Here is a 50,615-nt window from a genome sequence, read left to right on the forward strand (position 1 = left end):
GCGTCCCGCATCAGGGCCTCCTGGCCCGTGCCGCCCGGGACGTGCAGCACGTCGAGCCGCGGGGCCTCCGCGAGCGTGGCATCCGGCAGCATCCGGAGGCCGCGGACGTCGCGGACGGGCTCCGGGCCCGGCGCGTAGACCCGGTAGGTGCTGTTGGGCACCCGGGAGAGGACCTCGAACGGGCCGGTGAGGTCGATCTGGTCGAGCCCCTCGAACAAGAGCGAGCCGATCTGCAGGTGAGTGTCGGGCGGGATCATTCCGAAGCCTCCGTGGTGGACAGGAAGACCCTACCGCGTCAGGATCTGGCCGAAATGCCAAAGACCCCTCGTTCCTCGCCAGATGCGCCGCGGCCGGTCGAGGTGCTGGCCTTCCCGGCGGTGCAGCTCCTCGACGTGGCCGGGCCGCTCCAGGTCTTCGCCACCGCCAACGAGCACGGCGGCGCCGGGATACCCTACGCGCCGCGGGTGATCGCGGCCGGCGACCCGGGGCTCACCGCCTCGGCCGGCCTGCGGCTGGTGGCCGACCCGCTGCCGGATCCCGACGCGCCGGTGGACACGCTGGTGATCGCGGGCGGCCCCGGCGTCGTCGCGGCCTGCGACGACGCCGCCCTGGTGGCCTGGGTGCGGGCGCGGGCGGGCCAAGCCCGCCGGGTCGCCTCGGTTTGCACCGGCGCGTTCCTGCTCGGGGCGGCGGGGCTCCTCGACGGGCGGCGGGCCGTGACCCACTGGAAGCATTGCGGCGCGCTCGCCGCACGCTACCCGCAGGCCCGGATCGAGCCAGACCCGATCTTCGTGCGCGACGGCCCGGTCTGGTCCTCGGCGGGGGTCACGGCGGGCATCGACCTGACCCTGGCGCTCGTCGAGGAGGATCTCGGCCGCGCGACCACCCTTGCGGTGGCGCGCCACCTCGTGATGTTCCTCAAGCGCCCCGGCGGGCAGGCGCAGTTCAGCGCAGCGCTGGCCCTGCAGGCGGGCGAGGAGCGGTTCGGGCGGCTCCACGCCCACATCGCCGACAACCTGGCGGGCGACCTGTCGCTGCCGGCGCTCGCCGCGGCGGCCGGGATGAGCGCGCGCAGCCTGAGCCGGCACTATCTGGAGGCGACCGGCCTGACCCCCGCGAAGGCCGTGGAGCGCCTGCGGGTCGAGGCGGCCCGGCGCGCGCTCGCCGAGACGGCGCAGCCGGTGAAGCGCGTCGCCCGGACCTGCGGCTTCGGCTCCGAGGAGACGATGCGGCGCAGCTTCCTGCGGCACGTCGCGGCGACGCCGCAGGAGTACCGGGCGCGGTTCGGCAGGTGAGGTGTCAGACCGTGTCGCGGCGTTCGAGGGCCGCCAGGATCGTCTCGCGCACGCCGTCGCGATGGTCGTGGATGTCCCCGTTCGGGATGCGGAGCAGGGCGAAGCCGAGCGATTCGAGGATCGCGGTCCGCGCGGCATCCCGGGCGATCTCGCCGGCGGTCGAGTGCGTTGCCCCGTCGACCTCGACGATGAGTCTGGCCTCTACGCAGGCGAAGTCGACGACGAACCGGTCGATCGGGTGCTGGCGGCGGAATTTCCAGCCGTTGAGCGCGCGATTGCGCAACACGCGCCACAGCTCGGCCTCGGCGCTTGTTTGCGCGCGCCGCAGGCTGCGGGCGCGCGGGATCGATCTGCTCACCGCGCGGTTCCGGCAACGCAGTTGCGGACCCGGTAAATTATACGGAGGCCTCGCTTGCGCGGGCCTGACCCGACGACGCGCTCGGGTCCGCGACGACGCCGGTCCAGACCGGCGCGACGCGTCCCTCTCCCGTGCGGGAGAGGGTTGGGGTGAGGGACGAGAACGCCCAGGATCAAGCACGTGATCGACGTGCCGACAGGGCGCGCTTATTCCGGACAGACCTGATCCCTCACCCTGTCCGTCTCCCGACGGATCTCGGGCCTGCCCGAGATCCGCCCTGAGAAGCCCAAGTCGGGCAAGCCCGACTTGGGTGGAGAGGGGACCCGCGCTTCGTCCCGTCGCCGCGGCGCACACGACGCCCGAGTCCGGCAGCGCGCTCACCCCAGCTTGTAGACCGCTGCCAGATCCGGGTCCTTCGCGGCCACCAGCCGGGCGAGGTCCACGATGACCTTGGCCTGCTTCCAGGTGGCGTCGTCCTGCATCTTGCCGTCGAGCATCACCGCCCCGGTGCCGTCCGGCATGGCCTCGACGATCCGGGCCGCGAAGGCCACCTCGGCCGGGTCGGGGGCGAAGACCCGCTTAGCGATCGCCACCTGGCTCGGATGCAGCGTCCAGGCGCCGGCGCAGCCCATCAGGAAGGCGTTGCGGAACTGCGCCTCGCAGGCCGCGCCGTCGGAGAAGTCGCCGAACGGGCCGTAGAAGGCCTTGATGCCGTTGGCCATGCAGGCATCGACCATTTTTCCGATCGTGTAGTGCCAGAGATCCTGCTGTGCCGTGGCGCGGGGGGCATCGCCGGAGGGGTCGCTGAGCACCCGGTAATCCGGGTGGCCGCCGCCGACCCGGGTGGTCTTCATGCCGCGCGACGCCGCGAGATCCGCCGGCCCGAGGCTCATGCCGTGCATCCGCGGCGAGGCCGACGCGATGGCGTCGACGTTGGCCACGCCCTCGGCGGTCTCCAGGATCGCGTGGACCAGGATCGGCTTCGTCACGCCGTGGCGCGCCTCGAGCTGGGCGAGCACCTGGTCGATGTAGTGGATGTCCCACGGCCCCTCGACCTTGGGCACCATCACCACGTCGAGCTTGTCGCCGACCTCGGCCACGATCGTGAACAGGTCGTCCAAGATCCAGGGCGAGTTGAGGGCGTTAATCCGGGTCCAGAGGCCGGTGCCGGTGGCGGCGAAGTCGGTGGCCTGGGCCATGGCCACGAAACCTTTGCGGGCCGCCTCCTTCTGGTCGGCTGGGACCGCGTCCTCCAGGTTGCCCAGCACCACGTCGACGGTCCCGGCGAGCTCCGGCACGCGGGCGCGGACCTTGTCGTTGTGGGGCGGCACGAAGTGGATCATCCGCTCCAGCCGTACCGGCAGCTCGCGGAACGGGGCCGGCGCGCCGGTGGCGAGGGGCTGGAAGAAGCGGCGGGGCAGTTTCATCGGGTGCCTCTTGTCAGGGCTGGCGTCTGAGCCCCGTTAAGGCAGCATAGGCGGGCGCGTAAAGCCGCGCCGCGCCAAAGTGATCTCGGACTTTCGTGATCTCGGACGTTCGGCCCAGCGCGCCTCCGGGGCCGCCGATCCTCAGCCCCGGCCGCCCCGGCGGCCGATCATGCCGATCCGGTTGAGGATGCCGCCGGCCTCGCTGCCGGCGACCACCACGAGGCGCCGGACCTCGCCCCGCAGGAAGGCCTGCAGGAAGCGGTTGTAGTCGCGGAACGAGACGCAGCCGTTCGAGGCGCCGGGCTGCCGCAGCATGTAGGTGTGGGCCAGCAGGCCGTCGCGGCCGTGGATCGCGGCGCTGCCCCCGACCGGATTGAGACGGATCGCCCGGACCCCGTGGAACAGGCGCTCGCGCTCGGTCAGCGTGTAGGTGCCGGGCGGGGTCGAGCCGCGCATGCGCAGGTGGACGTAGCGCGGGTTGTCCATGGCCTCGCCGAGGCCGGAATGGGCCTCCAGCACCTCGCCGGAGGGCAGCGTCACCGTGCGGGCGCTGATGTCGTAGACGGCCGTGCCGGCCACCGAATCGGGCTCCGGGCTGATCCGGGTGCGCGGCGCCTCCTGCGGCAGGGCGTCCGGGCTGGCATAGGCCAGCACCTGACGGGGCTCCTGACGGTTGTCCTGAGACGGCGCGGCGGCACCGACCCCGAACAGCTTCTCGAAGAAGGACGGCTCCTCGGCCATCGCGGCGCGGAACACGTCGCGGGTCCGGGGCAGGGCGCGGCTCGCCACCCGCGCGGGCGCCGCCGCCGGCGCGCGCCGCAACTCGGGCGGGCGCGCCACCGGCAGCGGCACGAGGGCGGACGCGGAAGCGAGGGCGGCGGGGCTGGGCTCGGCCGCGGCCATCCGGACCGACGCCCCTGTCCCTTTCTCGGCACCCTTCTCGCCGGCTTTCTCGGCGGCCTTGTCCGCCGCTCTCTCCGCGGCCCTGGCCTGGGAAATCCGGACCTGGGCGGTCCGCACCCGCTCCGCCTGGGCGACCTGCCGGGCGATCTCCCGGACCGCCGGGGACGGCGCGGCGGCGGCGATCTGGAAGCCGGCGGCCGGCGGGGCCTCGCCCCCGAAGGCCGTGGCGGTGCCGGAGCCCAGCGCCGGGCTCCGGTCGAGCATCCAGGCGAGGCTCGGCCGCGGCGCCGCCACGGCCTGCGGGACCGTCGCGGCGGCCGGCCCGGCCGCCGCGACGGTCTCCGCGTCGGGGCGGCCGGGCCCCTGCGGGTGGCTGAACACGGCCCAGCCGGCCAGGGTTGCGCCGGTGAGGGCGATGAGTGCCGTCAGCCGGGCGCGGCGACGGGCGCGCCGCATGGCGCTGGGGAACGGCGCCCGGGTGCGGACGACCGGATCGTAGGCGGTCTCAACGTAGGTGAGGCGCGGGGGCGCCGGTCGCACCGGTTCCGCGCTCGGATACGCGGTCTGGAACGCGGCTTGGGACAACGCAGCCTGGGCCATTCGGGAACTCGCGTACGCGCTTCCCCTGGGCAGCCGTCGCCGTTCGCCCGCGAAAGCCGTTTTCGCGCACGTGGCCCGGGTCGCCCGTCTGGGGAGGACATCAACCGTCCCCCCATTAAGCCGCGGTGTGGTTAATCCCCGCTAAAGAGACAGTTTCCGCGCGCGTTCCCGTGTTGGGACACAGCTTCAGGTGGCCCGACCGGGCGCGTCCACAGGCGCCTCCATCGGCCCGTGGCGGCGCGCGACCAGCAGGCAGAGCAGGGCCACCGGCACGCCGATCAGGGACGTCCCGACGAAGAACCACGCGAAGCCGGTCCACTCGATCACGAAGCCCGAGAACCCGGCGAGCAGGCTACCGGGCAGGGCGCAGAGCGAGGTCAGCAGGGCGTACTGGCTCGCCGCATGCGCGGTGGCGGAGAGCCGCGACATGTAGGTGATCAGCACGATCGACGCGAAGGCGTAGGCGAAGCCGTCGATTCCCACGGTCAGCGCGAAGGTCCAGAACGCCGCCCCGCCATGGCCGCCGTGCCAAGCGAGATAGGCCAGCGCGAGGTGCGAGGCCGAGGCCGTCACGGTGCCGATGAGCAGGCTCGCCATCATGCCGATCCGCGGGATGATGGCGCTGGCCAGGAAGGTGCCGCCCAGCGCGATCCAGAAGCCGAACAGCTTGGTCACGGTGGCGATGTCGGTGTTGGAATAGCCCAGCGTCTTGAACAGCGGGATCGCCATGGCGTTCGAGACGTAGCCGGGCATCCGGAAGCCCGCGACCAGCGCCAGCACCGGCACGGCGAGCGGCCCGAGCCGCGCGAGGAGGTCGCGGATCGGCGCCCAGACGGTCTCGACGAAGCCGCCGGTCGCCGGCGTCTCGGGGGCAGGGGGCTCGGGCGCCAGCAGGGCCGCGACCGTGCCCGGCGCCATCAGCGCCGCCATGCACAGGTAGGCGGCGCGCCAGCCATACGCGTCGGAGAGGTAGAGGGCGCCCGCACCCGCCGCGAGGTTGCCGATCCGGTAGCCGATCTCCGACCACGACGACATCAGCGCCTGCTGCTCGGGGGGCGCGGCGGTGATGCGCCAACCGTCGATGACCACGTCCTGGGTGGCGCCCGCGACCCCGAGCGCCAGGGAGAACGCCACCGTCCAGGCGAGCCAGTGGGCCGGGTCGCCGAAGGCGACGCCCGCGAGCGCCAGGGCGACGAGGATCTGCGTGGCGACGATCCAGCCGCGGCGGCGCCCGAGCCAGCGGCCCAGCAGCGGCGCGTCGTGGCGGTCGAGGAACGGCGCCCAGAGGAACTTGAGCTTGTAGGCGATGGTCAGCTCGCTCATCAGCCCGATCGTGGCGAGCGGCACCTTCGCCTGGACGAGCCATGCCGACTGCGTCGCGTAGACGAGCAGGAACGGGATGCCCTGCGCGAAACCGAGCCCGAGCACCGCGGCGACGCGCCGGTCAGTGAACAGCGGCGTGAGGAAGGCGCCTGTTCCGGCCTTCACCGGCTCGGGCACGCCGGTGACCTGCGCCGGGTTTGCCATCCACGCGTCTCCTGGGCTTTGGGGAGGAGAGAGCAGAGATGCGTCGAGCGTGCAACGATCGCGCGACTGTCGCCCTAATCCTGAAAGGAGGGCGCTTTTCCCCTCCCCCTTGCGGGGAAGGGCTTGGGGTGGGGGTGGTTCAGGATAAAGCGTCTCGGTGCCGTCTGCACCACCCCACCTCCAACTCCTCTTCGCAAGGGGGAGGAGAGAGCCCAGCGGCTAGATAGGTGTGAATATCGTAGCGATGAGGGGGCAGGTGGGAGGAGCGTTACTCGGCCTGCCCCTTTACGCCGCCTTCTTCGCCCGCCCGGCGATCGTCACGAGGCTGCGCAGCACCTCGGTGGCGGTCTTGAGCCGGGCCGGGACCGTATTCAGCTCGCGCACGAACACGACGCTCATGTCCGGCCGCACCTTCGCGAACGACGCCTGCTCGGCCACGTAGGCCACGAGCCCCTGCGGGTTGGCGTAGGACCGGTCGCGGAAGTGGACCACCACGCCCTTCGGTCCGGCCTCGACCTTCTCGACATTGGCCTTGCGGCACAGGATCTTGATCGTGCCGATCTTGAGGAGCTGCTCCACCTCCGGCGGCAGCGGCCCGAACCGATCGATGAGTTCCGCCCCGAAGCTCTCCATCTCGGCATCGTCCTGGATGGTGGCGAGCCGCCGGTAGAGCGCGAGCCGGACACCCAGATCCTCGACGTAATCCTCCGGGATCGTGACCGGCGCGCCGAGCGCGATAGTCGGCGACCATGCCTCCTCGGGCAGGTCCTCGATGCCGGCCTTGAGCGCCGTGACCGCGTCCTCCAGCATCTGCTGGTAGAGCTCGTAGCCGACCTCCTTGATGTGGCCCGACTGGGCGTCGCCCAGGAGATTGCCGGCGCCGCGGATGTCGAGGTCGTGGGAGGCGAGCTGGAAGCCCGCGCCCAGCGTGTCGAGGCTCTGGAGCACCTTGAGCCGCTGCTCGGCCTGGGCGGTGAGCTGGCGGTTCGCCGGGGTCGTGAACAGCGCGTAGGCGCGGGCCTTCGACCGGCCGACCCGGCCGCGCAGCTGGTAGAGCTGGGCCAGACCGAACATGTCGGCCCGGTGCACGATCAGCGTGTTGGCAGTGGGGATGTCGAGGCCCGATTCCACGATCGTGGTCGAGAGCAGCACGTCGAACTTGCCCTCGTAGAAGGCGGTCATCACGTCCTCAAGCTGGCCCGCCGCCATCTGGCCGTGGGCCACCGCGACCTTGATCTCGGGCATCTCGGCGTCGAGGAATTTTTTGACCTCCGCCAGATCCTCGATCCTGGGAACCACGTAGAAGGCCTGTCCGCCGCGGTAGCGCTCGCGCAGCAGCGCCTCCCGGATGGTCAGCGGGTCGAACGGCGTCACGAAGGTGCGCACCACCAGCCGGTCGACCGGCGGCGTCGCGATGATCGAGAGCTCGCGCACGCCCGTCATGGCGAGCTGGAGCGTGCGCGGGATCGGCGTCGCCGAGAGCGTCAGCACGTGCACGTCGGCCTGGAGCGCCTTCAGCCGCTCCTTGTGGGCCACGCCGAAATGCTGCTCCTCGTCCACGATGATCAGGCCGAGATCCTTGAAGGCGATGTTCTTGGCCAAGAGCGCGTGCGTGCCGACCACGATGTCGACCGTGCCGGCGATGAGCCCCGCCCGCGTCTGCTTCATCTCCGCCGCGGAGGCGAAGCGCGAGAGCTGGGCGACCTGAACCGGCAGGCCCTTGAAGCGCTCCGCGAAGGTTCGGAAATGCTGGCGGGCGAGCAGGGTCGTGGGCACGATCACCGCCACCTGCTTTCCGGAGATCGCCGCCGCGAAGGCGGCACGCAGAGCCACCTCGGTCTTGCCGAAGCCGACATCGCCGCAGACCAGCCGGTCCATCGGCCGGCCGGCATTGAGGTCGTCCAGCACCGCGTCGATGGCGTTGGCCTGATCCTCGGTCTCCTCGAAGGGGAAGCGGGCGGCGAACTCGCCGTAGAGCCCCTCGGGCGCCTGCAGGGCCGGAGCCTTCCGGACGAAGCGCTGGGCCGCGACCTTGATCAGCTCGCCCGCCATCTCGAGGATGCGGCGCTTCATCTTGGCCTTGCGGGCCTGCCACGCGCCGCCGCCGAGCCGGTCGAGGGCGACCTCGGCATCCTCCGAGCCGTAGCGGGTCAGGAGCTCGATATTCTCCACCGGCAGCAGCAGCAGGCCGCCGGTATATTGCAGCTCCAGGCAATCGTGCGGGGCGCCCGCGGCGTGGATCGTCTTGAGCCCGACGAAACGGCCGATCCCGTGGTCGGCGTGCACGACGAGGTCGCCGGGCTGGAGCGCCTGCACCTCCAGGATCACGTCCTGGGGCCGCTTGGCCTTGCGCTTCTGGCGGACCAGCCGGTCGCCCAGGATGTCGCCCTCGGAGACGACGGCCAGCTCGCCCGCGGTGAAGCCCGCCTCCAGGCCCCAGACCGCCACCGCCGCGTCGGTGCCGCGCTTCAGCGCGTAGACGTCGGTGAGCCGCGTGATCGCCACGGGCTTCTTCAGGCCGTGGTCGGTGAGCACGCCGCAGAGCCGGTCGCGGGAGCCGTCGGACCAGGCTCCCAGGATCACGTGATGCCCGGATCCCTGGAGGTCGCGGATATGCGCCACCGCGGCGTCGAACACGCTGGTATTCTCGTCGGCCCGCTCCGGCGCGAAGCTCCGTCCGGCCTTGGCGCCACAGTCGATCACGGCGCGCTCGGGCGAGTCGGGCTGCGCGAAGGGCGTCAGCCGCGCCACCGTGGCGGTGGCGATCCGCTCCTTCAGCTCGTTCGGCGTCAGGTAGAGGGCGCGGGGCGGCAGCGGCTTGTAGGGGGCGACGCCGGCCTGCGGCGTCTTCATCGCGCCCTCGCGGGCCTGATAGTAATCTTGGACGAGCGCGATCCGCTCGGCGGCGGCATCCTCGACCTGCGGATCGAACACGAGCGGCACCCCGCCGAGATAGTCGAACAGGGTGTCGAGGCCGTCGTAGAAGAGTGGCATCCAGTGCTCGAGGCCGGCATAGCGCCGCCCCTCGCTCACGGTCTCGTAGAGCCGGTCGTCCCGGGTCGCCGCGCCGAAACTCTGGATGTAGCCCTGGCGGAAGCGCCGGATCGTCTCGGTGGTGAGCTGGACCTCGCTCATCGGCATCAGGTCGAGCGAGCGGAGCTGGCCGGTGGTGCGCTGCGTCTCCGGGTCGAAGGCGCGGATCGATTCGAGCGTGTCGCCGAAGAAGTCGAGGCGGATCGGAGCCGGCAGGCCCGGCGGCGACAGGTCAAGGATGCCGCCGCGGACCGCGTACTCGCCGGTGTCGCGCACTGTGCCGGTGCGCAGGAAGCCGTTGGCCTCGACCCAGGCCACCACGTCGTCCATCGCCACGACGTTGCCGATCGCCGCCGAGAACGCCTCCCGGGCGATGTGCGCGCGGGGCGGCACCCGCTGCACCAGGGCGTTGACGGTGGTGCAGAGGATGCGCGGGCGATCCTCGGCCGAGCGGGTGCGGGCGAGGCGGGCGAGCGCGGTCATCCGGGCGGCGGCCGTGGCCGTGGTCGGCGAGACCCGGTCGTAGGGCTGGCAATCCCAGGCCGGCAGGCTCATCACGTCCATCTCGGGCGCGACGAAGCCGAGCGCCGCCTGGAACGAGGCCGAGCGCCCGGAATCCCGCGCCACGTGGACCAGCACCGCCGGCGCATCGACGGTCGGCGCCAGGGCGCGGGCGAGGTCGGCGAGCGCCAGCGCGTCGAAGCCCTCCGGGGCGTTCGCCAGGATCGGGCTGTCACCGCGCTTCAGGGCGTCGATCGCCCGGGCGAGCGCGGAGGATTTCGGCAGCGCGAAGCGCGCGACCGGCGGCTTGGCAGCGGGGGCGGGGGGCTTCGGCTGAGGCTTGGCCATCGGGTCTTTCGCGGGAAATCCCGCCGGGCGCGTCAGGGGTGATGATCAGGTGGCGTTAGCCGATCGGGCCGCCGCGATAAAGCACGGCGCCGGCGGCCGGGTGGCGGGACAGAGCCTATATGGAAGCTCCGTCGCGGCAGGGAACGGCCCTGCGCCGATGTGCGGCCGATCGTCGGTCAGGGCGTCGGTCAAGGAACGCGAATCCCCTCTCCCGTGCGGGAGAGAGACAGGGTGAGGGGCGTGCCCGATCCGGAGATGGCGGATCCCTCACCCCAACCCTCTCCCGCACGGGAGAGGGGCGTGTCGCGCCGCATCGGAGGCCGGAGCGTGAGGATCTCCGGGCCCGCGCTCCTCAGGCGTCCGGCCCGACGATCTCCGCCAGCGCCGCCTCGACCCGGCCGCGGAAGAAATCCGCGTTGGGCATGGGCTCGGTCATCGCGGCGGCGCGCGCCGTCGCCTGCCGGAGGATCTCTCCGCGCAGCGCCGGATCGGAGCGCTCCATCATCTCCAGCATGATCCGCACCACCAGCTCGGTGGCGATCGACCGGGCCGGGTGATCGTAATTGGGCTTGGACTCGTCCATCGCGGGCTCTCTCGACCGGTCGCTCTCAGGAATGGATCGGCGCGTCGTGCCGGTGGAACGCGCGCACGCGCTGCCAGACCGCCGTATCGTAGTTCGAGGGCGTCTCCGCCTCGCCGGTGAGCCACTTGAACAGGTCGCGGTCCGGCACCTCGATCAGCGCCTCGAACTGGTCGAGTTCCGCCTCCGACAGGTCGCCGATCGCGGCATCGGCGAAGCGGCCCATGATCAGGTCCATCTCGCGAATGCCCCGGTGCCAGGCGCGGTAGAGGAGGCGGCGGCGGCGCGGATCGAGGTCGGCGCTCGTGCGGGTGGTGCCGGACATGGATCTCGGACCTCGGCTCGGACAACGGGCAGAGCCTAGATAGGCGCCCGCGGCCGACGGATCCAGAACGGGGCCGTGGCCGGACGGGTTACAACCGGAGCGCGAGAGGGCAAAAACAAATTGCCTCCGGCCGACGCTCCGTTATCTCGAAGGCCAACGCCCCGGACGGGGCGGCGAGCGGGAGTCCAACGATGCCGAAGGCGATCCGGGTCTACGAATATGGCGGCCCCGAGGTGATGCGCTTCGAGGACGTGCCCCTGGCCGAGCCGGGCCCCGGGCAGATCCGGGTCAAGCAGGCCGCCATCGGCGTCAACTTCATCGACATCTACTTCCGCACCGGCGCCTACAAGTCCCCGCACCTGCCCTACACCCCCGGCAAGGAGGGCGCCGGCACCGTCACGGCGGTGGGCGAGGGCGTCACCCAGTTCAAGCCGGGCGACCGGGTCGCCTACGGCTCGGTGGCGGACGGCTGCTACGCCGAGGAGCCGGTGATCCCGGCCTCCGCGGCCGTGCCGATCCCCGACGGCGTCGACGAGACGACCGCCGCCGCCATGATGCTCAAGGGCCTGACCGTCGAGTACCTGCTGCACCGGACCTACGCGGTGAAGCCCGGCGACACGATCCTGTGGCAGGCGGCCGCCGGCGGCGTCGGCCTGATCGCCTGCCAGTGGGCCAAGCACCTCGGCGCCACCGTGATCGGCACCGCCGGCAGCCCCGAGAAGGCGGAGCTCGCCAAGCGGAACGGCTGCGACCACGTCATCCTCTACCGCGAGGAGGATGTGGCCAAGCGCGTGCGCGAGATCACCGGCGGCAAGGGCGTGCCGGTGGTTTACGACGGCGTCGGGCAGGCGACCCTGATGGGCTCGCTGGACAGCCTCGCGCCGCTGGGTCTCCTGGCGAGCTTCGGCTCGGCCTCCGGGGCGATCACCGGGCTCGACCTCGGCCTGCTGGCCCCGCGCGGCTCGCTCTACGTGACGCGCCCGACGCTCGCGACCTTCTCGTCGAATCGCGCCACCCTGGAGGAGGCGGCCGCCCGCCTGTTCAAGGTGGTCCGCGACGGCGCGGTGAAGATCGCCGTCAACGCCACCTACCCGCTGGCCGAGGCGCAGCAGGTCCACCGCGACCTCGCGGGCCGGGAGACCACCGGCTCGATCGTGATGCTGCCGTAGGGAGCGGCCGTGACGCCCGGCAACGCCGACCTGCTCCTCGTCGTCGACGTGCAGGTCGATTTCCTGCCGGGCGGGGCGCTCCCCGTCCCGGGGGGCGAGGCGGTGATCGGCCCGATCAACGATCTCCAGCACCGCTTCCGGCACGTGGTGCTGATGCAGGACTGGCATCCGGCGGATCACGTCTCCTTCGCCGAGACCCATCCGGGGCGGACCCCGTTCGAGACCGTGTCGCTGCCCTACGGGCCGCAGGTGCTGTGGCCGCGCCACTGCGTCCAGGGCAGCCCGGGCGCCGCCTTCGCGCCGGGCCTCGCCACCGACCGGGCGAGCCTCGTGGTGCGCAAGGGGCTGGATCCGCGGATCGACAGCTACTCGGCCTTCCTGGAGGCCGACCGGGCCACGCGCACCGGCCTCGCGGGGGCGCTCCGGGAGCGCGGCATCGCCCGCGTCGCCGTGTGCGGCCTCGCCACCGATTTCTGCGTCGCCTGGAGCGCGCTCGATGCACGCGACGCGGGCTTCGAGGTCTGGGTAGTGGAGGATGCCGTGCGCGGGATCGACGTGGACGGATCCCTCGCGCAGGCCTGGGCGCGGATGGAGGCGGCGGGCATCCGCCGGATCGGGGCGGCCGCGATCGGCTGAGGATGTGCGGGGACCGGAGGCGAACCGCCGCACGGGGCGCGGGAGACCGTCTCCGCCCCGGTGCGTTGGCCCGACATCAGCATCCGACAGGAGCCTGCATGTCGTCCAAGCATCTGAAGACCGACACCCCGACCGACGCCGACCTCAAGGGCAATCCCGGCATCGGCACCTCGAAGGGCATGAGCGGCGCCGATCCTGCCGATCTGCAGGCGGATTCGACCTTCGAGGGCGACGTGGACAACGAGACGAAGCTCGACGGCGGCATCGACCCCGATCACCGGCCGCGCAAGAACGCGTGACGGGAGGCCCGGGCCGGCACGGCCTGGGCCGATTATCTCAGCGGCCGCGTGCCGGTGCCTTCGGCCGCCGCGGCGCAGGTACGGCAGCGGCAGGCCGGGCGTCTGGGCCGCCCGCCGGGATGGAGAGCTGCGCCGGACTCGCGGTGTAGCCCCGCAGCTGTGCGGCGTTGGCGGCGCCGAAGGCGGATGTGCCATCCGCGCGGGCGAAATCCACCGGAACCGTCAGCACGAGCGCGGCGGCCAGCGCCAGGGAGACGTGCTTCGTCATGGGCGGGGTCCTCCGATGCGCGCGTATTCGGCCAACCCCGATCCGCGCTGGATCGCTCCGTTCTGGGATCTGTCTGGGTGGCCCGACGTGCGGGACCGCACCGTCGGGCCGCGCAGCATCGCCGGCACCAGCTCAGAGGCGCGTGTCTCTCGGTCCGAGTTGAACGCTTCGGCTGCTCACCCGCTCCGTCATCCCGCGCGCAGCGACGGCGGCGGAGAGACGGCCTCACAGCGCTAGCCCGAGCTGGAGCGGCTCCTCGGGCGCCTCCTGCGCGAAACCCGACAGCGACACTCCGATCAGCCGGGCGCTGCGTCGCAAGGGGAACAGGCCGGCGAGCAGGTCGAGGCCGATCCGCTCCAGGCCAGCGCGGTCAGCCACGGGAACGGTGAGCGACTTCGCCCGGGTGACCTGGGCGAAGTCCGAGAACTTGAGCTTCAGGGTCACGGTCCGGGCGCGCATGCCCTTGGCGTCGGCCCCGGCCCAGACCTTGTCGAACAGCGGCCCCAGCCGGGCGGCCAGGACCTCGAAGGCGGCCGTGTCGTCCGAGAAGGTGGTCTCCGCCCCGATCGACTTGCGCACCCGGTGGGCGCGAACCGGCCGCGCGTCGATCCCGCGGGCGACCGCGTGGTAGTAGGCGCCCGCGGAGCCGAAGGTCTCGCGCAGGCGCTCAAGAGGCCAGGCGCGCAGATCCGCCCCGGTCTCGATCCCGAGCCGCTTCATCTTGGCCTCGGTGACCGGGCCGACCCCGTGGAACCGGCCGATCGGCAACTCGGCCACGAAGTCCGGTCCCATGGCGGGGGTGATGACGAACAGGGCGTTCGGCTTCCTGTGGTCGGATGCCACCTTGGCGAGGAACTTGTTGTACGAGACTCCCGCCGAGGCGACGAGCCCGGTGCGCTCCAGGATCTCGGCCCGGATCGCCTTCGCCACGGCCGTCGCCGTCGGGAGACCGAGGAGGTTCTCGGTGACGTCGAGATAGGCCTCGTCGAGCGCCACGGGCTCGATGACGGCCGTGTGCCGGGCGAAGACCGCGCGGATCTCCTCCGAGACCGCCCGGTAGACCTCGAAGCGCGGCTTCACGAACAGCAGGTCCGGGCAGAGCCGCCGCGCGGTGGCCGACGGCATGGCCGAACGGACGCCGAACTTCCGCGCCTCGTAGCTCGCCGCCGCCACGACGCCGCGCTCCTTCGAGCCGCCCACTGCCAGCGGCAGGCCGCGCAAGGATGGGTCATCGCGCTGCTCCACGGAGGCGTAGAACGCGTCCATGTCGATGTGGATGATCTTGCGGAGCGCGACCTCCGGATCCATCGCCGCCTCGGAGATCCGCCGTGGGTTCCTGCTCTGTTCTGAATGATCGCGGCAACCTAGCGGGGTCAAGCAGGGCCGGTCGCGCCTTCAACAGGGATATCCCGCCCGCGCCCTCATCCTGAGGTGCCCGCGTCAGCGGGCCTCGAAGGAGGCCTCCGCTGCGCTCCGGCGCCTCCGGATGAGGATGTGGGTTGGAGGTCCGTCAGGGTCCGCCGCAGCCCGTTCAGGCGACGCTGCCGTAAAGGTCGTAGGCCTCGGCCCGGTCGATCTTCACGGTGACGATGTCGCCGACCCGCACCGGGCGCCGGAAGGCGGCGTGGACGGTGCCGTCGATCTCCGGCGCGTCGGCCTTGGACCGGCCCCGCGCGACCCCGCCCTCGACGGAATCGACGATGATCGGCAGCCGCTTGCCGACCTTGGCGCGCTGCAGCCGGAGCGCGATCCCGTTCTGGGTCTCCATGAACCGGCGCTTGCGCTCGGCCTTCACCGCCGACGGCACGAGGTCGCCGAGCGCGTTGGCGGTGGCGCCCGCCACCGGCTCGTACTCGAAGCAGCCGACGCGATCGAGCTTGGCCTCCTGCAGCCAGGCCAGCAGCTCCTCGAACTCGGCCTCGGTCTCGCCGGGGAAGCCGACGATGAAGGTCGAGCGGATCGCGAGGTCCGGGCAGGTCTGCCGCCAGCTCCGGATCCGGTCGAGCTGACGCTCCTGGTTGCCGGGGCGGCGCATGCGCTTGAGCACCGACGGGCTCGCGTGCTGGAGCGGCATGTCGAGGTAGGGGAGCACCTTGCCCTCGGCCATCAGCGGGATGACCTCGTCCACATGCGGGTAGGGGTAGACGTAGTGGAGCCGCACCCAGGCCCCGAGCTCGCCGAGCTCCCGGGTCAGGTCGTAGAACTTCGCCCGGACCTGCCGGTCCTGCCAGGGGCTCTCGGCGTAGCGGATATCGACGCCGTAGGCGCTGGTGTCCTGGCTGACCACCAGCAGCTCCTTCACGCCGGCTTTGACCAGTTTTTCCGCCTCGCGCAGCACGTCGGCGGCGGGGCGGCTGACGAGATTCCCGCGCAGGGACGGGATGATGCAGAAGCTGCAGCGGTTGCTGCACCCTTCCGAGATCTTCAGGTAGGCGTAGTGGCGCGGGGTGAGCTTGATCCCCTGCGGCGGCACGAGATCGAGGAACGGGTCGTGGGCCGGCGGCACCGCCTCGTGGACGGCCGCCACCACCGATTCGTAGGCCTGGGGCCCTGTCACTGCCAGGAGATCCGGGTATTTCTCGCGGATCTCCTCCGGCTGCGCGCCCATGCAGCCGGTGACGATGACCCGACCGTTCTCCGCCATGGCCTCGCCGATGGCCGAGAGCGATTCGGCCTTGGCCGAATCGAGGAAGCCGCAGGTGTTGACGATCACCACGTCGGCGCCGTCGTGCCGGCGGGCCAGCTCGTAGCCCTCGGCGCGGAGATGGGTCAGGATGCGCTCGGAATCGACCAGCGCCTTGGGGCAGCCCAGCGAGACGAACGAGATTTTCGGGGCGGCGCCGGGAGCGGGGCCGCGGGGGGCGGGCGTGGCGGTCATGGCATTCGGGTCGGACAGTCCGGCAGGGCAACCGGCGATCGGCCGCCCGGAGCGCAAGACCAGGAATTCGGGGTCGGGCTCCTATACAGGCTCCCGCGCCTCCGCGCGAGGCCGGCCGCCGCAGGGGTGACCGGCCCTGGGCGCGAGACTGCCGCCGGCCGCTGATCCTGTCGTTATGGCAAAGCTTTACGACAGGATCCTCAGACCCCACATCAGGCCTGGACGGCGCTGCCCTGCGCCCCGGACACGGCCCGCCCGTGCGCCGCGGCGGGGCCTGCGTGGAACTGTCGCTTTCCCCGCGGCATCGCCTGTGCGACGGCAGCGGACGACGCAAAGCCCGAGGATAATGGCCCCGAACCCGGTCATGTGGACCCGAGAGATCCCCTTCATCGATCCCGTCGCGGCGGCGGCCCGGCTGCGCGCCCTGCCCGGGCTCGCCTTCCTCGACAGCGCCATGCGGCACGATCCGCTGGGGCGGCACTCGATCGTGGCCGCCGATCCGTTCGCGCGTTTCCGCTATCGCGACGGACGCGCGACCCTCGACGGGAATCCGGTCGCGGGCGGCCCGATGGCGGCGCTCCGGGCCTGCCTCGAACCCTACCGGCTCGAGCCCGGGTCGGAGCCGTTCCCCGGCGGGGCGATCGGGTACCTGGCCTACGACCTCGGCGCGGCGCTGGAGCGGGTGGCGGCACCGGTCCGGCGGGCGGGGCTCACCGACGACATCGCGCTGAACCTCTACGACACGGTGCTGGTCGTCGACCACGCCGTCGGCACGTGCCGGCTCGTCGCCACGGGTTTTCCGGAGATCGCGCCGGACGCGCGGCGGGCTCGCGCGGAGGCGCGGCTCGCCCGCTTCGCCGACCTGCTCGGCGGCGCGGAGCCGCCGGTCCCGGCCCCCGCCCGGCCGGCCCAGCCGCTCGCGTGGCGCTCGAACTTCGACCGCCAAAGCTATGAGGAGGCGGTCGAAAAGGTCCGCGCCTATATCCGGGCCGGCGACATCTACCAGGCCAACATCGCCCAGCGCTTCACCGCCGACCTGCCAGCGGGATTCGACCCGTTCGCCCTCTACCGGCGGCTGCGCGAGACCAACCCGGCGACCTTCGGCGCCTATCTGGAGCTGGAGGGCCTGACCGTCGCCTCGTCCTCGCCGGAGCGGTTCATCCGCCTCGACGGCCGGCACGTGGAGACGCGCCCGATCAAGGGCACAGCCCGCCGCGCGGACAACCCCTTGGACGACCCGGCGGTGGCCGAGGCGCTCCAGGCCAGCGTCAAGGAGCGGGCCGAGAACGTCATGATCGTCGACCTGCTGCGCAACGACCTGTCGCGGGTCTGCAAGCCGGGCAGCGTCGCCGTGCCGACGCTCTGCGGCCTGGAGACCTACGCCAACGTCCACCATCTGGTGTCGGTGGTGACCGGAGACCTCCGCGACGGGCTGGACGCGCTCGACCTCCTGCAAGGGACCTTTCCCGGCGGCTCGATCACCGGCGCGCCGAAGATCCGCGCCATGGATATCATCACGGAGATCGAGGGCGACGCCCGCGAGCTCTATTGCGGCGCCATCGGCCGGATCGGGTTCGACGGGGCGCTCGACACCGCGATCGCCATCCGCACCGTGTTCATGGACGACCGGCAGGCGGTCCTGCAGGCCGGGGGCGGGGTGACCCTGCTGTCGGAGCCCGGCCCCGAATATGACGAGACCCTGGCCAAGGCCGCCCGCGTCTTCGAGGCCTTCGCATGATCCTCGTCCTCGACAATTACGACTCGTTCGTCTTCAACGTCGTCCGCTACCTGGAGGAGCTCGGCGAGACGATCCGGGTCGTGCGCAACGACGCGCTGGATGTGGCCGGCATCCGGGCGCTCGCCCCCGAGGCGCTGGTGGTGTCGCCGGGCCCCTGCACCCCCGCGGAAGCCGGGATCTCCCTGCCGGCGATCCGGGACCTATCGGGGGAGGTGCCGATCCTCGGCGTCTGCCTCGGCCACCAGGCGATCGGGGCGGCCTTCGGCGGCACGGTCGCGCGGGCGCAGCGCCCCCTGCATGGGCAGATGACGCCGATCGCCCATACCGGCGAGCGCCTGTTCTCCGGCCTGCCGGCGCCGATGCCGGTCGGGCGCTACCACTCGCTGGTGGTCGATCCCGGCCCCGAGATGGAGCGGCACCTGTCCGTCGACGCGGTCTCGCAGGAGGGGGAAGTGATGGCGCTGTCGCACCGGACCCACCCGACCTACGGCATCCAGTTCCACCCGGAATCGGTCCTGACCGAGGGCGGCCACGCCCTGTTCGCCAATTTCCTGGGACTGGCCCGCGCGTGGCGCGAGCGGCCGGAGGGCCCCCGCGATGCTGTGGCGTGACGGGGCGATCGCGCCCGGGACGATCGCGCCGCTGGACCACACAGACCGCGGCCTTACGCTCGGCGACGGCCTGTTCGACACGGCGCTGGCGCTGGGCGGCCGCGTCGCCTTCGAGGACGCCCACGTCGCCCGGCTCGTGGCCTCCGCGGAGAGTCTCGGGATGCCGGCCGAAGCCGAGCGGATCCGCGCGGCCATGCGGGACCTCGCGGGGCAGGGGGAGCGGCTCGCGATCCGCACGACCCTCACCCGCGGCTCCGGCCCGCGCGGCCTGAAGCCGCCGGACGCCCCGAGCCCGAATCTGTTCGCCACCGCGGCCGCGAGCGCCAGGGCCGCCGCCTTCGCGTCCCTGCGCCTGTGGCCGACGCCGATCGTCCGCAACGACACGTCTCCGGCCGCCCGGCTGAAGACGCTGGGCTACCTCGACGCGGTGCTGGCCGCCCGCGACGCCGCCGCGGCGGGGTTCGACGAGGCGCTGTTCCGCAACACCCGGGGCCGCGTCGCCTGCGCGGGCACCGGCAATCTCTTCGCCCTGTTCGGCACCACCCTGGTGACGCCGCCGCTCGCCGACGGCGTCCTCGCCGGGATCGTGCGGGCGGAGATCCTGGCGCTCGCCGCCGGATGCGGGCTCAGGGCGGAGGAACGGTCGCTGGGCCTGCCCGACCTCTTGGGCGCCGAGGCGGTGTTCCTGACCAACTCCCTCCGGCTCCTGGCGCCCGTGACGGCGATCGGCGAGACAGCCTTCCCGGCGGCGGCCGGGCACCCGGCGGTGGCCCGCCTCGTGGCGGCGCTCCGGGCCCGCGTGGCCCAATCCTGCGGCGTGGCGGAGGACGTGGTCGCGTGACCGGCCGCGCCGCGGAGACGGGCCGCCGCCGGCTGCGCTACGGGCTCGCGGCGCTCTACGGCTTCATCGGGATCGTGCACCTCGCGGCGACCGACGCGATGCTGCCGCTGATGCCCAGCTGGGTGCCGCAGCCGCGGCTCGTGATCCTGGCGACCGGCCTGTGCGAGATCGCCGGTGCCGCCGGGCTGCTGACCGGCCGGTTCCGCCGGGCGGCCGCGATCGGCCTCGCCCTCTACGCGGTCTGCGTCTACCCGGCCAACCTCAAGCATGCCTTCGACCATGTCCATGTCGACGGCATCCCGGATTCCTGGTGGTATCATGGCCCGCGCCTCGCCTTTCAGCCGGTCTTCGTCTGGGCGGCGCTCTGGGCCGGCGGGCTGATCGACTGGCCGTTCGGCGGCCTGCGCAGACCCGGAAACGTCGCGCCCGACACCTCCCGCGATCCGGCACCGCCGCCGGCGGCTCGGGGACCGGACGCGCCGGCAACCATCCGGAAACCTTGATCACAGGATCCCGGGATCCCCGGATCACGGCAGGCTTTGATCCCAGGATCCTGGCCGGTCGACCGGCCGGCAGCCGCCGTGCGGGCCGGAAGACCGGTGCGCCCGGCCCCGATAGGGGCGGACGACATGCCGAAGCGCCGCGACCCAGGCCGATCGCCTCCGCCGGGCGCGGTGCCGGAGACTGTGCCTCTGCCTGTGCCGGAGACCGTGCCGGACCGCGACGCGGTGGAGCGTGCCCTCGAAACCGCCCTCGACCGCCTGCGCCCGAAGCCGGGCGGCACCCGGCATTCCGGGCCGCCGCGCGCGGGCTCCGATCGGAAGACGCGCCCGGACGGGGCGGGCCGCTGAGCCCGAAAAGGTTCCTCCACAGGGCGAAGATATCGCCCGGATACAGCCGGCCGGACCGGCGTTCCCCGTGCGGATGCCGCGGACACAGACAGCGGCCCTCAACGGAGACAGAGCGCCATGGCCAAGCAGAAGACGCTGCAGGACGCCTTCTACGAGACCCTGAAGGACGTCTACTACGCCGAGAAGCAGTCGGTGAAAGCGCTCAAGAAATCCGCCAAGGCGGCGGAGCACGACGCGCTGCGCCAAGCCTTCGAGACCCATGCCGAGGAGAGCGCCCAGCAGGTGGAGCGCCTGACGCAGGTCTTCGAGATCATCGGCAAGCCGGCCCGGGCCAAGACCTGCGAGGCGATGCAGGGCATCGTCTCCGAGATGGAGGAGGATCTCGACGACTTCGCCGACAGCCCGGCCGCCGACGCGGTGCTGGCCGCCTGCGCCCAGGCGGTGGAGCATTACGAGATCGCCCGCTACGGCACCCTGAAGACCTGGGCCAGCCAGCTCGGCTACGCGGATGCCGCCAAGCTCCTGGACGAGACCCTGCAGGAGGAGAAGAAGACCGACGCGCTGCTCTCCAAGATCGCCGAGTCGATCAACGTCGCGGGCGATCCCCAGGATGGCGGGCAGTCCGCCGAGGCTGCGAAGGGCAAGGGGAAGAAGGCCGCCTGATCACGGGGCGGTCCGGCGCCCTCCGGGGCGCCGGACCGCCTCCCGGGGCCGTCATTTCGCCGTCTCGATGGCGCTGAGCGGCGTCCAGTAGCAGCGGTCCTGCGTGTCCTTCAGGGTGAGGCAGCCGTAGCTCATCGTCCGGGATTCGAGCTGGACTTCCTCGCCGGCCTTGAAGGACCGGCACTCGCCGCTGGCGAGGCTGCCCTGCAGCAGCTGCCCGAAGCCGGATTCGTCGCCGGCCATGACCAGCTTGAACAGGCGGTCCGTGACCTCCTGGCTGTGGCAGCCGAACCGCTCCTGAGCGATCGTCTCGGCCGCGGCGGGTCGGGACAGGGCGGCGGTGACGGCGAGGGCGGCGAGGGCGGGCAGGGCGAGGCGCATGCGCGGAACATATCCGCGCGCCGCCCCGTGTCGAGCCCTCGGCGCACGGGTCGGCCGCAGAGGATCGCCGCGGGGATCGCGGCGCGGTCGTGCGGGTGCACCCGCTCAGGCCTCGAGGACCCGGGCGGGGCTGAGGTTCCGCCAGCGCGGGCCGGCCCGATGAAACGGTCCCGCGAAACTTTTCCTCCCCAGCTCCCGTAAGGGCGCGCGCTGCCCCGCTCATCGGGGTTGGGACCGAAGGAAACACGATGCTCACCCTGAACACCGGCCGCCGCGCGGCCAAGGCGCTCGCCCTGACCCTCGCGCTCGGCCTCGGAGCGAGTGGCGCGGCCTATGCCAAGAATCCCATGGTCGGCGGTGCGCCGATGTACGCCCAGAAGACCATCGTCGAGAACGCGGTCAACTCGAAGGATCACACCACCTTGGTGGCCGCCGTGAAGGCCGCCGGCCTGGTCGACACGCTGAACGGCCCGGGCCCGTTCACGGTCTTCGCGCCCACGAACGGCGCCTTCGCCAAGCTGCCGCCGGGCACGGTGGAGAGCCTCGTGCAGCCGCAGAACAAGGCGACGCTGACGAAGATCCTGACCTACCACGTGGTCCCGGGCGTCTACACCGCCAAGGACCTGACGGCGCTGGCCCGGAAGGGCGGCGGGCAGGGCACGCTCACCACCGTCGCGGGCGAGCCGCTCGCCGTCGAGGTGCAGGGCAAGAAGGTCCTGGTCACCGACGTGAAGGGCAACACCGCCACGGTGACCATCCCGAACGTCATGCAGTCGAACGGCGTCATCCACGTCGTCAACGCCGTCCTGATGCCCTGATCGGCCCGAGCGGTGCGGTGCCCGCGGCCCCGGCAGGGTTTGCGGGCGCCACCCCGGCGCGGGCGCCGTCAGGCACACCGCCGCGATCGCGTCATTCCGCCAGGAGCTTGCCGGTGTAGACCACCGGCCCGGTGGGCTGGCCGCTGGGCGAGCCCCCGGGCGGCTCCACCGAGACGGCGATCACCCCGTCCGGAGCGGCCCCGGCCGGCAGCCTCACCTGGCTCTGCCCGGCGCCGACGAGGCCGAGCGGCCTCGGTCCCTGCGCGCCGACATACCACAGCTCCAGGCTTCGATCCGCCGGCGCCTCGGCGCCGACGGGTCGCACCTGGGCGATGCCGGTGCGGGTGTCGACGCGCACGATCAGCGCGGGCAGCGTACCGCCGCCCTGGACCACGGCGAGGTAGCGGCCGCCCGACGGTTCGAGGGTCGGTCCGACCGCCAGAAACAGCGCGAGCCCGGCCGCCAGCAGCCCGGCACTCCCGGCGGCCATCCGCCAGCGCCGGACCTGGCCGCGGAGACGCGCGATCTGACGCGCGTCCGCGCCTCCCGGCAGCGCCCGCAACAGCGCGGCGCGGACACGCGGCGGCGGCGCCGCGGCGGGGATCGTCTCCGCCAGCGGGAAGAGGCGCCGCTCCCAGGCCTCGATCCGCGCGTGCGCGGCCGGATCCCGCGCCGCCGCCCGCGCGACGGCCTCGCGCTCCCGGGCGTCCAGCGTTCCCAGCACGTACTCCGCCGCGCGCAGGTCGGGATCGCCGGGATCCGCGTCGGGGTCCGGTGCGCCCGTCCCGGTCACGACACGGTCTCCAGGCAGGTCTTCAAGGCAGCCAGCGCGCGATGCAGCCAGGTCTTGATCGTGTTGACCGGGCGATCGAAATGGCGCGCCAACTCCTCGCGCGAGCGACCCTCGCAGTAGGCCAGCACGACGCAATCCCTGTGCAGCGGCTCGAGCCGGCCGAGGCACGCCGCAAGGGCGTCGCGGTCCTGGAAGGCGACCGCCGCGTCGTGCGGATCGATGATCCGTGCCACCCAGTCCTCGCCGCTCTCCAGTTCCGGACCCTGCACCTCGGTCTTGCGACGCACGCTGTCGATCGCGCGATTGCGCGCGATGGTCACCAGCCAGGGCATCGGCGGGCCGGCATCCGGCCTGTAGGCGCCGGCGGCCTGCCAGATCCGCATGTAGACGTCCTGAAGCACGTCCTCGGCCAAGCCCCGATCGCGCTGGATACGCAGGATCAACCCGTAAAGTTTCGGGCTGGAGAGATCGTAGAGTTCGGCGAGCCGGTCCGCCTCACCCCGCGCGATCCCGGCCAGCAGCCGGCGCAGCGTCGCGTCGTCGGCCACCATGAGTCCCCGCGAACCCCGAGGCGCCGCCGATCGGACGCCCCCTCGGACACAGCTTTAGACCAAGCCCCGCCCCCGGACGACACCTTCCTTGCCGCGGCCGCTCAGGATCGGACGCGACGCGCGGGCGGGCGGGCCGTTCGTCCGGGCGCGTCCCGATCCGCGCTACGCGGCGACGGGCCTGACCACGACGTCCTCGGCGTAGACGAGGGTCGCCATGACGCCGGACTGGATCTGGGCGAAGACCGCGTCGAGGTCCCCGACGCTCTGCATCAGCACGGCGCATGACAGGGCGACGATCTGCGGGGTGCACGCGGCCCCCTCGGCGAGGAACGCCCGGATCGCGTCGGCGAGGGATTCGGCCGCCTGCCCCGCCGCGGAGGCGCTGAGGACCTGCGCGCAGTCTTGGCGCAGGGACGCAAGGCTGCCGTCCACGACCGAGACCCATTGCCGGTCGTGATCGTAGATGAGCCAGCGCACCGACCCCGCCGCCACCGGCGCCAGTCCCGCGAGATAGCGCCGAGCGGCCGCGTCATCGAACATGGCGTGGGTTTAACGCCCGTCCTCCGGAACGCCAACGTGCCGGGTGCCGCGTCCGGAGGCAGCCCGACCGGCCGCGCGACGTCCGCGACGTGCCATCGCCGCGCGGAGATGGACCGGCGAAGGCCGCCCGTCGCGGGCTGCGCGGGAATGCCGGGTGTCCGATCCGCGCCGCGCGCCGCTACGACCGTCCCGCCGCCTCGTCGCGCTTGGCCGCCTGCCACGCGGCCTCCATGGCGGCGAGGTCGGAGCGGCCGAGGGCGCCGCCGGAGGCCGCGAGATGCCGCGCCATGGCGGCGAAGCGGCGCTCGAACTTGGCGGTCCCGTCGCGCAGGGCGGTCTCCGGGTCGATCCCGGCATGCCGCGCGAGGTTCGCCACCGAGAACAGGAGGTCGCCGATCTCCTCGGACAGGGCCTCCGGATCGCCCGCCGCCAGGGCCTCGGCGACCTCGTCGGTCTCCTCGCGGACCTTGTCGACGACCTGGACGGCATCGTCCCAGTCGAAGCCGTAGGCGGCCGCCCGCCGGGAGATCTTCTCGGCCCGGGCGAGGGCCGGCAGCGCCCGCGCGACGCCGCCGAGCGGGTCCGGCGCCGGGTCCGGCGTCGGGGCCGAGTTGTCGGCCTCCCGCCGCTCCGCCTGCCGGGCCGCCCGTTCCTGCGCCTTGATCGCCGCCCACTGCGCCTCGACCGCCGCGGGGTCGCGCAGGGGCGAGCCGGCGGGCAGGGGCGCGCCGTCCGGGGTGAAGACATGGGGGTGGCGCCGGACCAGCTTGTCGCCGATGGCGCGGGCCACGTCGTCGAACGCGAAGGCGCCCTGCTCCTCGGCCATGCGGGCGTGGAACACCACCTGGAGCAGCAGATCGCCGAGTTCGTCGCGCAGGTCGCCGAGGTCGCCGCGCGCCACCGCGTCGGCGACTTCGTAAGCCTCCTCGATCGTGTAGGGCACGATGGTGGCGAAGCTCTGCGCCACGTCCCAGGGGCAGCCGGCGACGGGATCGCGCAGGGTCGCCATCAGGCGCAGGAGCCGGCCCAGGGGCGCCTCCGCCGCAGGGTTATCGTCCCGCGCCCCGTTCGGTCCGGGCTGGCCCGCATCGCGTGTCTCGCTCATGCGGATGGCGTTAGAGCATGGCGCGGCGCAGGGAAATCTGTTCCGGGAGACCGGCCGCGGCTCAGACCCGGCGGGCGTCGCGCTCGCGCACCTGCTCGGCCTGCAGCCCGTTGAGATAGCCGGTGAGGCGGCCGCTGACCGCCGGATCCGCGCATTGCACCCAGAGGGGCGCCGGAAGGGCGCGAACGGGCAGGCGCAGCAGGAAGGCCTCGGCCGACAGGGCCGCCTCCCGCTCGGAGGCGGCGGCCAGCAGGCGCGCACCCGCCTGCGTGCCGATCAGGATCGCGATCGTGGTCATGGCCTCTCTCACGGCCCCTCGCCTGGCCTCTCCAGCATGGGACAACGGCGCGCGTCCCGCAGGCGTTGCACGGCGCCCGGCGCGCCAATCCGCGCGGCCCTCAACGCGCCGCCCGGATGCAGAGGGCTCCCAGGCGAGCGCCAGGATGAACGATCACAGGATCCGGCCGAACGAATCCGTCAGCACCGCCCCGGTGAGGAACATGGTGGCGGCGCTCCGGCACGGGTCGCGGGCGTTGCGGATCGCCGCCTCCACGTCATCCGCCTTCACGTCGTCCGCCTCCAGGCAGTCGCTGGCGAAGGCGAGCCCGCGCCGGCCGTCCGCGTGCTCGAGGGCGCGTCGGAGGTGATGGGCCGGCAGCCGACGCTAGCGGCCGGTTTCGCGGGGCGCCGCAGGATGTCCCGTGCTGCAGGCTGTCGCGTGCCGCCGGCGTCGCCGGCCGCTGCGGGAGGTGCGCGCGAGGCCGTGCCGGGTCTTGTTCCAGCGCAGCGGGGCGCGGACCAGCTCGATCAGCGCCAGCCAGGCCGCGAGGCTGACCAGCAGGAAGTAGATCGGCATCCACGGGACCGACTGGGCGAGGTCCCCCCAGCCGCGCCGGGCGCAGCCGACGAGGGCGGGGAGGACCAGGGCGGCGAGCCCGGTCCCGAACAGCGTGATGGCGAGCCCGGTGGAGAGGTTGTCCAGGAAGACCGGGGCGGCCGGGATGTCCAGGACCAGGAAGGACCAGGCCGCCGCGACGAGGCAGACCGGGTAGGCGAGCGCCGAGGCCACCGTGCCGGGGACCAAAGCGGCGGCGCAGAGCGCCTCCAGGCCGCCGAGGCTGCGCGCGTTGGCGAGGGGGCGCCGCCCGTGGGTGAGGCTCGTCTGGACCAGCCCCTTCAGCCAGCGGGTGCGCTGTCCGAGCCAGGGCCCGAGGCGGGCCGGGGCCTCCTCGAAGGTGGGGCTGGGCAGGTCGCCGACCGCGTAGCCCGCCAGCGCGAGGCGCAGGCCGAGATCGGCATCCTCGGTGACGTTGTGGGCATCCCAGCCGTGCAGCGCCCGCAGCACGCGGGTGCGCAGGTGCATCGAGGTGCCGCCCAGCGGGACCGGCAGGCCGCACCGGGCGAAGGCCGGGTTCAGCACGTCGAACAGGCCGGCATATTCGAGGGCGAAGGCGCGGGCGAGGCGCGAATCGCCGGCATTGTCGATGACGAGCCGGCCCTGGAGGCAGGCGGTGCGCGCGGGCAGGCGCGCGAATAGGGCGGCCGCCAGGCGCAATTGCCCGGGATCGGGCACGTCCTCGGCGTCGTAGACCGTGAGCAGGGCGCCGCGGGCCAGCGGCAGCGCGGCGTTGAGCGCCCGGGGCTTGGTGCGCGGCTCGCCCGGCGGCACCGTGATCACCTCGAACCGGGTCGGCAGCGTGTCGCGGGGGAGGGCTGCCGCGGTCTCCGCGTCGTCGGCCTCGAGCAGCAGCTTGATGTCGAGCTTGGCGGCGGGATAATCGAGGGCCGAGAGCGCCTTGAGCAGATCCGGCACCACCGCCGCCTCGCGGTGGAGGGGGGCGAGGATCGTGTAGACCGGCAGGTCCGCCTCGGCGAGGGGCGTCACCGCCTCCGGAGCCACCGGGGCCGCGATGGCGAGCGCCGCGATCCGGAGGGCCGCCATGGCCAGGAACAGGATCTGCCCGGCCATCACCATCGCGCGCGCCAACGGGTCCGGCAACGCCGCGCACAGGCAGAGTGCGGCGGTGAGGCCGAGGGCAAGGACCGCGAGCCAGCGGAGGGCCGGTTCGGGGGCCGTCGCCCGCTCGGGCGCGCGCCGCCGCAATTCGTGCGCCGCGTAATCCGCCACCTGCTCGGGGATGGCCGCGAACACGGCCTCGCGCAGGCGGGTGGGGCTGGTGATCGCCGGCACGGCGGCGCGGCCCGGCATGTCGAGGAGGTCCGCGATCGCCCGGCCGCGGGGCGCCAGCACCCAGGGCGCCACCGATCCCGGCACCAGGGGCGCGAGGCCGGCCACCAGAGTGTCGGGGAAGCGCAGGCCCAGGCCGAACGGGATCGGGCCGTCGAGATAGGGGGCGCCGAGCGCCCGGGCCAGGGCCGCGTAATAGGCCGATTCCGCGATCAGGCCCGCATTCATCAGGGTGGTCGCCGCGTCGGTCCCGACCTCGGCCGCCTCGGCAGCCGCCCGAATCAGCAGCCGGCCGTCGACGCCCTCGGCCAGCAGGAAGGCGATCTCCGGCGGCAGGGCCGCCGGCTCCACGGGCGGGCGCTGGAACGACACGCCACGCGCTCCCCCGGTGGCTCCAGGACGTGGTAGAGGAGGGGGGTGAGCCAGTCCCCGCCCCCGCGCTCCGAGAGGAGCACCACCCCTTCCCCGTCGTCAAGAGGCGATAGGACAGGCATCCCATTCCGGGTGGCGACGGCCGCGCTCGCCGCCGCGCTTCTCAGGGCGCTTCTCGGGGCGACCCCCGTCGGCGCCGCGGCGGCGACCGAGCCCCGGGCCGCCGCCCACGCCGTCGACCCTTCGGCCGTCCCCCCCGCCGTCACGGTGCCGGATTTCTGGAACCCGCGCAGCCGGGGCGAGCGGATCGAGGCGCCGCAGACCGGCCGGGCGGTCCGCTTCCTCACCGACGACGAGTTCCCGCCGCTGCACTTCGCCGGCCCCGACGGCAACCCGACGGGCTTCGTGGTCGAACTCGCCCGGGCCGTCTGCGAGAAGCTGACGATCCCCTGCACGGTGCAGGCGCGCCGCTTCGACACCCTGCTGGACGCCCTCGACGGCAAGCAGGGCGACGTGGTCGCGGCCGCCATCCCGCTGACCGCGTCCCTGCGGTCGAAATTCCTGGCGACGCGGCCCTATTTCCGCTGGCCGGCGCGCTTCGCCGCGCGGGCCGACAAGGGTCTGCCGGTGCCCTCGGCGGCGGCGCTCGCCGACCGCAGCGTCGGGGTCATCGCCGGCAGCGCGCATGCGGCCTACCTCAAGGCGTTCTTCCCGAAGGCCGTGCCGCGGGACTTCACCGACCTCGCGGCGGCCGAAGGCGCGCTCAAGCGCGGCGAGATCGACTACGTCTTCGCCGACGGCCTCAACCTCGCCCTCTTCGTCGGCGGCCAGGATGCGGAGAATTGCTGCGCGCTGACCGGCGGCGACTACCTGGAGAACCGGTATTTCGGGGAGGGGATCGGCCTGATCACGCGCCAGGAGGACGCGGCCCTCTCCCGGGCGCTGGACGACGCGCTCCAGCGGGTCTGGGACGACGGGAAATACACCGAATTGTACCTGCGGTTCTTCCCGGTGAGCCCGTTCTGAGGGGCGCGGCGCCTCGGGATGAGGTGGAGATCTGGACATCCGGGATGTCGTCCTGGCGCGTTCGGGAATCCGTTCGCAGGCGGGGACGTGTCCGCTGAGCCGAAACCGAGATGCGCCGTCACAGGCCGCGCGGGCGGGCCCGCGATGGAACCCCTCATTGCGCCGTCGGGCGTTCCGCTCCGATGCGAACCGCTCTAGGGTGCGCGCTCCCAGATCGCATTCACCCCCGAAGACATGGCCGCCGCTCCCCCAGCCCTGACCCTCGACTCCGACACCATCGAGGCCGCCGCCAACGCCGCCGCCTGGCCCTTCGAGGAGGCGCGCAAGCTCGTGGCGCGGCTGGAGAAATCCGGCAAGAAGGAAGTGCTGTTCGAGACCGGCTACGGCCCCTCGGGCCTGCCCCATATCGGCACGTTCGGGGAGGTCGCCCGCACCTCCATGGTGCGGCACGCCTTCCGGGTGCTCACCCGCGACGCGGTGCCGACCCGGCTGATCGCCTTCTCGGACGACATGGACGGGCTGCGCAAGGTGCCCGACAACGTGCCGAACCGCGAGATGCTGGCCGACCATCTCAACCAGCCGCTCACCCGCGTGCCGGACCCGTTCGGCACCCATGACAGCTTCGGGGCGCACAACAACGCCGAATTGCGCCGCTTCCTCGACGCGTTCGGGTTCAGCTACGAGTTCCGCTCCGCGACCGAGTGCTACCGCGCGGGCGTGTTCGACGCGACGCTCCTGCGCGTGCTCGAGCGCTACGATTCCGTGATGGAGATCATGCTGCCGTCGCTGCGCGCCGAGCGCTCGGCGAGCTACTCGCCGTTCCTGCCGCTCCACCCGGTCACCGGCCACGTGATGCAGGTGCCGATCGACGAGGTGAAGGCGCAGAGCGGCACGATCGTGTGGCGCGATCCCGCCACGGGCGAGCGCTACGAGACGCCGGTGACCGGCGGCCACGCCAAGCTGCAGTGGAAGCCCGACTGGGCGATGCGCTGGGTGGCGCTCGGCGTCGATTACGAGATGGCCGGCAAGGACCTGATCGACTCGGTCAAGCTCTCGGCCAAGATCGCCCGGGCGCTCGGCGGCGAGCCGCCGGAGGGCTTCAATTACGAGCTGTTCCTCGACGAGAAGGGCCAGAAGATCTCGAAGTCGAAGGGCAACGGCCTGACGATCGACGCGTGGCTCGCCTACGGCACGCCGGAATCGCTCGCCCTGTTCATGTACAACAAGCCGCGCGAGGCCAAGCGCCTGTTCTTCGACGTGATCCCCCGGCACGTGGACGAGTATATCGGCTTCCTCGACCGCTATGCCGGCCAGGACGCGAAGCTGCGGCTGGGCAACCCGGTCTGGCACCTCCATGCCGGCAACCCGCCGGAGCCCGAGCGGGTCGAGGGCGCGAGCCTGACCTTCGCGATGCTGCTCAACCTCGCCGCCGTGGCCAACACCGAGGATCCGGCGGTGCTGTGGGGCTTCATCCGCCGCTACGCGCCGCAGACCGGGCCGGAGACCCATCCGGGCCTCGACCGGCTGGTCAGGCACGCGCTGAAGTACTTCTCGGACTTCGTGCGGCCGGCCAAGACCTACCGGGCGCCGACCCCGGAGGAGCTGGCCGCCCTGGAGGACCTCTCGGAGACGCTCAAGGCGCATGCCGGCTCCACCGATCCGGAGGCGCTGCAGGCGGCGGTCTACGAGGTCGGCCGGCGCCACTTCCCCGACACGTCCGGCAAGGCCAAGAGCCCGGACGGGCGGCCCGGCGTGTCGCAGGCGTGGTTCACGAGCCTCTACAACGTGCTGTTCGGCGAGGCGCGCGGCCCCCGGTTCGGCTCCTTCGTGGCCCTCTACGGCGTCGACGAGACCCGAGGCCTGATCGCCTCGGCCCTGTCGGGGGCGCTGGTGGCCGAGCACGCGGGCTTCGCGGCCGGCAAGGCGACGCCGGTCGCGTCCCCGGTCGCGTGAGGGCGCGATGATCATCGACAGCCTCGCCGCTTTGGAGGCGATCTACCATGCGCCCCTGGCGCCCGCCTCAACGATGAAGGTCGCGGCCTCGGTCACGCCGGACTACGCGGCGCTGATCGAAGCCTCGCCCTTCGCGGTGCTGGCGACCTCCGGTCCGGAAGGGCTCGATTGCAGCCCCCGCGGGGACCGACCGGGCTTCGTGCGGGTCGCCGATCCGCGCACGCTGATCCTGCCGGACCGGCGGGGGAACAACCGGATCGACTCGCTGCGCAACATCGTGCGCGATCCGCGGGTGGCACTGCTGTTCCTGATCCCGGGCTCGGGCACGACGCTGCGGGTGAACGGGCGGGCGGTGATCTCGGCCGACCCGGACCTGCTCGCGACCTTCCGGGTCGACGGCCACGCGCCGCGCACCGCCCTCGTGATCACCGTCGCGGAGATCTACTTCCAGTGCGCGCGGGCGATCATCCGGGCCGGGCTGTGGGATCCGGAATCCCGCGTGGACCCGGCGAGCCTGCCGACGCCGGGGGCGATCCTGGCGGCGCTGACCGCGGGCGAAGTCGGCGGCCAGCGTTACGACGCGGAATGGCCGGAGCGGGCGGCCAAGACGATGTGGTGAGGGCCGGCTCGGCCGCCGATACTATGCGAGGCCGAGGACCAGCGCGAGAGAGCGGGTCACCGCCAGAGCAGGGTCGCGTCATCGAGGCGGCCGATCGGCGGCCCGGCCTTCTCCCGCCTGACCGATATGGCCTTGTCGATCTGGACTTGAGACGGCTTGCTCAGGCCGTTCCGGGGTGTCGGCTGCACGGTTGGCCGGATCAGCGGTGCGTCCAACCGTGCCGACGAGAGCAGCAGGACCGTCACCGCGCCGCTCTGCGCGAAGGCGTCGGACTGGATCACCAGCGCCGGACGCGGCTTTCCGAAATCGCCCGCCATGGCGACGGTGACGAGATCGCCGCGCGTCACGGCTCGGCCGGATCGTCGAGATCGGTGAGCGCGGCGTCGAGGAAGGCGTTCAGCTCACGGTCGGCCGCATCGGCCTCCGCCACGAGCAGCGACTGGCGCCGGCATTCCTCGGCGAAGCCCGGCCGCCTCGTGTCCGGAACCCAGATCTGCACAGGCCGGAGCCCGGCGGCGCGCAACGCCGCCCGACGCTTTCAAACTCTCTGGGTGACCGGCGTGACCATCGCTGTCCCGATCTCGGTTACATGGAACAGACGGGATGCCGGATCGGCAGGCGTCAAGGCGGCGTGGAGACCCGGATACCGTCGTCTTCGCGTGCGCGGTGAAACAACCGGGGCGGCGCGACAGCGCCCGGCGCGCCGCCGCGGGATTGCTGCGCCGGGTCCGCAAAGGACGGGGCGGCCGGAGCCACCTCACCCCACCAGCGCGAGATCCTGCGTCTCCGTATCCGGAATGACGTCGACCTCGACCTTGAGGCGCTGCTTGCCCGAGCCGCTGACGATGCCGTCGACCGGGGCCACGTCGCCGTAGTCGCGGCCGCGGGCCACCACGATGTGGTCGTCCCGCACCGCCACGCCGTTGGTCGGGTCGAGGCCGAGCCAGCCCTCGCCGCACCAGACGGCCACCCAGGCGTGGCTCGCATCCGCCCCGCGCAGGCGCGGGCGGCCCGGCGGCGGCACGGTGCGCAGGTAGCCGCTGACATAGGCCGCCGGCAGGCCCATGCCGCGTAAGCCCGCGACCATCACGTGGGCGAAGTCCTGGCAGACCCCGGCCCGGAGCGCGAAGGACTCGGCGAGCGGCGTGGCGACGGTGGTGGCCTTGGAATCGAAGCGGAAATCCCGGCCGATCCGCAGCATCAGGTCGTGGGCCGCCCCGTAGGCGCTCCGGCCGGGCGCGAAGCTCGGCCTGGCATAGTCGGTGAGTGCGGGCAGCAGCGGCACCCGGCCGCTCGGGAACAGGAAGTGCACGGGCGCCCGGCCGCCGAGGTCGCGCCCGGCCACCACGGCGTCGCGGACCCGCTCCCAGGGCATCCCGGATTCGGGCGGCGGCGGGGTCGGACGCTCGACCCGGACGGTGGAGAGCGCCTCGACGCTGAAGGTGGTGTGGGGCGCCTCCAGGGTGATCGCCACCGCGTCGATCCCGAAATAGTCGCGCCGCATCACCGCGCGGGTGGGGCTCGGATCGATGGTGACGGCGCTCGCCAGCACGCTCTGGCCCTCGCAATCCTGCGGCTTGAGCCGCAGGGTGCAGCGGGCGAAATGCACCGGCTTGCCGTAGCGGTAGGTGGTGCGGTGGCGCAGCGTATAGATCACGCCAGCCCCGTCAGCTTCTCGGGACGCAGCGCGTTCGGCCCGGTGGGAAAGTAGCGGACCGCGATCCCGTCGGCGAGCCGCTCCAGGTCGGTCGCGAGCGCGGTGAGGCGGACGGCGTCGAAATCCGCGGCCTCGCCGCTGCGCAGCTCCGACAGGATCCGGGTGGCGAGGCGGCAATGCGGCTCGGGGATCCCGTCCGCGGCCAGGGCCGGCAGGTCGGCGAGGTGGCGGGCGATCGCCTCCGCCTGGAAGGCGATCGAGCGCGGATTGTAGGGATCGAGCAGGACCATGTCGCGGACCGGGTCGAGGGCGGCGCCCTGCATGTAGCGGCGCCCGTAGCTGATCTGCGAGTCGCAGAGGGACAGCATCACCCCGAGGCAACCCGGGGTCGCCTCGTCGTTGGCGAAGGCCAGCGCGAAGGTGCAGGTGTTGATCGCCCGCTCGATCCGCCGGCCGAGCTCGACGAAGTGCCAGCCCTCCGCCCGGCTCATGTTCTCGTGCGTGAGCCCGGAGAGCGCCGCGAGGTGGCTCAGCGCCTGCTCGGCGCGACCGGCGAGCTGCGACTCGGTCAGCGCCCGCTCGGTGTCGAGGGACAGGAACTCGTCCAGGTCGGCGAGCACCCGCCAGGTCTCGCCCGACAGGCGGGCGCGGAGCGCGGCGGCGTTGCGGCGGGCCGAGACGGTGTGGGCGTGGGCCGAGCCCGGCCGCTGATGCCCGGCCAGCGCCTCCTGGGCGAGGCGGGCGGTGGGCAGGTTGGCCGCGCCGATGCTGCCCCATTCGTGCAGGAGGGTGCGCAGCGCCAGGGCCGCGGGCGTGTCGAGGGCGCCCGAGATGTCGGCCCCGACCGCGTCCCCGACGCTGCGCAGATGGGCGAGGACGAGCCGGATCACCGCCTCGGCGCGCTCGAGATAGCGGCCGAGCCAGAACAGGCCGTCGGCCGCCCGGGAGGGCAGGTGGCCGCCGACCCGCCGCACCCGCGGGGCCGCGTGCGAGCCGATCAGCGGCGCGGCGATCGGCTTCTCGGACAGGACCCAGACATCGGCGGAGCGGATGCCGAGCCGCATCTCGATCGGATCGACGTCCTCGCGCTCCGAGACGCGGCAGAAGCCGCCCGGCATGACCTGCCAGCCGAGCGGCGTCCGCGTGGCGAAGACGCGGACCACGAACGGGCGGGGCACCAGGACGAGGCCGGCCTCGCCGCGCTCCCAGCCCGGCATGGTCGAGAGCGGCGCGGCCTCCTGGGCGACGTAGTCGAAGGGCCGGTCGCGCAGGGCCGCCACGACCCGCTCCCGCTCGGCCGCCAGGACCGGCCCCGCCAGGATCGCGTCGCGCCCCGCGCCGCGCTGGGGCGTGGCGGCCGGGCGCAGGGTCAGGCTGTCGAGATTGGCCTGCGCGTGCGCCAGGCCTTCGAGGTCGCCGCACCACCACGTGCGCGGATGGCCGAGCCGCAGGGATTCGCCCAGCAGCCGACGGGCGATGCCGTCGAGATAGGGCGCGAGCGCCGCCGACTCGACGAGCCCCGCCCCCGGCATGTTGGCCATCACCAGGGAACCGTTGCGCAGGGCGTCGAGGATGCCGGGCACGCCGAGCCGCGAGGCCGGGTTCAGCTCCAGGGGATCGAGGAAGTCGGCGTCGATCCGCCGCCACACGGCGTCGGCGCGCTTCAGCCCCGAGACGGTGCGCACGTGCAGGCACCCGTCCCGCATGACGAGGTCGTCGCCCTCCACCAGCATCAGGCCGAGATAGCGGGCGAGCGCCGCCTGCTCGACATAGGTGCTGCTGTAGGGGCCCGAGGTCAGCAGGCAGATCCGCGGGTCGGCGCGCTCGGCGCCCAGCGCCAGCCCATCGCGAAAGGCCTGGAAGAAGGCCGGCAGGCGCTCGACGTGGAGATCCTGGAAGAAGTCCGGGAAGGTCCGGGCCAGGACCATCCGGTTCTCCAGCGCCCAGCCGAGGCCCGAGGGCGCCTGCGTCCGGTCGGCCAGCACCTGCCAGCGCCCGTCCGGCCCCCGGCCGAGATCGGCGGCGTAGAGCTTGAGGTAATGGCCGCCGGGGGGCGCGACGCCGTGGAGCGGGTGCAGGAATTCGGGGGTGCCGGCCACGATCGCGGCGGGCAGGAGCCCCTCGGCGACCAGGCGGCCCTCGCCGTAGGCGTCGGCGAGGATCGCCTCCATCAGCTCCGCGCGCTGGACGATCCCGGCGCTGAGCGCCTCCCATTCGGGCCCCTCGATCACCAGGGGCAGGCAGCCGAGAGGCCAGGGATGCTCGCGCTGGTCGCCGGCGATGCGGAACGAGATGCCGGCGTCCCGGATGTGCCGCTCCGCCGCGACGAAGCGGGCCATGATCTCCGGCTCGGTGAGGCCGCCGAGACGGTCGAGCAGGCGCGGCCACGCCCCGCGGGGCCGACCGTCGGGTCCCAGGAACTCGTCCGGCCGGCCGGGGGCGGGCCGATAGCCCGCGCTCCAGCGGGCGACGCGCTCCCGCGGGCCCTCCGGCGGCTCGGCCCGGGCAGCGCCGGCCGCGAGCGCCGCCTCCATCACGGTCCCCCGGTCATTGCGGCGCCGGCATCCGCAGGTCGAGGGTCAGCGGGAACTCGGCGCTGGCTTCCGCCCGGGGCATCTCCACCCGGCCCGGCGTGTGGCCGTGCGGCTGGAACCGGGCGAGGCGGCGCCCCTCCGCCTCGTAGGCGTTGACCGGGTGGGTCTCGTAGTTGCGGCCGCCTGGATGGGCGACGTGGTAGCGGCAGCCGCCCAGCGACCGGCCGCTCCAGGCATCGAGGATGTCGAAGGTCAGCGGCGAGTGGGCGGGAATCGTCGGGTGCAGGGAGGAGGCCGGCTGCCACGCCTTGAAGCGCAGACCCGCCACGGCCTCGCCGCCGCGGCCGGTGGAGGTCATGGGCAGGCGTCGGCCGTTGCAGGCGATGACGTGCCGCTCGGGCACGAAGCCCTCGACCTTGACCTGCAGCCGCTCGACCGAGCTGTCGACGAAGCGCACGGTGCCCCCGCTGGTCCCTTCCTCGCCCATCACGTGCCAGGGCTCCAGCGCCTGGCGCAGTTCCATCCGGACCCCGCCCTGCTCGACCGTGCCGAACACGGGGAAGCGGAACTGGGCCTGCGCCTCGAAGGCGACCGGATCGAAAGCGTACCCCGCCGCCCGGAGATCCTCCAGCACCGAGAGGAAGTCGGACCAGAGGAAATGCGGGAGCATGAACCGATCGTGGAGGTTCGTGCCCCAGCGGACACAACCGCCGGTCTGCGGCTCGCGCCACAGCCAGGCCACGAGGGCGCGGAGCAGCAATTGCTGCGCGAGGCTCATCCGGGCGTCCGGCGGCATCTCGAAGGCGCGGAACTCCAGGAGGCCGAGACGGCCGGTCGGCCCGTCCGGCGAGTAGAGCTTGTCGATGCAGATCTCGGACCGGTGGGTGTTGCCGGTGACGTCGACGAGGATGTTGCGGAAGATCCGGTCGACGAGCCAGCGCGGGATGTTGGGCGCGTCGGGGGCCGGCACCTGGGCCAGCGCGATCTCCAGCTCGTAGAGCCCGTCGTGGCGGGCCTCGTCCATGCGCGGCGCCTGGCTCGTCGGGCCGATATAGAGGCCCGAGAACAGGTACGAGAGGGCCGGATGGCGCTGCCAGTAGAGCACGAGGCTCTTCAGGAGGTCGGGCCGGCGCAGGAACGGGGAATCGTCCGGCGTGACGCCGCCCATGACCACGTGGTTGCCGCCGCCGGTGCCGGTATGGCGCCCGTCGACCATGAACTTTTCCGCGCCCAGCCGGGTCTGGCGGGCCTCGGCGTAGAGGTCGGTGGTGATGGAGACCGCCTCCCGCCAGGAGGCGGCCGGGTGGACGTTGACCTCGATCACGCCCGGATCGGGGGTGACCTTGATCAGGCCGATGCGCGGATCGTAGGGCGGCTCGTAGCCCTCGATGTGGATCGGCAGGTTCAGCTCGGCGGCGGCGGCCTCGAGGTGGGCGGCGAGTTCGAGATACTCGTCGGCGCGCTGGGTCGGCGGCATGAACACCCGGACGACCCCGTCCCGGGGCTCGATCGCCAGCGCGGTGCGCACCGCGACGCCGGTGATGCCGGCCCCGTTGACGACGGTCTCGGCCATCGGGTCATCGGAGAGCGGCCCGCGCGGCTCCAGGGGGTCCTGCGGCTGGTAGTAGGGATAGTGCTCGGGCGGCACGTAGGGCAGCGACGACAGGGGCAGGCGGAAGCCCAAGGGCGAGTCCCCCGGCACCAGGAAGGCGGCGCCGCGCCGAAAATCCCACTTTTCCGAGATCCAGACCCTTTCCGCGTCGCCGTCCTTGCCGGTGGGCAGGCTCGCGAGCGGCAGGACGTAGCCCGCGGCCTCCTCGAGGCCCCGCGCGTAGACCCGCTTGATCCGGGCATCGAACTCCACCGAGCCCGACTTGGCGTCGGCCGGCGTGACGTTGACCGGCAACTCCGCGATCTTCTTCTCCCAGAGTTCACCATCCTCGAAGGCCGGAAAGACGTAGTCGGACAGGCCGAGGCGGCGGGCCAGCGCGTCCGCGAACGCCTTGGCCTGCGCGATGGTGGCTGTCCCCGCCTCCCCGGGCGCAGCCTCCGGAGCGATGAGGTCCGGGTTCCGCCAGATCGGCTTGCCGTCCTTGCGCCAGTAGAGCGCGAAGGCCCAGCGCGGCAGGCTCTCGCCGGGATACCACTTGCCCTGGCCGTAATGGAGCAGGCCGCCGGGCCCGAACCGGTCGCGCAGGCGCCGGATCAGCTCGTCGGCGAGTCCGCGCTTGGTCGGCCCGACTGCGGCGATGTTCCACTCGGGCGATTCGAAATCGTCCACCGACACGAAGGTCGGCTCGCCGCCCATGGTCAGGCGCACGTCCTGCGCGGCGAGGTCGGCGTCGACCCGCTCGCCCAGCGCGTCCATGGACGCCCAGACTTCCTCCGAGAACGGCTTGGTGATCCGCGGCGTCTCGGCGACGCGGGTGATGCTCATCCCGAAGTCGAAGGTGGTCTCGGCGGGCTCCATCGCCCCCGAGATCGGCGCGGCCGAATGGTAGTGGGGCGTTGCGGCCAGCGGGATGTGGCCCTCGCCGGTGAGCAGGCCCGAGGTGGCGTCCATGCCGACCCAGCCGGCGCCCGGCAGGTAGACCTCGGCCCAGGCGTGCAGGTCGGTAAAGTCCGCCGACGCGCCGATCGGCCCGTCGACCGCGGTCGTGTCGGGCACGAGCTGGATCAGGTAGCCGGAGACGAACCGGGCGGCGAGCCCGATCCGGCGCAGCACCTGCACGAGCAGCCACGCCGAGTCGCGGCAGGAGCCGCTCTTGAGCCGCAGGGTCTCGGCGGGCGTCTGGACGCCCGGCTCCATCCGCACCTCGTAGGCGGTCTCCCGGGCGATCAGGCCGTTGAGCGCCACCAGGAACTGGACGGTGCTGGGCTCCGCGGGGAGGCGGGCCAGCAGCGCCTCCATCTCCGGACAATCCGCGTCGACGGGCATCAGATAGGGGGCCAGCTCCTCCGCCAGGTCGGCATGGTAGGCGAAGGGCCGCGTCTGCGCGTAATCCTCCACGAAGAAGTCGAACGGGTTGATCACCGCCATGTCGGCGGTGAGGTCGACCTCGATCTTCAACTCGTCGGTCTTCTCCGGGAAGACGAGGCGGGCGAGCCAGTTGCCGCTCGGATCCTGCTGCCAGTTCAGGAAATGGTTGGCGGGCGTCACCGTCAGCGCGTAGGCCGGGACCTTGGTGCGCGCGTGCGGGGCCGGGCGCAGGCGGATCACCTGGGGGCCGAGGCTGATCGGCCGGTCGTAGCGGTAATGCGTGACGTGGTGCAGGGCGGCTTTGATCGACACGATGGCTCCGTCGAAAGGATCGAACGCGGTCTCGTTGCCGGTCCCGGGCGCCGGCGCCCACCGCGCGGTTATGCGCTACAGACCCTGTCACAAGCAATTTCCGTGCGGCGGGCGGCGCGGGCCCGAACGCGTGCGGGCAGCGGCACGCCCTGACACGCCGTCATCCCGGCCATAGCCATGCCCCGGGACATCATGGATCCTGAACGGGGGCCCGGACCGCCTGGCAGGAACTTTGCCGCCCGGCCCCGCTTGACCGGCAGATGGGCCGGAGGCTGGCCCCGGACTGCGCGATGAAGATCTTCCAGTGCCAAGCCTGCGACCAGCCGGTCACCTTCGAGGCGACGGCCTGCGAGAGCTGCGCGCGGCAGCTGGGCTATGTCTGCGCGGTCCACGAGGTCTCGGCCCTGGAGCCGCAAGGGCTCTCGAGCCATCCGCTCATGGGCGGGGCACAGATCTTCCACGCCTATGCGGATCCCGGCAGACGCTACCGCCTGTGCAACAACGCCCTGTCGGCGGCCTGCAACTGGCTGGTGCCGGAGGACAGCCCCGATCTCTACTGCACCGCCTGCCGGCACAACCGCGTGGTGCCGGACCTGACGCAGAGCTGGAACCTCGCCCGCTGGCGCCAGATCGAGGCCGCCAAGCACCGCCTGTTCTACTCGCTCCTGCGCCTGGAGCTGCCGCTCGCCACCCGCGCCCAGTACACGGACGGGCTCGCCTTCGACTTCCTGGTCGACCCGTCGGAGAGCTTCTCCGGCGGGGCGCCGGTGCTGACCGGCCACGTCAGCGGCCTGATCACCATGAACATCGCCGAAGCCGACGACGTCGAGCGGGAGCGCCGCCGGATCCTGTTCGGCGAGCATTACCGCACCCTGCTCGGCCATTTCCGGCACGAGATCGGGCATTACTTCTGGTATCTGCTGGTGATGAACAGCCCCACCATGGGTGCCTTCCGGGCGCTGTTCGGCGACGAGAGCCTGAACTACGTCCAGGCCCTGCAGGACCATTACGCGAAGGGCGCGCCGGCCGACTGGGACGAGGCCTACGTCTCGGCCTACGCCACCGCCCATCCGTGGGAGGATTTCGCCGAGACCTTCGCGCATTACCTGCACATCGTCGACACGGTGGAGACCGCCTCGACCTTCGAGCTGCACGTGCGCCCCCGCCTGCGCCACGGGCAGGCGGCGCCGACCGTGATCGATTTCGACCCGTACAACATCCCCGATCTCGACCGGCTGATCGCGGCGTGGCTGCCGCTCACCTACGCGATCAACTCGCTCTCCCACAGCATGGGCCAGCCGGCGCTGTACCCGTTCAAGCTGACGCCCACGGTGATCGCCAAGCTCGCCTTCGTGCACGAGCGGATCTACGCCTCCCGCACCGGCACCCTGCCGGATGCCGGCGAGGCCGGGGCCGAGATGCTGCGCGCGGTGATCATGGGCCTGCGCCAGAAGGTGGCGGCGCCGACGGTGTGAGGGCAGGGCCGCCGAGGACGGCACGCCGTCATCGCGAGCGGAGCGAAGCAAGCCCGTCGGTGCCACGACCGCAGGCCTCGCGCCGCCCTGGGCCGCCTCGCTGCGCTCGCGATGACGGCTGAAGGGGCGCCTCACGCCCCCCCGTGCCGTTCCGCAAAGGCGCGGAAGGCCGCCAGGGTCTCGGCGCTGACATGGTGCTCGATCCCCTCGGCGTCCCGCCGGGCGGTCTCGGGGCTCACCCCCAGCGCGCAGAGGAAGCGCTCGACGATGCGGTGGCGCTCCCGGGCCTGGGCGGCGAGCCGCCGGCCGGCCTCGGTCAGGAACACGCCGCGATAGGGCCTCTGCTGGACGAACCCGTCCTCGCACAGGCGCTTCAGCATCTTGGCGACGGTCGGCTGGGCGACCCCGAGCCGGGCCGCGATGTCCACCTGCCGCGCCTCGCCGCCGTCGCCGATCAGATCGTCGATCAGCTCGACGTAATCCTCCACGAGCTCCGAGCGCCGTGCCTCTCGGGCCTGGCGGAAGCTCTCCACGTGCCGCTCGGGATCGACCAGCACGGTCTCGGGCGAGCCCGGCTCGGACGGTTCCTGCATCGGCTCTCCCCCCTCTCGGCACGCACACGCCGCCCGAACCCTGTCTAGCAAACACTGCCACCGGGAGGGGAGTCCCGCGCAGTCGACGGAGCCCCCTTGAATCCCGGCCCCGAACCTTGAATATAGCCTACGCTATATCTTAGAGGAGAGGGTGAGCATGGTGGCGCCGAACGCCGCGACGGCCCCGGGGCGCGCCGCGCCCGGAGCGATGAGCCGGCGGACCGAGGGCGCCATCCGCGACGTCCTCGATGGCCGTCGCGGCGGCAGGGCCCGGTTCCTGCTGTTCGCGGGCCCCGCCGTGACGGCGTCGATCGCCTACATGGACCCCGGCAATTTCGCGACCAACATCCAGGCCGGCGCCCGCTACGGCTACGGCCTGCTCTGGGTGGTGCTGCTCGCCAACCTGACCGCCATGCTGTTCCAGGCGCTCTCGGCCAAGCTCGGCATCGTCACCGGAAAAAACCTCGCCGAGCATTGCCGGGACGCGACGACGCGGCCGGTGCGCCTCGGCCTGTGGGGCATCAGCGAGGTGGCGGCCATGGCCACCGACCTCGCGGAGTTCCTCGGCGGCGCCATCGGCCTGTCGCTGCTCACCGGCATGCCGCTGATGGCCGGCATGGCGATCACCGCGCTCGTCACCTACGCGATCCTGCTCCTGGAGCACGAGGGGTTCCGGCCGCTGGAGATCGCCATCGGCGCGATGGTCGGCACGATCGGCCTCTGCTACGCGGTCGAGCTCCTGGTGGCGCCGGTGGCCTGGGGGGAGGCCGCCAAGGGCCTCGTCACCCCGCGCATCCCCGACGCGCAGGCGCTCACCATCGCGGTGGGGATCATCGGCGCCACCGTGATGCCGCACGCGCTGTTCCTGCATTCGGGCCTGACCCAGGGACGGGGCAATCCCCGGACCGAGGCCGACCGGCGGCTGCTGGTGCGCTACTCGAACCGGGAGGTGGTGGTGGCCTTGCTGCTCGCGGGCCTCGTCAACATGGCGATGGTGATCATGGCGGCGGCGGCCTTCCATGTCGGCCACAGCGGGGTCGCCGAGATCGGCGAGGCCTACCGCACCCTGACGCCGCTGCTCGGCCCCGCGGCCGGGGCGGCCTTCCTGGTGTCGCTGCTCGCCTCCGGGATCTCCTCCTCGGTGGTGGGCACGCTGGCCGGCCAGCTGGTGATGCAGGGCTTTACCGGCTGGCGCATCCCGCTCCTCGTCCGCCGCCTCGTGACCATGCTGCCGGCCTTCGTGGTCGTGGCGATCGGGGTCGATCCGACCCAGGCCCTGGTCCTGTCGCAGGTGGTGCTGTCGCTCGCCCTGCCGGTGCCGATGGTGGCCCTGGTGGTGTTCACCCGGCGCCGCAGCGTGATGGGGCCCTTCGCCAACGGGCCGCTCACCCAGGCCGCCGCCGTGGCGGGGGCCGCCCTGGTGCTCGCCCTCAACATGGTGCTGCTGGCGGCGGCCTTCGGGGTGCCGGTGCCGGGGCTGGAGTGAACCCCCCGCCGACCGCCCCGCTCAGGTCGCCCGCACCACCACCTCGACGAGGTTGGCGGCCCCTGACCGGATCCCGGCCTCGATCGCCGGGGCGATGTCGGCGGCCCGGGTCACCCGGCGGGCCGGTACGCCCATGGAGGCGGCCAAGGCCAAAAAATCGATCCGCGGGTCGGTGAGGTCCATGGCGATGAAGCGGTTGGCGCGCACCGAGGCGTAGTGCGCCTGGCCCTTCATGAAGGTCTTGAGGATGTTGTACTCGGCGTTGTTGATCACCACGAAGGTGACCGGCAGTTTTTCGTGCGCGGCCGTCCAGAGGGCTTGCGGCGAGTACATGGCTGCCCCGTCGCCGACCACGCAGACCACGGGCGCGCGGTCGAGGCCTAAGGAAAACCCGACCGCGGCCGGCATGCCCCAGCCGAGCACGCCGCCGCGCATCGCCGCGTACTGGTGCGCCGAGGGGCTGTCGAGGAAGGTGCGCAGGTGGGTCAGCGTCGCGGGCGCCTCGTCCACGATGGTGGTCTCGGCCCCGACCGCGCGGGCGACTTCGCGCGCGGCGACCAGCGGCGCGATCACCGGATCCTCGAAGGCCGCGTCGGCGGCCGCGGCGAGCTTGGCCCGGCGCTCGGCCCGGGCGGTCACGGCCTGACTGCGCAGCTGCTCGAAGGCGTCGGCCCGGTCGGCGAGGCGGGGGCCGAGCAGCGGCAGCAGGGCGTCGAGCGAGGCGCGGATGTCGCCCACCGTCGACAGGCAGGTGGCGTAGGTGCGCCCGAGGTCGCGCACGTCGGCCGAGAGCTGAAAGACCTGCACCCCCGGCGGCACCGCGGAGACCTCGGAGTAGAGCACCGTGATCAGCGATTTGCCGCCGAGCGCGAAGACCGCGTCGTAGCGCCCGAGGATGTCGGCGATGGCGTCGGCCCGGGTCGGGAGGTTTCCGGCCCAGAGCGGGTGCGCGGTGGGGAAGGGGATGTGGGCCGGCCAGGACGAGCCGTAGACCGGCGCCGCCAGCAGGTCGGCCAGCGCCACCATCTGCGCCGAGGCGTCCGAGGCGTCGATCTCGTCGCCCGCGATCAGGGCGAGCCGGCCCGGCGCGATCGCGGCGAGCTTCTCGGCCAGCCGGTCGAGCGAGCCCGCCACCGCCCGCTGGTCGATGGTCGAGGTCTCGCCGGCCGGCACCGCGCTCATCGCCTCCATCACGTCCATGGGCAGGGACAGGAAGACGGGGCCGGAGGGGGCGGCACCGGCATCGTGGAACGCGCGGCGCAGCAGGATCGGGATCTGGTCCGGGCTCGTCACCTCGCGCGCCCACTTCATCACCGGGTCGGCGATGGCGACGAGGTCGCCCATCAGCAGCGGGTCGGTCAGCGCGTGGCGGAGGTCCTGCTGCCCGGCGGTGACCACCAGCGGCGTGCCGGAGACCTGGGAATTCACCAGCCCGCCCATGGCGTGGCCGAGGCCGCCCGCCGTGTGCAGGTTGAGGAAGGCGGGGCGCCGCGCGCCCTGCGCGTAGCCGTCCGCCATGGCGACCGCGGTCGCCTCCTGCAGGGCGAGGATGTAGCCGATATCCGGCGCCTCGGTGAGCGCGTCGATGAGCGGCAATTCGGTGGTGCCGGGATTGCCGAAGATGTAGCGCACGCCCTCCGAGCGCAGTACCTCCACCAGCAGGTCGGCGCCCCGGCGGCGGCCGGCGGTCTCCACGGTCTCGATCGGCATCGTCCCAGTTCCCTCCGGCGGAATCAGCCGGAGGCTAAACCATGAGCGGGCCGGGGCAATGCCGCGGCTCCGCCCGCCTCCCGCGGGGCCGAACCGGCCCGATGGGAGCGATCCGGGCGACCCACGGGATGCGGCACCCCGCGGATGCCGTGCAGCAACCGATCGGCAGCCATTTTCGTCGTATCCTGCGGGCGGGACGCTCCCGCTCCCTCAGGCGCAGGCCTGACGTTCCCTGCCACCGACCAGGACGACACATCATGCGGATCGCGGCTCCTCTTGCGCTTCTGGCCACGCTGGGCCTCGCCGCGGCCGCCCAGGCGCAGGGGTTGGAGCGCGGGGCCCAGGAGGGCGCCTCGCGCGGCGAGGAGATGGCGGGGCCCCTCGGCGCGATCGTCGGCGGCGCGATCGGTGCGGCCGTGGGTACGGCCAACGGCATCCTGGGCGTCGACCGGCGGGAGCGATTCCGCATCTACGCGCTCGGCGAGCGCCGCCCGTCCGTCGCGCTCGCGGGCCCCGTGCGGGTCGGGACCGTGCTACCGGAGGATGGCGTCGTGTACTACGATGTCCCGCGCGAATTCGCGTTGCCGGAGTACAGCTACACGATCGTCAACGGGCATCCGGTTCTCGTCGAGCCGCGGTCACGCCGCATCGTGGAGGTGATCGACTGACGGCCCCCGCCGGCGGGGCCCGGCTGAGGGATCCGGCGGGATGGAGCGGGCGATCCCCTGGGGAGTGCAACGATGATCCAGACCACGATCCTGCTGGCGCCCCCGGTGACGGGATGACCGAGGGCGACGCCGCAGATGCCGACCGGCGGCACTGGTTCTACGACAGCCGGCTCCTGGTCTGCGCGTTCTGCTTGATGTCGTTCATGGTCATCTTCTGGCAGGTCAGCCGATTCGAGGGCTTCCAGCCGATCTTCACCTGCGCGCGGGATCAGGACGTCGATCGCGGACTGCTCTCCACCGGGATGCGGGCGTGCATGGGCGACGCGAACTCGCAAGCCGCCCAGGCCCGCTGCATGCACGTCGTCTACGTGCTGGCCTGCACGAACGAGCGGTGGCGCTGACGTCGCTTCGGACGGGCGCCGCGGGTGGCCCGACGCAGATCATGTCCACGAAGATCGAACGGTCCCGGGGCGTGTTCCGCGGGCTCCGCTCAGGCGCGCAGCTGCGCCACGAAGGCCCGGATGAACGGCGGCAGCCCGTCGAGGTCGCGCAGGCACAGGGTCAGGTCGCGCCGCGCCCAGGAATCGGCGAGGGGCACCACCGCCAGGGCGAGCCCCTGCGCGGCACGGGTGGCGGCGCTCTCCGGAAGGACAGCCAGCCCGACGCGGGCCTCGACCAGCCGGCAGACGGCGTCGAAGCCCCGCAATTGCACCCGCAGGCGCATCGGCCGCCCCGCCCGCACCGCCTGGGCCACGAGGAACCGGCTGATCGCGCTGCGCCGGTCGAGCCCGACGAGGTCATGGCCGAGCACCTCGGCGAACGGGATCGTCCCGCGCGCCGCCAGGGGATGGTCCCGGGCCGCCACCAGCACGAACCGGTCCTCCCGGAACGGAAAGGTCTGCAGCGAGCCGGTATCCACCGTGCCGGACAGGATGCCGAGATCGGCCGCGCCCTCGGCCACCAGCCCGACGATCTCCTCGGAGGTGCGCTCGTCGATCTCGACGCCGATCCCGGGGTGATCGGCCAGGAAGGCCGAGAGCGCGTCCGGCAGGAACTCGGTCAGCGCGTTGGTGTTGGCCAGCACCCGGATCTGGCCGAAGGCGCTTCCCGAAAAGGCCGCCATCTCCTCGCGCAGGCGCTCGACCCCGGCCAGGACCTCCCGGGCATGGACGAGGAGCGCGCGCCCGGCCGGGGTCGGGCTGACACCCTGCCGGCCGCGGGTCAGCAGGGCGGCGCCGAGGGATTCCTCCATCAGCCGGATTCGCGTCGAGGCGGCCGCCAGGGCGAGGTTCGCCCGCGCGGCCCCGTGGGTGATCGAGCCGGCCTCGACCACGTGCCGGAACAGGCCGAGATCGGTGAGATCGAACCGCATCATCGCGAAGGCGCCTCCCGGCCCGCCCACTGCGCCGGCCCGCCCCGGTCCGGCCGCGCGTCGACGGCCCCGTCGGTCGCGGCCCCACGGTAGCGCCGGGGCGGCCGCCTGTCAGGCGTTCCGGCCGGCCATGCCCCGGCATCGGAGCGGCAGAGGCCCGGAACGCCGGCGGACACGGCCCGCCGCGGCGCTCCCGGTTACAGACCGGCCCGATCGTTCAGGCCTCCGGTGCGGAGCGGCGCACGCCCCCGCCGTCGATCGACGCGCGCCTGCCGGTCTCTGGCACCCGATACCCTGGGATCAGGCAGATCCTCTCCGCGAATACAGCAGACACGACCAGATTCTGCCGAAGATGCCGTTTTACCGCCCGTTAACGCCACACAATCCAATGCTCTTCGTCAGTTCGAAAGGCTTCGCGGCGATGGTTCCTGCGTCAACACATCCGGTCGAGCGGCCGCCCCCCGATCGCCTGTGGCGATCCGGGAGCCGCTGATGGACGCGCTCCTCGTCGACGACAGCGCCACGATGCGGATGCGGCTGCGCCTCCTGCTCGAGGCCAAGCCCGACGTGTCGGTCACCGATCACGGCGATCCGGCCGCCGCGATGGTCGAGGCGCAGATGCGGGCCTTCGATCTCGTCCTGGTCGATTGCCACATGCCCGGAATCGACGGGATCGCCTTCATCCGGCAGATGCGCACCATTCCGCACTACGCGCAGGTGCCCATCGTGATGGTCACCAGCGACATCTCGGACACGGTGCGGCTCGCCGCCCTGGAGGCCGGGGCGACCGATTTCCTCGACAAGTCCATGCAGGGCGTCGAACTCACCGTGCGGCTGCGCAACATGATCCGGCTCGCCCGGGCGGTGCGGCGGCTGGCCGAGCAGGCGGCCTGGCTCGACGGCGAAGTGGAGGCCGCTCTGCGCCACATGCGCGAGCGCGAAGAGGAGATCATCTTCCGCCTGGCACTGGCCGTCGAGTATCGCGACAACGACACCGGCGACCACACCTGGCGGGTGGCCCGCTACAGCCAGATCGTGGCCGAGGGGCTCGGGCTGGCGCCGGAAATCTGCCGCAACCTCTATCTCGCGGCGCCGCTGCACGATGTCGGCAAGGTCGGCATCCCGGACGGCGTCCTGCTGAAACCCGGCCGGCTCGACCGGGACGAGTTCGACCTCGTCAAGACGCATCCGGCGATCGGCCGGCGCATCCTGGGCGGGAGCGCCTCCGAACTGATCCGGCTGGCCGCGGAGATCGCCGAGTTCCATCACGAGAAGTGGGACGGCGCCGGCTACCCGCACGGGCTCGCCGGCGCCGCGATTCCCCTGTCGGCCCGGATCGTCGCGGTGGCGGACGTGTTCGACGCCCTGACCACGGTACGGCCCTACAAGGACGCCCTGTCCTTCGACGCGGCCCTGGACTGCATCCGCTCCGAGAGCGGCCGCCATTTCGACCCGGCCTGCGTGGCGGCGTTCTGCGCGCGCTTCTCCGACATCCGCGTCGCCGGCGGGCAGAACCGGGCGGCGGTGCGGCCGAGTGCCGGCCCGGTCACGGAACCCTGGGCGCGGGTCCCGACTCTGCTCCGCGAGGTCGCCCCGGCTGCGCCCGCCCCGACGGGATGGTGCATCGGCGCCCTCGACGCGCTCCTGGCGCCAACGGCGAACCCGGACGCGTCTGCGCCGTTGATCCCGGACACGCACGGATCACGGACGGAGCGGGCCCATGACCACGACCTGGAAGACGCTGCCGGAGATCGCGCTGACGCGCCAGATCTCCCTGGAGGCGGCCCAGCGCCTGGTGGACGGGGCGAACTGCCCGAAGGTGTTCCGCGCGGACGGCACGGTCTATCTCATCTGAGCCCGTCCGGGGCGGATGACGCGCATCCCGGCGGGCCCTAACCTGCCGGCATGCGCATCGTCCACACACCCGATTCGAGCCGGCACGATCCCGAACGCTACATGCGGCGCGGCGCGCCGATCCCGCATCCCGAGCAGGCCGCCCGCTACACGATCCTGCGGGACGCGGCCCTGCGGGGCGGCCACGACCTCGCCGAGCCGGCCGATCACGGTCTCGAGCCGATCCGGGCGGTGCATGATCCGGGCTACGTGGCGTTCCTGGCCGAGGCCTGGGCGCGCCGGGGCGAGATCCCCGACATCGGTGACGAGATCCTGACCGGGGCCTTCGCCCGGCCGCAGATGCACCGGACGCCTCCCGGCCTCCTCGGGCGCCTGGGCCTCTACACCGCCGACACCTCGACGCCGATCCGCGCCGGCACCTGGGCGGCAGTCTACGGGTCGGCGCAATGCGCCGTCGCGGCCGCCGACACGGCGCTGACGGTGGGGCACGCCTACGCCCTGTGCCGCCCGCCCGGCCACCACGCCTACGCGGATTCCGCCGGCGGCTTCTGCTTCCTCAACAACAGCGCCATCGCGGCCGAGCGGATGCGCGCCGCCACCGGCGGCCCGGTGGCGATCCTCGACATCGACGTCCATCACGGCAACGGCACGCAGGGGATTTTCTACGCCCGCGCCGACGTGCTGACGGTCTCGGTCCATGCCGACCCGTCCGACTACTTCCCGTTCTTCGCCGGCTACGCCGACGAGACCGGCACCGGGGCGGGAGCGGGGTTCAACCGCAACCTGCCGCTGCCGCCGGGCTCGGGCGACGCGCCCTGGCTCGAGGCCGTGGAGGCGGGACTCGCGGCAATCGCCGCGCACAGACCCCGGGCCCTCGTGGTGGCGCTGGGCCTCGACGCCGCCGCGGACGATCCGATCGGCGCCTTCGCGGTGACCCGGGCGGGCTTCGTCGGGGCGGCGGAGCGGATCGCCCGGGCCGGGCTGCCCACGGCCCTCATCCAGGAGGGCGGCTACCTCTGCGCGGCCCTGCCGGAGAACCTCTCGGCCTTTCTCGCCGCCTTCGACGCCGCGCGCTGAGACCGACCGCACGACGGTCCCGCGCGGCACGCGCATGATGTGCAGGCGCGCTGTGACCGTGATCGCCGGCGCGCCGGATCAACTGCCCGGATGTGGTCGACCCGATGCCACAACCGACCTATCAGGGCGGGGAGGGCGCCGCCGATGCGCCCCGGCAGGAGGAACGGGCGATGGGCGCGGGTGACGGCGGGCTGCGCGAGGCGGCCGGCGCTCCGTGGTACGCGGGTCTCACCCGGCGCCACTGGCGGATCCTGTGGGGCAGCTATCTCGGCTGGATCTTCGACGGCTACGAGGCGGTGGCCCTGGTCTACGCCCTGCGCCCGGCGCTGGCCTCGATCCTCACGACCGAGCAGGCCCGGATGCCGGCCTTCTACGTGGGGCTCGCCATCGGCATCACGCTGCTCGGCTGGGGTATCGGCGGCCTGATGGGCGGGATCGCGGCCGATTATATCGGCCGCAAGCGCATGATGATGGTGTCGATCCTGGGCTACGCGCTGTTCACGGGGCTCACCGCCTTCGCGGAGAGCTTCACGCAGCTCGCGCTGCTGCGCTTCATCACCGGGCTCGCCATCGGCTCGGAATGGTCGACCGGCATCGCCCTGGTGGCCGAGACCTGGCCGAACCGGGCGCGCCCGAAAGGCTGCGGCTTCCTGCAATCGGGCTTCGGCGGCGGCGCGGTTCTGGCCGCCATCGTCTGGGCCGTGCTCGCCGCCACCGAGCCCCTGGGCGCGGAATCCTGGCGGATCCTGTTCGCGCTGGGCGCGCTCCCGGCCTTTGTCTGCCTGTACCTGCGGCGGGCGCTGGAGGAATCGGAGCAGTGGATGCAGGCCGTGAAGGCGCAGCGCTGGGCCGCCACGACCGAGGATGCCCGGAGCACCCCGAAGACCGGGACGCGGCCGTTTTCGCTCACGGAGATCTTCCGCGAGCCCGAGAGCCGGCGGCGGGTCCTGCTCGCCACGCTGCTCTCCTTCGCCACCACGGTGGGCTGGTGGGCGGTCTCATCCTGGCTCCCGGCCTACACGGAGGGGCTCGCCAAGGCCGCGGGCGAACCGGCCAATGTCTGGGGCCCGCGCATGGGCATCATCTACAATATCGGGGCGATCACCGCCTACGTGATCTCGGGCTTCGTGGCCGACGCGATCGGGCGCCGCGCCTTCCTGCTCCTGACGTATGTCGGGTGCATCGCCACGTCGCTCGCCTGCTACCTCTGGACCGGCGGGCTGGTGCCGTTCATGGCGCTCGCCTTCCTGAACGGGTTCTTCACCCTGGGCTTCGCCTTCTCGTGGATGGCGATCTACCTCGCGGAGCTGTTCACCCCGGCGGTCCGGGCGACGGCGGCGAGCGTGGTGTTCAACGGCGCGCGGCTGATCGCCTGGATCTTCCCGATCCTCGCCGGGCAGATCGTGACCGCCTTCGGGGGCGTGGCCGCGGCGGCGCTGACCCTGTCGGGCGTCTACGTGATCGGCCTCGTCGTGCCGTGGTTCATGCCGGAAACGCGGGGCCGGCCGCTGCCGGAATAGATCGATCCGGCTTCCGCCCCGCCGGCGGCGGGCGCCATCAGGCCCGGCCGGACGCGAAGCGGCCCCCGACTCTGATGGAGCGGGGGCCGCGTCCTGCACGGGCCGTCCTGGAGCCCGCCCGGCCAGAGGCAGGGGGCGCCAGCCGGTCCTAGTGCACTGACTCAGACGGATGGTTCAGGG

45 protein-coding genes and 2 pseudogenes (1 of these 47 only partly in view) are annotated in these 50,615 nt (G+C 72.5%); 21 read left to right on the forward strand and 26 right to left on the reverse strand.

The window, feature by feature from the left end; translation table 11 throughout:
• Nucleotides 1-257: the 5' end (the start) of a DJ-1/PfpI family protein gene (locus BLT59_RS03215; RefSeq protein ID WP_091776451.1), read on the reverse strand. 466 nt of this gene lie to the left of the window's left edge; the window shows 257 of its 723 coding nt (coding positions 1-257); the start codon lies at nucleotides 255-257; its stop codon lies beyond the left edge, outside the window.
• Nucleotides 258-311: 54 nt separating this feature from the next.
• Here BLT59_RS03215 and BLT59_RS03220 point away from each other — a divergent pair, with 54 nt between their 5' ends.
• Entirely contained in the window at nucleotides 312-1,295 is a 984-nt protein-coding gene (locus BLT59_RS03220; protein WP_091776453.1) for a GlxA family transcriptional regulator, read from the forward strand.
• A gap of 4 nt (nucleotides 1,296-1,299) precedes the next feature.
• On the opposite strand, the gene BLT59_RS03225 is transcribed toward BLT59_RS03220, so the two are convergent.
• The 7 genes from BLT59_RS03225 to BLT59_RS03255 all read right to left on the reverse strand — a co-directional run bounded on the left by BLT59_RS03225 (nucleotide 1,300) and on the right by BLT59_RS03255 (nucleotide 10,897).
• Nucleotides 1,300-1,653, reverse strand: a complete 354-nt coding sequence (locus tag BLT59_RS03225) for an endonuclease domain-containing protein (RefSeq protein WP_091776455.1) — start codon at nucleotides 1,651-1,653, stop codon at nucleotides 1,300-1,302.
• 377 nt (nucleotides 1,654-2,030) lie between these two features.
• Complete coding sequence (locus BLT59_RS03230) at nucleotides 2,031-3,080, reverse strand: HpcH/HpaI aldolase/citrate lyase family protein (protein ID WP_091776457.1); 1,050 nt, start codon at nucleotides 3,078-3,080, stop codon at nucleotides 2,031-2,033.
• Between the two features lie 141 nt (nucleotides 3,081-3,221).
• Entirely contained in the window at nucleotides 3,222-4,583 is a 1,362-nt protein-coding gene (locus tag BLT59_RS03235) for a DUF2778 domain-containing protein (RefSeq protein ID WP_091776459.1), read from the reverse strand.
• Nucleotides 4,584-4,769: 186 nt separating this feature from the next.
• Nucleotides 4,770-6,110, reverse strand: a complete 1,341-nt coding sequence (locus tag BLT59_RS03240; protein ID WP_091776461.1) for an AmpG family muropeptide MFS transporter — start codon at nucleotides 6,108-6,110, stop codon at nucleotides 4,770-4,772.
• 285 nt (nucleotides 6,111-6,395) lie between these two features.
• A complete protein-coding gene (gene mfd, locus BLT59_RS03245) occupies nucleotides 6,396-9,992 on the reverse strand; it encodes a transcription-repair coupling factor (RefSeq protein WP_091776463.1) in 3,597 nt (1,198 codons plus the stop codon).
• 352 nt (nucleotides 9,993-10,344) lie between these two features.
• Nucleotides 10,345-10,575, reverse strand: coding sequence for a hypothetical protein (locus BLT59_RS03250; protein WP_091776465.1), 231 nt, complete (start codon nucleotides 10,573-10,575; stop codon nucleotides 10,345-10,347).
• Between the two features lie 25 nt (nucleotides 10,576-10,600).
• Nucleotides 10,601-10,897 carry an FAD assembly factor SdhE gene (locus BLT59_RS03255; RefSeq protein ID WP_091776466.1) on the reverse strand — a complete coding sequence of 99 codons (297 nt, stop codon included), beginning with the start codon at nucleotides 10,895-10,897 and terminating at the stop codon, nucleotides 10,601-10,603.
• Between the two features lie 191 nt (nucleotides 10,898-11,088).
• Between BLT59_RS03255 and BLT59_RS03260 the strand changes: the two genes are divergently transcribed.
• From BLT59_RS03260 to BLT59_RS03270, 3 genes are all read left to right on the forward strand, one after another.
• Nucleotides 11,089-12,066 (forward strand): quinone oxidoreductase family protein, encoded by a 978-nt coding sequence (locus tag BLT59_RS03260; RefSeq protein WP_091776469.1) that lies wholly within the window; start codon nucleotides 11,089-11,091, stop codon nucleotides 12,064-12,066.
• A gap of 9 nt (nucleotides 12,067-12,075) precedes the next feature.
• On the forward strand, nucleotides 12,076-12,702 hold the full coding sequence (gene pncA, locus BLT59_RS03265) for a bifunctional nicotinamidase/pyrazinamidase (protein WP_091776471.1): 627 nt from the start codon (nucleotides 12,076-12,078) through the stop codon (nucleotides 12,700-12,702).
• 98 nt (nucleotides 12,703-12,800) lie between these two features.
• Nucleotides 12,801-13,001: a hypothetical protein gene (locus tag BLT59_RS03270; protein ID WP_091776472.1), complete on the forward strand. Its 201-nt coding sequence runs from the start codon at nucleotides 12,801-12,803 to the stop codon at nucleotides 12,999-13,001.
• Between the two features lie 37 nt (nucleotides 13,002-13,038).
• Here the strand turns inward: BLT59_RS03270 and BLT59_RS03275 are convergent, their stop codons facing one another.
• From BLT59_RS03275 to rimO, 3 genes are all read right to left on the reverse strand, one after another.
• Nucleotides 13,039-13,269: a hypothetical protein gene (locus BLT59_RS03275; protein ID WP_091776474.1), complete on the reverse strand. Its 231-nt coding sequence runs from the start codon at nucleotides 13,267-13,269 to the stop codon at nucleotides 13,039-13,041.
• Nucleotides 13,270-13,494: 225 nt separating this feature from the next.
• Nucleotides 13,495-14,577, reverse strand: a complete 1,083-nt coding sequence (dinB, locus tag BLT59_RS03280; RefSeq protein ID WP_091776476.1) for a DNA polymerase IV — start codon at nucleotides 14,575-14,577, stop codon at nucleotides 13,495-13,497.
• Nucleotides 14,578-14,800: 223 nt separating this feature from the next.
• Nucleotides 14,801-16,147, reverse strand: coding sequence for a 30S ribosomal protein S12 methylthiotransferase RimO (gene rimO / locus BLT59_RS03285; RefSeq protein WP_091776478.1), 1,347 nt, complete (start codon nucleotides 16,145-16,147; stop codon nucleotides 14,801-14,803).
• A 364-nt stretch (nucleotides 16,148-16,511) separates the two neighbouring features.
• On the opposite strand from rimO, the gene pabB reads away from it, so the two are divergent.
• The 6 genes from pabB (at nucleotide 16,512) to BLT59_RS03315 (ending at nucleotide 20,851) form a co-directional block, all read left to right on the forward strand.
• The gene (gene pabB, locus BLT59_RS03290; protein ID WP_091776480.1) at nucleotides 16,512-17,885 is read left to right on the forward strand and encodes an aminodeoxychorismate synthase component I; all 1,374 of its coding nucleotides are present in this window, start codon (nucleotides 16,512-16,514) and stop codon (nucleotides 17,883-17,885) included.
• Nucleotides 17,882-18,496, forward strand: a complete 615-nt coding sequence (locus tag BLT59_RS03295) for an anthranilate synthase component II (RefSeq protein ID WP_091776482.1) — start codon at nucleotides 17,882-17,884, stop codon at nucleotides 18,494-18,496. The genes pabB and BLT59_RS03295 overlap by 4 nt, the downstream gene beginning before the upstream one ends.
• The gene (locus tag BLT59_RS03300) at nucleotides 18,483-19,337 is read left to right on the forward strand and encodes an aminotransferase class IV (protein ID WP_091776484.1); all 855 of its coding nucleotides are present in this window, start codon (nucleotides 18,483-18,485) and stop codon (nucleotides 19,335-19,337) included. The genes BLT59_RS03295 and BLT59_RS03300 overlap by 14 nt, the downstream gene beginning before the upstream one ends.
• Nucleotides 19,334-19,840 carry a DoxX family protein gene (locus BLT59_RS03305; protein WP_091776485.1) on the forward strand — a complete coding sequence of 169 codons (507 nt, stop codon included), beginning with the start codon at nucleotides 19,334-19,336 and terminating at the stop codon, nucleotides 19,838-19,840. Before BLT59_RS03300 ends, BLT59_RS03305 begins: the two co-directional genes overlap by 4 nt.
• Before the next feature lie 183 nt (nucleotides 19,841-20,023).
• Nucleotides 20,024-20,188, forward strand: a complete 165-nt coding sequence (locus tag BLT59_RS03310; protein ID WP_244513808.1) for a hypothetical protein — start codon at nucleotides 20,024-20,026, stop codon at nucleotides 20,186-20,188.
• Nucleotides 20,189-20,305: 117 nt separating this feature from the next.
• Nucleotides 20,306-20,851, forward strand: coding sequence for a YciE/YciF ferroxidase family protein (locus BLT59_RS03315; protein ID WP_091776488.1), 546 nt, complete (start codon nucleotides 20,306-20,308; stop codon nucleotides 20,849-20,851).
• Between the two features lie 51 nt (nucleotides 20,852-20,902).
• On the opposite strand, the gene BLT59_RS03320 is transcribed toward BLT59_RS03315, so the two are convergent.
• A complete protein-coding gene (locus tag BLT59_RS03320; RefSeq protein WP_091776489.1) occupies nucleotides 20,903-21,232 on the reverse strand; it encodes a hypothetical protein in 330 nt (109 codons plus the stop codon).
• A gap of 248 nt (nucleotides 21,233-21,480) precedes the next feature.
• Between BLT59_RS03320 and BLT59_RS03325 the strand changes: the two genes are divergently transcribed.
• Nucleotides 21,481-22,050, forward strand: a complete 570-nt coding sequence (locus BLT59_RS03325; RefSeq protein ID WP_091776491.1) for a fasciclin domain-containing protein — start codon at nucleotides 21,481-21,483, stop codon at nucleotides 22,048-22,050.
• A gap of 91 nt (nucleotides 22,051-22,141) precedes the next feature.
• Here the strand turns inward: BLT59_RS03325 and BLT59_RS03330 are convergent, their stop codons facing one another.
• From BLT59_RS03330 to BLT59_RS03360, 6 genes are all read right to left on the reverse strand, one after another.
• A complete protein-coding gene (locus BLT59_RS03330; protein ID WP_091776493.1) occupies nucleotides 22,142-22,843 on the reverse strand; it encodes an anti-sigma factor in 702 nt (233 codons plus the stop codon).
• Entirely contained in the window at nucleotides 22,840-23,391 is a 552-nt protein-coding gene (locus BLT59_RS03335) for a sigma-70 family RNA polymerase sigma factor (RefSeq protein WP_091776572.1), read from the reverse strand. Before BLT59_RS03335 ends, BLT59_RS03330 begins: the two co-directional genes overlap by 4 nt.
• Before the next feature lie 165 nt (nucleotides 23,392-23,556).
• Entirely contained in the window at nucleotides 23,557-23,934 is a 378-nt protein-coding gene (locus tag BLT59_RS03340; protein ID WP_091776495.1) for a hypothetical protein, read from the reverse strand.
• 178 nt (nucleotides 23,935-24,112) lie between these two features.
• Nucleotides 24,113-25,039, reverse strand: coding sequence for a nucleoside triphosphate pyrophosphohydrolase (gene mazG, locus BLT59_RS03345; RefSeq protein ID WP_091776497.1), 927 nt, complete (start codon nucleotides 25,037-25,039; stop codon nucleotides 24,113-24,115).
• Between the two features lie 61 nt (nucleotides 25,040-25,100).
• Nucleotides 25,101-25,337, reverse strand: a complete 237-nt coding sequence (locus BLT59_RS03350) for a hypothetical protein (protein WP_091776499.1) — start codon at nucleotides 25,335-25,337, stop codon at nucleotides 25,101-25,103.
• A 366-nt stretch (nucleotides 25,338-25,703) separates the two neighbouring features.
• On the reverse strand, nucleotides 25,704-27,599 hold the full coding sequence (locus BLT59_RS03360) for a glycosyltransferase family 2 protein (protein WP_091776503.1): 1,896 nt from the start codon (nucleotides 27,597-27,599) through the stop codon (nucleotides 25,704-25,706).
• A 45-nt stretch (nucleotides 27,600-27,644) separates the two neighbouring features.
• On the opposite strand from BLT59_RS03360, the gene BLT59_RS03365 reads away from it, so the two are divergent.
• The 3 genes from BLT59_RS03365 (at nucleotide 27,645) to BLT59_RS03375 (ending at nucleotide 31,197) form a co-directional block, all read left to right on the forward strand.
• A complete protein-coding gene (locus BLT59_RS03365) occupies nucleotides 27,645-28,625 on the forward strand; it encodes a transporter substrate-binding domain-containing protein (protein WP_091776504.1) in 981 nt (326 codons plus the stop codon).
• A gap of 234 nt (nucleotides 28,626-28,859) precedes the next feature.
• Nucleotides 28,860-30,578: a lysine--tRNA ligase gene (locus tag BLT59_RS03370; RefSeq protein WP_091776506.1), complete on the forward strand. Its 1,719-nt coding sequence runs from the start codon at nucleotides 28,860-28,862 to the stop codon at nucleotides 30,576-30,578.
• Nucleotides 30,579-30,585: 7 nt separating this feature from the next.
• Nucleotides 30,586-31,197 (forward strand): pyridoxamine 5'-phosphate oxidase family protein, encoded by a 612-nt coding sequence (locus BLT59_RS03375; protein ID WP_091776507.1) that lies wholly within the window; start codon nucleotides 30,586-30,588, stop codon nucleotides 31,195-31,197.
• Nucleotides 31,198-31,218: 21 nt separating this feature from the next.
• Here BLT59_RS03375 and BLT59_RS03380 read toward each other — a convergent pair.
• The 5 genes and pseudogenes from BLT59_RS03380 to BLT59_RS03400 form a co-directional block, all read right to left on the reverse strand.
• Nucleotides 31,219-31,544: pseudogene (locus BLT59_RS03380) on the reverse strand (type II toxin-antitoxin system PemK/MazF family toxin).
• Nucleotides 31,541-31,765: pseudogene (locus tag BLT59_RS03385) on the reverse strand (antitoxin MazE family protein). The pseudogenes BLT59_RS03380 and BLT59_RS03385 overlap by 4 nt, the downstream one beginning before the upstream one ends.
• Nucleotides 31,766-31,954: 189 nt before the next feature.
• Complete coding sequence (locus BLT59_RS03390; RefSeq protein ID WP_091776509.1) at nucleotides 31,955-32,854, reverse strand: transglutaminase family protein; 900 nt, start codon at nucleotides 32,852-32,854, stop codon at nucleotides 31,955-31,957.
• On the reverse strand, nucleotides 32,851-35,388 hold the full coding sequence (locus BLT59_RS03395) for a circularly permuted type 2 ATP-grasp protein (RefSeq protein ID WP_091776511.1): 2,538 nt from the start codon (nucleotides 35,386-35,388) through the stop codon (nucleotides 32,851-32,853). Before BLT59_RS03395 ends, BLT59_RS03390 begins: the two co-directional genes overlap by 4 nt.
• A gap of 13 nt (nucleotides 35,389-35,401) precedes the next feature.
• Nucleotides 35,402-38,680 (reverse strand): transglutaminase family protein, encoded by a 3,279-nt coding sequence (locus BLT59_RS03400; protein WP_091776513.1) that lies wholly within the window; start codon nucleotides 38,678-38,680, stop codon nucleotides 35,402-35,404.
• A gap of 290 nt (nucleotides 38,681-38,970) precedes the next feature.
• Between BLT59_RS03400 and BLT59_RS03405 the strand changes: the two genes are divergently transcribed.
• Nucleotides 38,971-40,155, forward strand: coding sequence for a zinc-binding metallopeptidase family protein (locus tag BLT59_RS03405; protein ID WP_091776574.1), 1,185 nt, complete (start codon nucleotides 38,971-38,973; stop codon nucleotides 40,153-40,155).
• A gap of 131 nt (nucleotides 40,156-40,286) precedes the next feature.
• Here BLT59_RS03405 and mntR read toward each other — a convergent pair whose 3' ends face one another.
• Nucleotides 40,287-40,748, reverse strand: a complete 462-nt coding sequence (gene mntR / locus BLT59_RS03410; RefSeq protein WP_012318602.1) for a manganese-binding transcriptional regulator MntR — start codon at nucleotides 40,746-40,748, stop codon at nucleotides 40,287-40,289.
• A 157-nt stretch (nucleotides 40,749-40,905) separates the two neighbouring features.
• Between mntR and BLT59_RS03415 the strand changes: the two genes are divergently transcribed.
• Nucleotides 40,906-42,234, forward strand: coding sequence for an Nramp family divalent metal transporter (locus tag BLT59_RS03415; protein WP_091776514.1), 1,329 nt, complete (start codon nucleotides 40,906-40,908; stop codon nucleotides 42,232-42,234).
• Between the two features lie 21 nt (nucleotides 42,235-42,255).
• Here BLT59_RS03415 and BLT59_RS03420 read toward each other — a convergent pair whose 3' ends face one another.
• Complete coding sequence (locus BLT59_RS03420) at nucleotides 42,256-43,944, reverse strand: thiamine pyrophosphate-binding protein (protein WP_091776515.1); 1,689 nt, start codon at nucleotides 43,942-43,944, stop codon at nucleotides 42,256-42,258.
• Nucleotides 43,945-44,201: 257 nt separating this feature from the next.
• Between BLT59_RS03420 and BLT59_RS03425 the strand changes: the two genes are divergently transcribed.
• Nucleotides 44,202-44,612: a DUF1236 domain-containing protein gene (locus tag BLT59_RS03425; RefSeq protein ID WP_091776517.1), complete on the forward strand. Its 411-nt coding sequence runs from the start codon at nucleotides 44,202-44,204 to the stop codon at nucleotides 44,610-44,612.
• 113 nt (nucleotides 44,613-44,725) lie between these two features.
• Nucleotides 44,726-45,013: a hypothetical protein gene (locus tag BLT59_RS03430; RefSeq protein ID WP_091776519.1), complete on the forward strand. Its 288-nt coding sequence runs from the start codon at nucleotides 44,726-44,728 to the stop codon at nucleotides 45,011-45,013.
• A gap of 89 nt (nucleotides 45,014-45,102) precedes the next feature.
• On the opposite strand, the gene BLT59_RS03435 is transcribed toward BLT59_RS03430, so the two are convergent.
• Nucleotides 45,103-45,987: a LysR family transcriptional regulator gene (locus tag BLT59_RS03435; protein WP_091776521.1), complete on the reverse strand. Its 885-nt coding sequence runs from the start codon at nucleotides 45,985-45,987 to the stop codon at nucleotides 45,103-45,105.
• A gap of 489 nt (nucleotides 45,988-46,476) precedes the next feature.
• Between BLT59_RS03435 and BLT59_RS03440 the strand changes: the two genes are divergently transcribed.
• The 3 genes from BLT59_RS03440 to BLT59_RS03450 all read left to right on the forward strand — a co-directional run bounded on the left by BLT59_RS03440 (nucleotide 46,477) and on the right by BLT59_RS03450 (nucleotide 50,435).
• Complete coding sequence (locus BLT59_RS03440; protein WP_091776576.1) at nucleotides 46,477-47,880, forward strand: HD domain-containing phosphohydrolase; 1,404 nt, start codon at nucleotides 46,477-46,479, stop codon at nucleotides 47,878-47,880.
• A 9-nt stretch (nucleotides 47,881-47,889) separates the two neighbouring features.
• Nucleotides 47,890-48,915 (forward strand): histone deacetylase family protein, encoded by a 1,026-nt coding sequence (locus tag BLT59_RS03445; protein ID WP_091776523.1) that lies wholly within the window; start codon nucleotides 47,890-47,892, stop codon nucleotides 48,913-48,915.
• Nucleotides 48,916-49,019: 104 nt separating this feature from the next.
• Nucleotides 49,020-50,435, forward strand: coding sequence for an MFS transporter (locus BLT59_RS03450; protein WP_244513810.1), 1,416 nt, complete (start codon nucleotides 49,020-49,022; stop codon nucleotides 50,433-50,435).
• Nucleotides 50,436-50,615: the final 180 nt, after the last annotated feature.

The sequence above is a fragment of the Methylobacterium sp. UNC378MF genome, assembly GCF_900103195.1.
Classification (GTDB): Bacteria; Pseudomonadota; Alphaproteobacteria; order Rhizobiales; family Beijerinckiaceae; genus Methylobacterium.

What these genes read in the sequence shown, in the direction of transcription:
- BLT59_RS03220 (WP_091776453.1), top strand. Translation starts at nt 312, where the DNA reads ATGCCAAAGACCCCTCGTTCCTCGCCAGATGCGCCGCGGCCGGTCGAG.
- BLT59_RS03230 (WP_091776457.1), bottom strand. Translation starts at nt 3,080, where the DNA reads ATGAAACTGCCCCGCCGCTTCTTCCAGCCCCTCGCCACCGGCGCGCCG.
- BLT59_RS03235 (WP_091776459.1), bottom strand. Translation starts at nt 4,583, where the DNA reads ATGGCCCAGGCTGCGTTGTCCCAAGCCGCGTTCCAGACCGCGTATCCG.
- BLT59_RS03240 (WP_091776461.1), bottom strand. Translation starts at nt 6,110, where the DNA reads ATGGCAAACCCGGCGCAGGTCACCGGCGTGCCCGAGCCGGTGAAGGCC.
- mfd (WP_091776463.1), bottom strand. Translation starts at nt 9,992, where the DNA reads ATGGCCAAGCCTCAGCCGAAGCCCCCCGCCCCCGCTGCCAAGCCGCCG.
- BLT59_RS03250 (WP_091776465.1), bottom strand. Translation starts at nt 10,575, where the DNA reads ATGGACGAGTCCAAGCCCAATTACGATCACCCGGCCCGGTCGATCGCC.
- BLT59_RS03255 (WP_091776466.1), bottom strand. Translation starts at nt 10,897, where the DNA reads ATGTCCGGCACCACCCGCACGAGCGCCGACCTCGATCCGCGCCGCCGC.
- BLT59_RS03260 (WP_091776469.1), top strand. Translation starts at nt 11,089, where the DNA reads ATGCCGAAGGCGATCCGGGTCTACGAATATGGCGGCCCCGAGGTGATG.
- BLT59_RS03270 (WP_091776472.1), top strand. Translation starts at nt 12,801, where the DNA reads ATGTCGTCCAAGCATCTGAAGACCGACACCCCGACCGACGCCGACCTC.
- BLT59_RS03275 (WP_091776474.1), bottom strand. Translation starts at nt 13,269, where the DNA reads ATGACGAAGCACGTCTCCCTGGCGCTGGCCGCCGCGCTCGTGCTGACG.
- dinB (WP_091776476.1), bottom strand. Translation starts at nt 14,577, where the DNA reads ATGGATCCGGAGGTCGCGCTCCGCAAGATCATCCACATCGACATGGAC.
- rimO (WP_091776478.1), bottom strand. Translation starts at nt 16,147, where the DNA reads ATGACCGCCACGCCCGCCCCCCGCGGCCCCGCTCCCGGCGCCGCCCCG.
- pabB (WP_091776480.1), top strand. Translation starts at nt 16,512, where the DNA reads ATGTGGACCCGAGAGATCCCCTTCATCGATCCCGTCGCGGCGGCGGCC.
- BLT59_RS03295 (WP_091776482.1), top strand. Translation starts at nt 17,882, where the DNA reads ATGATCCTCGTCCTCGACAATTACGACTCGTTCGTCTTCAACGTCGTC.
- BLT59_RS03300 (WP_091776484.1), top strand. Translation starts at nt 18,483, where the DNA reads ATGCTGTGGCGTGACGGGGCGATCGCGCCCGGGACGATCGCGCCGCTG.
- BLT59_RS03315 (WP_091776488.1), top strand. Translation starts at nt 20,306, where the DNA reads ATGGCCAAGCAGAAGACGCTGCAGGACGCCTTCTACGAGACCCTGAAG.
- BLT59_RS03320 (WP_091776489.1), bottom strand. Translation starts at nt 21,232, where the DNA reads ATGCGCCTCGCCCTGCCCGCCCTCGCCGCCCTCGCCGTCACCGCCGCC.
- BLT59_RS03325 (WP_091776491.1), top strand. Translation starts at nt 21,481, where the DNA reads ATGCTCACCCTGAACACCGGCCGCCGCGCGGCCAAGGCGCTCGCCCTG.
- BLT59_RS03340 (WP_091776495.1), bottom strand. Translation starts at nt 23,934, where the DNA reads ATGTTCGATGACGCGGCCGCTCGGCGCTATCTCGCGGGACTGGCGCCG.
- mazG (WP_091776497.1), bottom strand. Translation starts at nt 25,039, where the DNA reads ATGAGCGAGACACGCGATGCGGGCCAGCCCGGACCGAACGGGGCGCGG.
- BLT59_RS03350 (WP_091776499.1), bottom strand. Translation starts at nt 25,337, where the DNA reads ATGACCACGATCGCGATCCTGATCGGCACGCAGGCGGGTGCGCGCCTG.
- BLT59_RS03370 (WP_091776506.1), top strand. Translation starts at nt 28,860, where the DNA reads ATGGCCGCCGCTCCCCCAGCCCTGACCCTCGACTCCGACACCATCGAG.
- BLT59_RS03375 (WP_091776507.1), top strand. Translation starts at nt 30,586, where the DNA reads ATGATCATCGACAGCCTCGCCGCTTTGGAGGCGATCTACCATGCGCCC.
- BLT59_RS03395 (WP_091776511.1), bottom strand. Translation starts at nt 35,388, where the DNA reads ATGGAGGCGGCGCTCGCGGCCGGCGCTGCCCGGGCCGAGCCGCCGGAG.
- BLT59_RS03405 (WP_091776574.1), top strand. Translation starts at nt 38,971, where the DNA reads ATGAAGATCTTCCAGTGCCAAGCCTGCGACCAGCCGGTCACCTTCGAG.
- mntR (WP_012318602.1), bottom strand. Translation starts at nt 40,748, where the DNA reads ATGCAGGAACCGTCCGAGCCGGGCTCGCCCGAGACCGTGCTGGTCGAT.
- BLT59_RS03415 (WP_091776514.1), top strand. Translation starts at nt 40,906, where the DNA reads ATGGTGGCGCCGAACGCCGCGACGGCCCCGGGGCGCGCCGCGCCCGGA.
- BLT59_RS03420 (WP_091776515.1), bottom strand. Translation starts at nt 43,944, where the DNA reads ATGCCGATCGAGACCGTGGAGACCGCCGGCCGCCGCCGGGGCGCCGAC.
- BLT59_RS03425 (WP_091776517.1), top strand. Translation starts at nt 44,202, where the DNA reads ATGCGGATCGCGGCTCCTCTTGCGCTTCTGGCCACGCTGGGCCTCGCC.
- BLT59_RS03430 (WP_091776519.1), top strand. Translation starts at nt 44,726, where the DNA reads ATGACCGAGGGCGACGCCGCAGATGCCGACCGGCGGCACTGGTTCTAC.
- BLT59_RS03435 (WP_091776521.1), bottom strand. Translation starts at nt 45,987, where the DNA reads ATGATGCGGTTCGATCTCACCGATCTCGGCCTGTTCCGGCACGTGGTC.
- BLT59_RS03440 (WP_091776576.1), top strand. Translation starts at nt 46,477, where the DNA reads ATGGACGCGCTCCTCGTCGACGACAGCGCCACGATGCGGATGCGGCTG.
- BLT59_RS03445 (WP_091776523.1), top strand. Translation starts at nt 47,890, where the DNA reads ATGCGCATCGTCCACACACCCGATTCGAGCCGGCACGATCCCGAACGC.
- BLT59_RS03450 (WP_244513810.1), top strand. Translation starts at nt 49,020, where the DNA reads ATGCCACAACCGACCTATCAGGGCGGGGAGGGCGCCGCCGATGCGCCC.